General features: G+C 63.0%; 58 protein-coding genes (1 of these 58 running past the window's edge). 25 read left to right on the top strand and 33 right to left on the bottom strand.

The window, feature by feature from the left end:
• The 3 genes in view from pgeF to lgt are tightly spaced (each overlapping or abutting the next) and all read right to left on the bottom strand, a layout consistent with a single transcriptional unit that may run on beyond the window.
• Window positions 1-578: the 5' portion of a peptidoglycan editing factor PgeF gene (pgeF, locus tag GZH79_RS02745; RefSeq protein WP_211641637.1), read on the bottom strand. The gene continues 181 nt to the left of window position 1, outside the view; only the first 578 of its 759 coding nucleotides appear in the window; the start codon lies at window positions 576-578; the stop codon falls past the left edge of the window.
• Window positions 575-1,630, bottom strand: coding sequence for an SAM-dependent methyltransferase (locus tag GZH79_RS02740; RefSeq protein WP_211641636.1), 1,056 nt, complete (start codon window positions 1,628-1,630; stop codon window positions 575-577). Before GZH79_RS02740 ends, pgeF begins: the two co-directional genes overlap by 4 nt.
• Window positions 1,627-2,502 (bottom strand): prolipoprotein diacylglyceryl transferase, encoded by an 876-nt coding sequence (gene lgt / locus GZH79_RS02735; protein WP_211641635.1) that lies wholly within the window; start codon window positions 2,500-2,502, stop codon window positions 1,627-1,629. Before lgt ends, GZH79_RS02740 begins: the two co-directional genes overlap by 4 nt.
• 100 nt (window positions 2,503-2,602) lie before the next feature.
• On the opposite strand from lgt, the gene GZH79_RS02730 reads away from it, so the two are divergent.
• Window positions 2,603-2,845, top strand: a complete 243-nt coding sequence (locus tag GZH79_RS02730) for an accessory factor UbiK family protein (RefSeq protein WP_211641634.1) — start codon at window positions 2,603-2,605, stop codon at window positions 2,843-2,845.
• A 65-nt stretch (window positions 2,846-2,910) separates the two neighbouring features.
• Here the strand turns inward: GZH79_RS02730 and GZH79_RS02725 are convergent, their stop codons facing one another.
• Window positions 2,911-3,234, bottom strand: a complete 324-nt coding sequence (locus tag GZH79_RS02725; RefSeq protein ID WP_349291152.1) for a hypothetical protein — start codon at window positions 3,232-3,234, stop codon at window positions 2,911-2,913.
• A gap of 246 nt (window positions 3,235-3,480) precedes the next feature.
• On the opposite strand from GZH79_RS02725, the gene GZH79_RS02720 reads away from it, so the two are divergent.
• Window positions 3,481-3,816 (top strand): zinc ribbon domain-containing protein YjdM, encoded by a 336-nt coding sequence (locus GZH79_RS02720; protein ID WP_211641633.1) that lies wholly within the window; start codon window positions 3,481-3,483, stop codon window positions 3,814-3,816.
• Here GZH79_RS02720 and GZH79_RS02715 read toward each other — a convergent pair.
• From GZH79_RS02715 to cobU, 4 genes are all read right to left on the bottom strand, one after another.
• Window positions 3,813-5,327 carry a YifB family Mg chelatase-like AAA ATPase gene (locus GZH79_RS02715; protein WP_211641632.1) on the bottom strand — a complete coding sequence of 505 codons (1,515 nt, stop codon included), beginning with the start codon at window positions 5,325-5,327 and terminating at the stop codon, window positions 3,813-3,815. The genes GZH79_RS02720 and GZH79_RS02715 overlap by 4 nt on opposite strands.
• Before the next feature lie 135 nt (window positions 5,328-5,462).
• Window positions 5,463-6,329: a glutathione S-transferase gene (locus GZH79_RS02710; protein ID WP_211641631.1), complete on the bottom strand. Its 867-nt coding sequence runs from the start codon at window positions 6,327-6,329 to the stop codon at window positions 5,463-5,465.
• A gap of 78 nt (window positions 6,330-6,407) precedes the next feature.
• Entirely contained in the window at window positions 6,408-6,980 is a 573-nt protein-coding gene (locus GZH79_RS02705) for a histidine phosphatase family protein (protein ID WP_211641630.1), read from the bottom strand.
• The gene (cobU, locus tag GZH79_RS02700; protein WP_211641629.1) at window positions 6,977-7,504 is read right to left on the bottom strand and encodes a bifunctional adenosylcobinamide kinase/adenosylcobinamide-phosphate guanylyltransferase; all 528 of its coding nucleotides are present in this window, start codon (window positions 7,502-7,504) and stop codon (window positions 6,977-6,979) included. Before cobU ends, GZH79_RS02705 begins: the two co-directional genes overlap by 4 nt.
• Window positions 7,505-7,594: 90 nt before the next feature.
• Between cobU and GZH79_RS02695 the strand changes: the two genes are divergently transcribed.
• The 8 genes from GZH79_RS02695 to GZH79_RS02660 all read left to right on the top strand — a co-directional run bounded on the left by GZH79_RS02695 (window position 7,595) and on the right by GZH79_RS02660 (window position 15,791).
• Window positions 7,595-8,473, top strand: coding sequence for an RNA polymerase factor sigma-32 (locus GZH79_RS02695; RefSeq protein ID WP_211641628.1), 879 nt, complete (start codon window positions 7,595-7,597; stop codon window positions 8,471-8,473).
• Window positions 8,470-9,246 (top strand): ChaN family lipoprotein, encoded by a 777-nt coding sequence (locus GZH79_RS02690; protein ID WP_211641627.1) that lies wholly within the window; start codon window positions 8,470-8,472, stop codon window positions 9,244-9,246. The genes GZH79_RS02695 and GZH79_RS02690 overlap by 4 nt, the downstream gene beginning before the upstream one ends.
• 61 nt (window positions 9,247-9,307) lie before the next feature.
• Window positions 9,308-10,501 (top strand): bifunctional phosphopantothenoylcysteine decarboxylase/phosphopantothenate--cysteine ligase CoaBC, encoded by a 1,194-nt coding sequence (gene coaBC, locus GZH79_RS02685; protein ID WP_211641626.1) that lies wholly within the window; start codon window positions 9,308-9,310, stop codon window positions 10,499-10,501.
• Window positions 10,502-10,559: 58 nt separating this feature from the next.
• On the top strand, window positions 10,560-11,012 hold the full coding sequence (gene dut / locus GZH79_RS02680) for a dUTP diphosphatase (RefSeq protein ID WP_211641625.1): 453 nt from the start codon (window positions 10,560-10,562) through the stop codon (window positions 11,010-11,012).
• Window positions 11,009-12,058, top strand: coding sequence for a molybdopterin-synthase adenylyltransferase MoeB (gene moeB / locus GZH79_RS02675; RefSeq protein WP_211641624.1), 1,050 nt, complete (start codon window positions 11,009-11,011; stop codon window positions 12,056-12,058). The genes dut and moeB overlap by 4 nt, the downstream gene beginning before the upstream one ends.
• A gap of 43 nt (window positions 12,059-12,101) precedes the next feature.
• The gene (locus GZH79_RS02670) at window positions 12,102-12,881 is read left to right on the top strand and encodes a transporter substrate-binding domain-containing protein (RefSeq protein ID WP_211641623.1); all 780 of its coding nucleotides are present in this window, start codon (window positions 12,102-12,104) and stop codon (window positions 12,879-12,881) included.
• A 19-nt stretch (window positions 12,882-12,900) separates the two neighbouring features.
• Entirely contained in the window at window positions 12,901-13,674 is a 774-nt protein-coding gene (locus GZH79_RS02665; protein WP_349291151.1) for an amino acid ABC transporter permease, read from the top strand.
• Window positions 13,675-13,766: 92 nt separating this feature from the next.
• Complete coding sequence (locus GZH79_RS02660) at window positions 13,767-15,791, top strand: M3 family metallopeptidase (protein WP_211641622.1); 2,025 nt, start codon at window positions 13,767-13,769, stop codon at window positions 15,789-15,791.
• A 3-nt stretch (window positions 15,792-15,794) separates the two neighbouring features.
• Here the strand turns inward: GZH79_RS02660 and GZH79_RS02655 are convergent, their stop codons facing one another.
• Genes GZH79_RS02655 through GZH79_RS02645 form a run of 3 tightly spaced genes read right to left on the bottom strand, consistent with a single transcriptional unit; the run spans window position 15,795 to window position 17,509 of the window.
• Window positions 15,795-16,031, bottom strand: coding sequence for a hypothetical protein (locus tag GZH79_RS02655; protein ID WP_211641621.1), 237 nt, complete (start codon window positions 16,029-16,031; stop codon window positions 15,795-15,797).
• Between the two features lie 29 nt (window positions 16,032-16,060).
• Window positions 16,061-16,966: a cation diffusion facilitator family transporter gene (locus tag GZH79_RS02650; protein ID WP_211641620.1), complete on the bottom strand. Its 906-nt coding sequence runs from the start codon at window positions 16,964-16,966 to the stop codon at window positions 16,061-16,063.
• A gap of 6 nt (window positions 16,967-16,972) precedes the next feature.
• Window positions 16,973-17,509 carry an SH3 domain-containing protein gene (locus GZH79_RS02645; protein ID WP_211641756.1) on the bottom strand — a complete coding sequence of 179 codons (537 nt, stop codon included), beginning with the start codon at window positions 17,507-17,509 and terminating at the stop codon, window positions 16,973-16,975.
• 116 nt (window positions 17,510-17,625) lie between these two features.
• On the opposite strand from GZH79_RS02645, the gene GZH79_RS02640 reads away from it, so the two are divergent.
• A complete protein-coding gene (locus tag GZH79_RS02640; RefSeq protein WP_211641619.1) occupies window positions 17,626-18,612 on the top strand; it encodes a D-glycerate dehydrogenase in 987 nt (328 codons plus the stop codon).
• 30 nt (window positions 18,613-18,642) lie between these two features.
• Window positions 18,643-18,954 (top strand): hypothetical protein, encoded by a 312-nt coding sequence (locus GZH79_RS02635; RefSeq protein ID WP_211641618.1) that lies wholly within the window; start codon window positions 18,643-18,645, stop codon window positions 18,952-18,954.
• A gap of 50 nt (window positions 18,955-19,004) precedes the next feature.
• Here GZH79_RS02635 and GZH79_RS02630 read toward each other — a convergent pair whose 3' ends face one another.
• The 4 genes from GZH79_RS02630 to GZH79_RS02615 all read right to left on the bottom strand — a co-directional run bounded on the left by GZH79_RS02630 (window position 19,005) and on the right by GZH79_RS02615 (window position 21,687).
• Window positions 19,005-19,151 (bottom strand): hypothetical protein, encoded by a 147-nt coding sequence (locus GZH79_RS02630; protein ID WP_211641617.1) that lies wholly within the window; start codon window positions 19,149-19,151, stop codon window positions 19,005-19,007.
• A gap of 190 nt (window positions 19,152-19,341) precedes the next feature.
• Window positions 19,342-20,151, bottom strand: coding sequence for a 3-methyl-2-oxobutanoate hydroxymethyltransferase (gene panB, locus GZH79_RS02625; protein WP_211641616.1), 810 nt, complete (start codon window positions 20,149-20,151; stop codon window positions 19,342-19,344).
• Window positions 20,148-20,990, bottom strand: coding sequence for a pantoate--beta-alanine ligase (gene panC / locus GZH79_RS02620; protein ID WP_211641615.1), 843 nt, complete (start codon window positions 20,988-20,990; stop codon window positions 20,148-20,150). Before panC ends, panB begins: the two co-directional genes overlap by 4 nt.
• Before the next feature lie 58 nt (window positions 20,991-21,048).
• Complete coding sequence (locus tag GZH79_RS02615) at window positions 21,049-21,687, bottom strand: hypothetical protein (protein ID WP_211641614.1); 639 nt, start codon at window positions 21,685-21,687, stop codon at window positions 21,049-21,051.
• 163 nt (window positions 21,688-21,850) lie between these two features.
• Between GZH79_RS02615 and GZH79_RS02610 the strand changes: the two genes are divergently transcribed.
• Window positions 21,851-24,358: an FAD-dependent oxidoreductase gene (locus tag GZH79_RS02610; RefSeq protein ID WP_211641613.1), complete on the top strand. Its 2,508-nt coding sequence runs from the start codon at window positions 21,851-21,853 to the stop codon at window positions 24,356-24,358.
• An 80-nt stretch (window positions 24,359-24,438) separates the two neighbouring features.
• On the opposite strand, the gene GZH79_RS02605 is transcribed toward GZH79_RS02610, so the two are convergent.
• Entirely contained in the window at window positions 24,439-24,798 is a 360-nt protein-coding gene (locus tag GZH79_RS02605) for a hypothetical protein (RefSeq protein WP_349291150.1), read from the bottom strand.
• A gap of 90 nt (window positions 24,799-24,888) precedes the next feature.
• On the opposite strand from GZH79_RS02605, the gene GZH79_RS02600 reads away from it, so the two are divergent.
• Window positions 24,889-25,923 (top strand): Hint domain-containing protein, encoded by a 1,035-nt coding sequence (locus GZH79_RS02600; RefSeq protein ID WP_211641612.1) that lies wholly within the window; start codon window positions 24,889-24,891, stop codon window positions 25,921-25,923.
• A 69-nt stretch (window positions 25,924-25,992) separates the two neighbouring features.
• Here GZH79_RS02600 and GZH79_RS02595 read toward each other — a convergent pair whose 3' ends face one another.
• Together GZH79_RS02595 and GZH79_RS02590 are read right to left on the bottom strand one after the other, a co-directional pair.
• Complete coding sequence (locus GZH79_RS02595) at window positions 25,993-27,066, bottom strand: FAD-dependent oxidoreductase (RefSeq protein ID WP_211641611.1); 1,074 nt, start codon at window positions 27,064-27,066, stop codon at window positions 25,993-25,995.
• The gene (locus tag GZH79_RS02590; protein ID WP_211641610.1) at window positions 27,063-27,998 is read right to left on the bottom strand and encodes an aldo/keto reductase; all 936 of its coding nucleotides are present in this window, start codon (window positions 27,996-27,998) and stop codon (window positions 27,063-27,065) included. The genes GZH79_RS02595 and GZH79_RS02590 overlap by 4 nt, the downstream gene beginning before the upstream one ends.
• Window positions 27,999-28,164: 166 nt before the next feature.
• Between GZH79_RS02590 and GZH79_RS02585 the strand changes: the two genes are divergently transcribed.
• Both GZH79_RS02585 and GZH79_RS02580 read left to right on the top strand, forming a co-directional pair.
• On the top strand, window positions 28,165-28,482 hold the full coding sequence (locus GZH79_RS02585) for a hypothetical protein (RefSeq protein WP_211641609.1): 318 nt from the start codon (window positions 28,165-28,167) through the stop codon (window positions 28,480-28,482).
• A gap of 115 nt (window positions 28,483-28,597) precedes the next feature.
• Window positions 28,598-29,275 (top strand): haloacid dehalogenase type II, encoded by a 678-nt coding sequence (locus GZH79_RS02580; protein ID WP_211641608.1) that lies wholly within the window; start codon window positions 28,598-28,600, stop codon window positions 29,273-29,275.
• 19 nt (window positions 29,276-29,294) lie between these two features.
• Here the strand turns inward: GZH79_RS02580 and GZH79_RS02575 are convergent, their stop codons facing one another.
• Window positions 29,295-30,023, bottom strand: a complete 729-nt coding sequence (locus tag GZH79_RS02575) for a MauE/DoxX family redox-associated membrane protein (RefSeq protein ID WP_211641754.1) — start codon at window positions 30,021-30,023, stop codon at window positions 29,295-29,297.
• A 168-nt stretch (window positions 30,024-30,191) separates the two neighbouring features.
• Between GZH79_RS02575 and GZH79_RS02570 the strand changes: the two genes are divergently transcribed.
• Window positions 30,192-30,464, top strand: a complete 273-nt coding sequence (locus tag GZH79_RS02570; protein WP_211641607.1) for a metal-sensitive transcriptional regulator — start codon at window positions 30,192-30,194, stop codon at window positions 30,462-30,464.
• Window positions 30,465-30,497: 33 nt separating this feature from the next.
• Here GZH79_RS02570 and GZH79_RS02565 read toward each other — a convergent pair whose 3' ends face one another.
• The 8 genes from GZH79_RS02565 to xdhA all read right to left on the bottom strand — a co-directional run bounded on the left by GZH79_RS02565 (window position 30,498) and on the right by xdhA (window position 40,302).
• The gene (locus GZH79_RS02565) at window positions 30,498-30,980 is read right to left on the bottom strand and encodes a VOC family protein (RefSeq protein ID WP_211641606.1); all 483 of its coding nucleotides are present in this window, start codon (window positions 30,978-30,980) and stop codon (window positions 30,498-30,500) included.
• A gap of 141 nt (window positions 30,981-31,121) precedes the next feature.
• A complete protein-coding gene (locus tag GZH79_RS02560; protein WP_211641605.1) occupies window positions 31,122-32,201 on the bottom strand; it encodes a BMP family ABC transporter substrate-binding protein in 1,080 nt (359 codons plus the stop codon).
• 23 nt (window positions 32,202-32,224) lie between these two features.
• Window positions 32,225-33,139 (bottom strand): ABC transporter permease, encoded by a 915-nt coding sequence (locus tag GZH79_RS02555; protein ID WP_211641752.1) that lies wholly within the window; start codon window positions 33,137-33,139, stop codon window positions 32,225-32,227.
• Complete coding sequence (locus GZH79_RS02550) at window positions 33,139-34,224, bottom strand: ABC transporter permease (protein WP_211641604.1); 1,086 nt, start codon at window positions 34,222-34,224, stop codon at window positions 33,139-33,141. Before GZH79_RS02550 ends, GZH79_RS02555 begins: the two co-directional genes overlap by 1 nt.
• A 54-nt stretch (window positions 34,225-34,278) precedes the next feature.
• Window positions 34,279-35,802 (bottom strand): ABC transporter ATP-binding protein, encoded by a 1,524-nt coding sequence (locus GZH79_RS02545; protein ID WP_211641603.1) that lies wholly within the window; start codon window positions 35,800-35,802, stop codon window positions 34,279-34,281.
• Window positions 35,799-36,542, bottom strand: coding sequence for a xanthine dehydrogenase accessory protein XdhC (gene xdhC / locus GZH79_RS02540; RefSeq protein ID WP_211641602.1), 744 nt, complete (start codon window positions 36,540-36,542; stop codon window positions 35,799-35,801). Before xdhC ends, GZH79_RS02545 begins: the two co-directional genes overlap by 4 nt.
• Window positions 36,539-38,953: a xanthine dehydrogenase molybdopterin binding subunit gene (gene xdhB / locus GZH79_RS02535; protein WP_211641601.1), complete on the bottom strand. Its 2,415-nt coding sequence runs from the start codon at window positions 38,951-38,953 to the stop codon at window positions 36,539-36,541. The genes xdhC and xdhB overlap by 4 nt, the downstream gene beginning before the upstream one ends.
• A complete protein-coding gene (gene xdhA, locus GZH79_RS02530; protein ID WP_211641600.1) occupies window positions 38,950-40,302 on the bottom strand; it encodes a xanthine dehydrogenase small subunit in 1,353 nt (450 codons plus the stop codon). Before xdhA ends, xdhB begins: the two co-directional genes overlap by 4 nt.
• Before the next feature lie 228 nt (window positions 40,303-40,530).
• Here xdhA and GZH79_RS02525 point away from each other — a divergent pair, with 228 nt between their 5' ends.
• Window positions 40,531-40,887 carry a glyoxalase gene (locus GZH79_RS02525; protein ID WP_211641599.1) on the top strand — a complete coding sequence of 119 codons (357 nt, stop codon included), beginning with the start codon at window positions 40,531-40,533 and terminating at the stop codon, window positions 40,885-40,887.
• Here the strand turns inward: GZH79_RS02525 and GZH79_RS02520 are convergent.
• Together GZH79_RS02520 and GZH79_RS02515 are read right to left on the bottom strand one after the other, a co-directional pair.
• Entirely contained in the window at window positions 40,884-41,363 is a 480-nt protein-coding gene (locus tag GZH79_RS02520; protein WP_249218945.1) for an SRPBCC family protein, read from the bottom strand. The two genes, GZH79_RS02525 and GZH79_RS02520, sit on opposite strands and share 4 nt — an antisense overlap.
• Window positions 41,347-41,751, bottom strand: a complete 405-nt coding sequence (locus GZH79_RS02515; protein ID WP_349291149.1) for a metalloregulator ArsR/SmtB family transcription factor — start codon at window positions 41,749-41,751, stop codon at window positions 41,347-41,349. The genes GZH79_RS02520 and GZH79_RS02515 overlap by 17 nt, the downstream gene beginning before the upstream one ends.
• 53 nt (window positions 41,752-41,804) lie before the next feature.
• Between GZH79_RS02515 and dnaE the strand changes: the two genes are divergently transcribed.
• Genes dnaE through GZH79_RS02500 form a run of 3 tightly spaced genes read left to right on the top strand, consistent with a single transcriptional unit; the run spans window position 41,805 to window position 46,638 of the window.
• On the top strand, window positions 41,805-45,305 hold the full coding sequence (dnaE, locus tag GZH79_RS02510; protein ID WP_211641597.1) for a DNA polymerase III subunit alpha: 3,501 nt from the start codon (window positions 41,805-41,807) through the stop codon (window positions 45,303-45,305).
• Between the two features lie 46 nt (window positions 45,306-45,351).
• Entirely contained in the window at window positions 45,352-45,927 is a 576-nt protein-coding gene (locus GZH79_RS02505; protein ID WP_211641596.1) for a hypothetical protein, read from the top strand.
• Between the two features lie 57 nt (window positions 45,928-45,984).
• The gene (locus GZH79_RS02500) at window positions 45,985-46,638 is read left to right on the top strand and encodes an NAD(P)H-binding protein (protein WP_211641595.1); all 654 of its coding nucleotides are present in this window, start codon (window positions 45,985-45,987) and stop codon (window positions 46,636-46,638) included.
• 1 nt (window position 46,639) lies between these two features.
• On the opposite strand, the gene GZH79_RS02495 is transcribed toward GZH79_RS02500, so the two are convergent.
• Window positions 46,640-46,840, bottom strand: coding sequence for a SlyX family protein (locus GZH79_RS02495; protein ID WP_211641594.1), 201 nt, complete (start codon window positions 46,838-46,840; stop codon window positions 46,640-46,642).
• Between the two features lie 99 nt (window positions 46,841-46,939).
• On the opposite strand from GZH79_RS02495, the gene hisS reads away from it, so the two are divergent.
• Genes hisS through hisG form a run of 3 tightly spaced genes read left to right on the top strand, consistent with a single transcriptional unit; the run spans window position 46,940 to window position 50,321 of the window.
• Window positions 46,940-48,559, top strand: coding sequence for a histidine--tRNA ligase (hisS, locus tag GZH79_RS02490; RefSeq protein WP_211641593.1), 1,620 nt, complete (start codon window positions 46,940-46,942; stop codon window positions 48,557-48,559).
• Entirely contained in the window at window positions 48,556-49,632 is a 1,077-nt protein-coding gene (locus tag GZH79_RS02485; protein ID WP_349291148.1) for an ATP phosphoribosyltransferase regulatory subunit, read from the top strand. The genes hisS and GZH79_RS02485 overlap by 4 nt, the downstream gene beginning before the upstream one ends.
• Complete coding sequence (gene hisG, locus GZH79_RS02480; RefSeq protein ID WP_211641591.1) at window positions 49,629-50,321, top strand: ATP phosphoribosyltransferase; 693 nt, start codon at window positions 49,629-49,631, stop codon at window positions 50,319-50,321. The genes GZH79_RS02485 and hisG overlap by 4 nt, the downstream gene beginning before the upstream one ends.
• A gap of 55 nt (window positions 50,322-50,376) precedes the next feature.
• Here the strand turns inward: hisG and GZH79_RS02475 are convergent, their stop codons facing one another.
• From GZH79_RS02475 to GZH79_RS02465, 3 genes are all read right to left on the bottom strand, one after another.
• Window positions 50,377-50,808 (bottom strand): phosphate-starvation-inducible PsiE family protein, encoded by a 432-nt coding sequence (locus tag GZH79_RS02475; RefSeq protein WP_211641590.1) that lies wholly within the window; start codon window positions 50,806-50,808, stop codon window positions 50,377-50,379.
• A gap of 77 nt (window positions 50,809-50,885) precedes the next feature.
• The gene (locus GZH79_RS02470; protein WP_211641589.1) at window positions 50,886-52,445 is read right to left on the bottom strand and encodes an AMP-binding protein; all 1,560 of its coding nucleotides are present in this window, start codon (window positions 52,443-52,445) and stop codon (window positions 50,886-50,888) included.
• A gap of 68 nt (window positions 52,446-52,513) precedes the next feature.
• Window positions 52,514-52,945 carry a DUF1489 domain-containing protein gene (locus GZH79_RS02465; protein ID WP_211641588.1) on the bottom strand — a complete coding sequence of 144 codons (432 nt, stop codon included), beginning with the start codon at window positions 52,943-52,945 and terminating at the stop codon, window positions 52,514-52,516.
• Between the two features lie 148 nt (window positions 52,946-53,093).
• On the opposite strand from GZH79_RS02465, the gene GZH79_RS02460 reads away from it, so the two are divergent.
• Complete coding sequence (locus GZH79_RS02460; RefSeq protein ID WP_211641587.1) at window positions 53,094-55,361, top strand: adenosylcobalamin-dependent ribonucleoside-diphosphate reductase; 2,268 nt, start codon at window positions 53,094-53,096, stop codon at window positions 55,359-55,361.
• Window positions 55,362-55,691 lie beyond the last annotated feature (330 nt).

The following is a 55,691-nucleotide window of genomic DNA, read 5'->3' as shown; positions in this document are numbered from 1 at the left end:
CGGTCGCCTTTGCCTTGGGCGAAAAACCGGGCGCTGACATCGTCTTCGGCCAGAAATCTGTCCATGAAATCGGGTCCGACCTCGTATGCGGCCTGACTGATCGACGGACCGATAACAGCCGTGATGTTGCCACGCTGCGCGCCAAGCGTTTCCATGGCGGTCAGGGTATTTTCCAGCACCCCTGTCAGCGCGCCTTTCCATCCGGCGTGCGCGGCACCGATCACGCGTGCGGTGTGGTCGGCGAACAGCACCGGTTGGCAGTCGGCGGTCAGCGTGAACAGCGCGACGCCGGGGGTGGCTGTGACGATGGCGTCGGCCTTTGGGCTGTGGGGCAGGGGGCCGGTCACCGCGATCACGTCGGGCGAATGCACCTGATAGACGCCGACCAGCCAGTCGGGGTCGACCCCCATGTGATCCGCCACCCGCCCGCGATTGATGTCCACGATTTCCGACTGGTCGGCGCTGCCCAGACCGCAATTCAGCGCGGCATAGATGCCAGAGGACGCACCGCCGTTTCGCGTGAAAAAACCGTGCCGCAACGGGGACAGGGAATCGTCGGTGATTGGTTTCAGCGTCATGTCATCAGTCCCGGCGGTGGGGCGGCGCCATCTGCGAACAGCCCCAATACCTTGAATAGGTCGCCCATTTCGTCGGGGTGGGTCAACCTGCGATGGGCGGAAATGTGCCGCGCGCGCGCCGCATCGTCCATTCCGGCGGCAAGCGCTTGCGCCCTTTGGGCAATCCCTAGCCGTTCCAGAAACACGCCCTGCGGTGTCAGACGGCTGTGCCGCGCCGGGGCAGCGGCGTGGGCCAGCGCGGCAAAATCGACGTGCGCGGTCAAATCCGCCTGCCCCGGCGTGGCAAAGGGATCGACGGGCTGGTGCGCCTGCACTGCCTGAAACGTATCGCCAAGGCTGGTCCAGTCGCCATAATCCACGATGATCGCCGCCCCGCCATGTGCCGCGATCCGTGCGCCGATGATGGCCACTGCATCGGTGGCGGCGCTGGACAGTTCGACGATATCGCCGTCGCGGGTATCGTCCAGCCGGTGCGCCAGCCGCGTCAACGGCGCAGGATCGGTCAGGCCCAGCGCCAGCGCGTCACCCGACAGGCCGACAACGCGTTCGCGCCAGCCGTCGCCATCGCGCTGGAACTGGCGGATCGGCAGTGCATCGAAAAATTCGTTCGCGACCAGAAACAGCGGCTGGTCAGGAAGCGTGGCGAGCGTGTCGTGCCAGACCGCACCCGGCACCGCCTGCGCCTGCACCGCGCGCAGCGTCGGCGATGCCTCGATCAGGTGGACCTGTGCCGCGGCGTGAAATCCCGGCACGCGGGCCGTGGCGCGCAGGATGTCTGCCATCAGCGTGCCGCGCCCCGGTCCCGGTTCGGCAAGTGTGAATGGCGCGGGCGATCCCTGATCCAGCCATGCCTGCGCCAGCGCCAGCCCCAGCAGTTCCCCGAACATCTGGCTGATTTCCGGTGCGGTGATGAAATCGCCCGCAGCGCCCAGCGGGTCGCGGGTGGCATAGTAGCCGTCGGCAGGGTCCAGCAGGCAGGCCGTCATGTAGTCGGCCAGTGTCATCGGACCGTCCATCGCAATCCGCGTGCGCAGGCGATCCGCAAGCGTCATCGCCGTGACAGAACAATCAGGGTCAGGCCGAACGCGATCATCGGCAGGCTTAGCAACTGGCCCATCGTCAGGCCCCATGTGCCGAAATCCAGCGCCCAGCCCAGCGGGTTGCCGGGGGACTGGAACTGCGCATCGGGCTGGCGGACGAATTCGATTGTGAACCGCGCCAGTGCGTAGCCCGCGCAGAAGACGCCTGTGATGAACCACGGCGTCCGCAATCCGCCGCGCCGGTAAACCAGATACAGCAGCACGGCACCCAGCAGCAAACCCTCTAGCGCGGATTCGTATAGCTGGCTGGGGTGGCGGGCGCACAGCCCTGCCAGATCGCCGCAATCCTGCGCCGCCGCACCTGGAAACACGACGCCCCACGGCAGATCGGTCGGGCGGCCCCACAGTTCGCCGTTCACGAAATTGGCGATCCGCACCAACAGGATCGCGGGCGTCGCGGCAAGGCAGGTGACGTCGGCCATCGATCCGAACGACACGCCATTGCGGCGGCTAAAGATATAGACGGCCAGCACGACGCCCAGAAATCCACCGTGAAACGACATGCCGCCGGTCCAGATCGCCGGAATTTCCAGCGGGTTCGCCAGATAATAGGCCGGCTGATAGAACAGGCAGTAACCCAGACGCCCGCCCGCGATGACGCCGATCACGATATATGTCAGGTAATCTTCGAGCCGTGCGGGGGCGATGGGCGGTTCACCCCGCCACAACGCGGGCCGGTTCAGGGCATGTTTGATCAACTGATACCCGATGGCGATACCCACGATATAACCCAGCGCATACCAGCGCAGCGCGATGGTAAAGCCGAACAGGTCCAGCGAAAAAACCTCGGGCGAGATGTCGGGAAAGGGAATGGCAGCCAGCATGGGCTATCTGTCGTGCGCGCGTGGGATGAAGTCAACCGCTTGCGAAGGGGTCAATCCGGTCCCATATGATGGACAAGCGCAGCAAACCGGAGTGGACGACATGCAGCAACGTGGTAAGATTTTTGACGACATCAGCCAATTGATGACCAACGCCATGGGTGTCGCCCAAGGTGCAAAAGATGAAGCGAATAACGCCATTTCCGGCATGATGGACCGTTGGCTGGCCGACCGTGATTTCGTGACGCGCGAAGAATTCGACGCCGTCCGCACGATGGCGCAGAAAGCGCGCGAAGAAAACGCAGCCCTTGCGGCCCGTATCGCGGCACTGGAAGCCAAGGGGTAATCACCCCATCATGAGCGACTGAAAGAAGGCCCGCCCGGTGTGCAACCGGGCGGGCCTTTTGCGTATCAGGCGGCTTGGACGTGGGTGCCGCGGATCGGGTCGTCGTTTCTGCGGATGAACGACAGGCCGTCGCGCAGGCTGGCAAGGGCAGGGCGCGCGAACGGCGCATTTGAAATATCGACGATATGCAGCGTCCCGTCATCGCGCATGACGAACACGGCGGGTTCGCCAAAGGGCCGGTCAGTCTCCTGTGCACTGCGCGGATCGGACACATACAGCCCCAGCGTCTGCATTTGGGCGATGCGCAGGTCGTATCCGACAGTGCCCGTGTATCCGATAGCGTCGATGAAATCCTGCGCCTTGTCCTGTGGGTCAGCGGATACGGCGATGACATCGATCCCGATGGCATGGAAATCGGAACCTGCCTTGCTGCCACAAATCAGTCAGGCGCGGGATGAACACCTGCACGACGCTGCAGCCTTCGGCTGCGCCGACGATCCTGTGACCCGACAACAAGACTGGTGCAGGTTTCCCGTCTTGGTTGGACGGTCCAACCCGAGGCGGGCACGGGTGTTCCTGACCGGATCATCACGAAATTGCTGGTCAGATCGCGGGGGCGTCCCTAAAGCGGTGGCATGAATGATACGTTGCAACCGTGCCCCGACTGCGCCGCCGACATGACATATGCGATGGACGCGCTGCTGATGTGCCCGCTGTGCGGTCATGCGTGGACACCGGGTGACGATGAGACCGACGCTGTCCGCGACGCCCATGGCACCGTGCTGGCCGATGGTGACACCGTGACCGTGATCAAGGACCTGCGGCTGAAGGGCGGGTCCGGCGTGGTCAAGGTCGGCACCAAGGTCGCCAATATCCGGATTGTGGGCGGCGACCACGATATCGACTGCAAGGTGCCGGGTTTCGGCCAGATGGGTCTGAAATCGCAGTTCGTGAAAAAGGTGCCCGGTTAGACCTGCTTGGATAGCGTCAGGCGAAAGCTGACGGCTTCGGCCACATGCGCCCGCCCGACGGTGTCGCAGCCGTCCAGATCCGCGATGGTGCGTGCGACCCGCAGAACCCGGTGATACCCCCGCGCCGACAGGCCGAACCGTTCCGCCACGTCGCGCAACAGGATGCGGCCCGCGTCGTCGGGGGTGGCCACCGCATCCAGCACATCGCCCTGCGCATCGGCGTTGGACCACATATCGCTGGCGGCGCGGTAGCGTGCGGTCTGCATCGCCCGCGCATTCGCGATGCGGGCGGCAACCACGGCGGTGGTTTCGCCCTGTGCGGGCAGGTCCAGATCGCTGTAGGCCACCGGCGGCACCTCGACCCGCAGATCGAAGCGGTCCATCAGCGGGCCAGAGATACGGCCCAGATAATCGTCGCCGCACCCCGGTGCGCGCCCGCAGGCGCGGCCCTGTTCGGACAGGTAACCGCATTTGCACGGGTTCGCCGCCGCCACCAGCATGAACCGGCAGGGATAACGGACATGGGCGTTGGCACGGGCGACCACGACCTCGCCCGTTTCGATCGGCTGGCGCAGGGTTTCCAGCACCTGCCGGGGGAATTCGGGAAATTCGTCCATGAACAGCACGCCGTTGTGGGCAAGGCTGATTTCACCCGGTTTGGCACCGCGCCCGCCGCCGACGATCGCGGGGGTGGATGCGGTGTGGTGCGGTTCCCGAAACGGTCGGGCGCGGTTGATGCCGCCGTCGCTGAGCAAGCCCGCCACCGAATGGATCATCGAGGTTTCCAGCGCTTCCACCGGGGTCAGCGGGGGCAACAGCCCCGGCAGGCGTGCGGCCAGCATGGATTTGCCGGACCCCGGACTGCCGACCATGATCAGGTGGTGTCGACCGGCGGCCGCGATTTCCAGCGCGCGTTTCGCGCGTTCCTGGCCCTTGACCTCTGACAGGCAGCGCGCGCCGCTGTCGTGGCGCACTTCGCCAGCGGTGGCTGGGTCCAGCACGCGGCGCCCGGTGAAATGATCGATGGCTTGCGCCAGCGATCCGGGCGCGAGCACCCGCACCGTATCGACCCAGGCCGCTTCGGCGCCGCAGGCGCGGGGGCACATCAGGGCGCGGTCATCGCTGCCTGCGGCCACGGCGGCAGGCAGCGCGCCGGTCACCGGGACCAGCGTGCCGTCCAGCGACAGTTCGCCAAGGGCGACAGTGGCGGCAATGTCGTCCTTTGGCAGGATGTCGATGGCGGCCAGCACCGCCAGCGCGATGGGCAGGTCGAAGTGCGATCCTTCTTTCAGGATGTTGGCGGGGGACAGGTTGATGCTTATCCGGGCGCTGGGCAGGGCGATGGCAAGTGCTGACAGCGCCGCGCGGACCCTTTCGCGCGCTTCTGACACGGCCTTGTCCGGCAGGCCCACGATGGTGAATGCGGGCAGACCGGGGGTGACGGCGCATTGCACCTGCACCAGCCGCGCGTCGATGCCATCGAAGGCGACAGTATAGGCAAGGGCGGTCATTGATGCGGTTCCGGTGGTTGCCGCCCCAGATGACCCGCACATGGTTTGCAAATGGTTAACGCGGTCCCGGTTGCAAGGGAGAGGGGGCGCTGCCCCCGCCTGCGGCCCCCCGGGATATTTTCGGCAAGAAGAAGGTCAGACCAGCGCCATGAAGCGCGGCCAGGCGGCGGGATCGATCGCTGCCTTGTCGCGGCACACAGCGTTGCAAAAGCCGAAGATGCGGTCCTGCATTGTCAGCAGATGCGTCACCGGATCGCCCGAGTAGGGGCAGCGGTCGTTTTCGGGTGTGCCGGTGTCAACCGCCTGCGCAGGCACAGGGACGGGGCCGGGCCATGGCGTTTTGGGCAGGTCCAGCGCATAGGGCATCGGGTTATAACTGCGGGTCAGCCCCGTCGCGCGCCACTGCCGGATCAGGTGGTGCGTCAGATGGGCGTCGACATACGTCTTTGCGCTGGCGCTGACCGGCAGGTCATAGGTGGCGATCCGCAAGGCCACCGGGGCATAGAAGGCATCGGCCAGCGTATAGCTGCCGAAAAGCCATGGCCCGTTCGATCCGTGACGTGACCGGGCCAGTGACCAGAGCGTTTCGATCCGGTCGAGATCGGCGCGCACCGCCGCACTGGGGACGAACCCTGACCAGCCGTGCGCCAGCATCATCGGACAGTCGCCACGCAGCGCGTGAAAGCCGCTGTGCATTTCGGCCACCATCGAGCGTGCCAGCGCACGGGCCTGCGGCTCATCCGGGTAAAGGTTGGCGTCCGGGTGCGATTCCGCCAGTGTTTCGGCCATGGCCAGACTGTCCGTCAGCACGCCGCCGGCGGGGGTGCGCATCACCGGGACCGTGCGCGCTGGGATCAGCGCTGCGAGGTCGGCGGCCATGGTGCCGTCGTACAGCCCCACGGTATGGCTGCGGAACGGCAGATCGAAGGCGGCCAGCATCAGCCAGCCGCGCAGCGACCAGCTGGAAAATGTGCGGTCCCCGATGAACAGATCGTAAGTCATGTGTCGCCTCTTGCTGTGCTGGCAGAAACTAGCAAGCGGACGATGGGGGACGCCAACGCCGTTTCGTGATGCGCCCCATCACGGGCGATGATTGACCTGCGCCAATGTCCAGCCGTCCGGCCCCAGATCCATGCGGCTGACGCCCAGCGGGTCGAGACTGTGTCCCATGGCCTGATAAGGCGTGCCGCCCGCACGGGGGAACTGGCACATGATGACACCCATATGCGCCACCACAATCAGATGAGGCGGGGCCATGTCCGCGATGATCGCATCGATCGCTTTGGTGACGCGGGACGTCAGGGCGTTCCAGCTTTCGCCATCCGGTGCGGTCAGATCGCCGGGGGTTTCCCAGAAGTCGCGCGATAATTGCGGATCGCGCGCGGTGACTTCGGTATGGTGCAGGCCGTCCCATGCGCCGAAATCCATTTCGCGCAACGCGCGGTGGTGGGGCAAGCGGTGGCGACTGCCCTGGATCGCATCTGCGGTCGTGATGGCGCGCGTCAGATCCGAAGATATCACCACGCCCTGTGGCAGAAACGCGTTCAGCCGTGATAGGGCGGCGGTATCGGACAGATCGGCAGGCACGTCACGCCAGCCGGTCATCGTTTTTTGATGAGTCGGCCCATGCCGGACCAGCCAAAGCGACGTCACGGCAGATCGCCCTTTAGTGCCAGTGGCAGGCCCGCCATGACGGCGACGACGGTATCGGCGCTGGCGGCCAGATCGCGGTTCAGACGACCCTGGGCGCTGCGGAACCTGCGCGATAGCGCGTTGTCCGGGACGATGCCCATGCCGACCTCGTTCGAGATGATGACCAGCGGACCCGGAACGGTTGCGACCGCTGCCAGCAGATCGGCGCAGGCGGCATCCGTGTCGCGTCCGGCCAGCAGCACGTTGGACAGCCACAGGGTCACGCAATCCAGCAGCACAATCGCACCGGCGGATTGATCGCGCAGGACCTGCGGGATTTCCAACGGTTCTTCGACGGTTGTCCAATCGGGGCCACGCTGGTGGCGATGCTGTGCGACCTTTGCGCGCATTTCGTCATCGAAGGCCTGCGCGGTCGCCAGATAGATGCGTGGCAAATTCGTGCCGATCACGCATTGTTCGGCCCAGACAGACTTGCCAGAGGATGCACCTCCTAGAACGAAAGTGACGCGCTGCAACTTTTTCACGGAACTAAAATTCCCCCACTCGCGTTCTTGGTGCAGGTTCAAGCTGTATCCGTACCGGATGACAAACAGCAAGCTTCAGGGGGAAGAACAATGGCCTTTGACGGATTTTCGGATCAGAAATTGTCCAGGACAGCGATGAAGGCTGAATTGCTGGACGCAGAAACAGAACTTCGTCTGGCCTATGCCTGGCGCGACGAACGGTGCGAGGAATCGCTGCATCGGCTGATCACCGCATATATGCGACTGGCGATTTCGATGGCCGCGAAGTTCAAGCGTTACGGCGCCCCGATGAACGATCTGATCCAAGAAGCATCCGTTGGCCTGATGAAGGCCGCCGAAAAGTTCGACCCCGATCGCGGTGTGCGGTTTTCGACCTATGCCGTGTGGTGGATCAAGGCGAGCATCCAGGACTATGTGATGCGGAACTGGTCGATGGTGCGCACCGGGTCCACGTCCAGTCAGAAGTCGCTGTTTTTCAACATGCGCCGCGTGCAGGCCCGGTTGGAACGCGAAGCCGCTGCCGAAGGCCGCAAGCTGGAAGGCCATGTGATGCGCAAGCTGATCGCGACCGAAGTGGGCGTGCCGCTGCATGACGTCGAAATGATGGAAGGCCGTCTGTCAGGTTCCGACTATTCGCTGAACGCGACGCAATCGTCAGAGGACGAGGGCCGGGAATGGATCGACGCGCTGGAAGACGACAGCTCTCAGGCTGCCGAGCATGTGGAATTGACCCATGACAACGCCTGCCTGCGCAATTGGCTGCTGACCGCGCTGTCCGATCTGAACGACCGCGAACGGTTCATCGTGCGCGAACGCAAGATGCGCGACGATCCCCGGACGCTGGAAAGCCTGGGCACAGAACTGGGTTTGTCAAAGGAACGTGTGCGCCAACTGGAAGCCGCGGCATTCGGCAAGATGCGCAAGAACCTTGAATCCCAAAGCCGGGAAGTGATGAATTTTTTCGCATGATGCGCCTGCTCGCGCTGTTGTGCTGTGCGGCCGTGCCTGCGGCCGCCGACGTCGGCCCGCTGCCACGGGCCGACGTTTACGTATTGGGAGAGGTCCACGACAATCCCGCCCATCACGCGATGCAGGCCGCGCTGGTGGCCCGGATCGCACCCAAGGCGCTGGTGTTCGAAATGATCACGGCGGCGGATGCAGCGGCTGTGGTCGATATCACAGACGCCGATGCGCTGGCCGACGCACTGCGTTGGGATGAAAAAGGCTGGCCGGATTTCACGATGTATCACCCGATCTTTCTGGCGGCCCCCGCTGCGACGATTGTCGGGGCGGATGTCGCCCGTGACGACTTGATGGCGGCGATGGCCAGCGATGCGGCGTCGGTGCTGGGTGTTGGCACGGTGGGGTTCAACCTGTGGCCCCGGTCGGGCGCTGTCTATGACAGGCTGGTCGCGGACCAGCGCGATGCGCATTGCGGGATGTTGCCCGATGACATGTTGCCCGGCATGGTCGAAGCACAGCGATTGCGCGACGCCACGCTGGCGCTGGCCGCGCGTGATGCAAACGACGACACCGGCGGTCCGGTTGTCGTCATCACCGGCAACGGGCATGCGCGCACCGATACCGGCGTGCCTGCGCTGCTGGCGCAGTTGGCACCTGACCTGACGGTCTGGTCGCTGGGCCAGTTGGAAGCCGCACCTGACGGCGACGCACCTTTTGACGCGGTGAATGTGACCGATCCGTTTGACCGCCCCGATCCCTGCCTGACGCTTGCGCGCTAGGCGGCGTTGCATCGCAGGCGCGCCCTGCCTACACCTGTGACCGACACTTGCGAGGCACCCCATGCTGCACGGCAAACGAATCCTGTTGATCATCGGCGGCGGTATCGCGGCCTATAAATCCCTGCTGCTGATCCGGCTGCTGCGTGGTGCGGGGGCTGCGGTGACACCGGTCATGACCCGGGCGGCCGGGGAATTCGTCACCCCGCTAAGCGTGGCCGCGCTGGCGGGGGAAAAGGTCTATGACGCGCTGTTCGACCTGACGGACGAGGCGGAGATGGGCCATATCCAACTGTCCCGGGTGGCGGACCTGATCGTGGTGGCCCCCGCGACGGCGAACTTGATGGCGCAGGCCGCAACCGGACAGGCGCGCGATCTGGCAACGACGCTTTTGTTGGCGACCGATACGCCCGTGCTGATGGCCCCCGCGATGAATGTGCGGATGTGGCAGCATCCCGCGACACAGCGCAATCTGGCGACGTTGCGCGCCGATGGGGTGGATTTCGTCGGCCCGGATGACGGCGACATGGCCTGCGGTGAATTCGGCCCCGGACGGCTGGCCGAACCCGAAGATATCCTGGCCGCGATCACCGCACGGCTGGCGGATGGTCCGCTGCGTGGCCGCCATGTAATCGTGACATCCGGTCCGACCCATGAACCGATTGATCCGGTCCGCTATATCGCAAACCGGTCCTCTGGCGCGCAGGGCACGGCGATTGCGCGGGCGCTGGTAGGGCTGGGCGCGCGGGTGACATTCGTGACCGGTCCTGCCGATGTGCCGCCGCCGGATAGCGTGGCGCTGGTGCGGGTGCAGACCGCGCGGCAGATGCATGATGCGGTGATGCAGGCGCTGCCCGCCGACGCCTGCGTCATGGCGGCTGCCGTCGCGGACTGGCATGTCGCCAATGCGGGCACGCAGAAAATCAAGAAGACCAAGGACGGGCTGCCGACGCTGGCCTTTGCAGAAAATCCCGACATTCTGGCCGCCGTGTCCGTTCAGGGGCCGCAGCGCCCGCGCCTTGTGGTCGGGTTTGCTGCTGAAACGCAGGATGTGCTGGCCAATGCGACTGCCAAACGGGCGCGCAAGGGCTGTGACTGGATCGTCGCCAACGATGTGTCCGACGGCACCGGGATCATGGGCGGGACCGAAAACGCTGTAACGCTGATCACCGAGACCGGGACAGAGGCGTGGCCCCGCATGGACAAGGCTGCGGTCGCGCGCCGTCTGGCACAAAAACTGGCCGGGGCGCTGGCATGAGGCTGCGGGACGCCTCGCCGGCGGGGCGGATATTTTTGGCAAGAAGAATGGGACAGACATGAGGATCGCCGCAGCCTTTGTGGACGGGGCGGATGAAGGCTTGCCCTTGCCGCGCTATGCGAGTGCCGGGGCTGCAGGGGCCGATGTCTGTGCCAATCTGCCGGACCGCGGCGTGTTGACGCTGGCGCCGGGTGCGCGCGTGCTTGTGCCGACGGGGCTGCGGCTGGCCATTCCGGAAGGGTACGAGGTGCAGGTGCGGCCCCGGTCCGGGCTTGCGTTCAAGCATGGCGTGACGGTCGCGAATGCGCCCGGCACCATCGACAGCGATTATCGCGGAGAGGTCGGCGTGCTGCTGGTCAATCTGGGCACTGCGGATTTCACGGTGCTTCATGGGATGCGGGTGGCGCAACTTGTCGCGGTCCCCGTGGTGCGGGCGGATTTCGCCCTAGATGGGCTGGATACGACCGCACGGGGCGCGGGCGGGTTTGGATCGACGGGAACTGACGCATGATCATGGTGCTGGCGATGATCGCCGCAATCTGGGGGATCGGGGCCGCAATGAAGGCGCCGCGCCGCGCGCGCTGGGCGATGACCTTTGTGCTGTTGGGCGCTGTCATCATCGCGCAACTTGTCCTGCCTGCGGACAACGCGCTGCGGCTGGCAACCGGTGGCGATGTGCGGCTGTGGCTGCTGCTGATCGGTTTCGGCGTGCTTGTCTGGGGCTATCGTCGCGGGCTGCGGATGCTGAAAAGCCGCGTCGCACCGACACCGGAGCCCGCCCCGCGCAAGGGGTTTTCGGACGCCGAACTGAACCGCTATGCCCGCCATATCATGTTGCGCGAAGTCGGCGGGCCGGGCCAAAGCGCGCTGAAAGGCGCTCGGGTACTGGTCGTGGGGGCGGGGGGGCTTGGATCGCCCGCGCTGCTGTATCTGGCGGCCAGCGGAATCGGCACATTGGCCGTGATCGATGACGATGACGTGGACGCCAGCAACCTGCAACGCCAGATCATACACCGCGACCAGTGGATCGGGATGCCAAAAGTCGCGGCGGCGAAACAGGCCGTTCTGGAACTGAACCCGCATATCACCTTGCGGCCCTATCACCGGCGCCTGACCGCTGACATCGCGGCAGAGCTGATCGCAGACTATGACCTTGTGCTGGACGGTTGCGATAATTTCGACACCCGCGAATTGGTGAACCGCACCTGTGTCGCGGCGGGGGTGCCGCTGATCGCGGGGGCGCTGACACAGTGGGAAGGCCAGATCAGCCTGTATGATCCGGCGCGCGGCGGGCCATGCCTTGCCTGTGTGTTTCCCAACCGGCCCGCGCCCGGTCTTGTCCCGACCTGCGCAGAGGCTGGGGTGATCGGCCCGCTGCCCGGTGTGGTCGGATCGATGATGGCCGTCGAAGCGGTGAAGCTTTTGACCGACGCGGGCACCGGGCTGCGGGGGCGATTGCTGATTTATGACGCACTTTATGCCGAAACCCGCCTGATGAAGACAAAGCCGCGCGCCGATTGTGCTGTCTGTCAGGGCAGGGGCTTGCACACCCCTTAGGCCCGCGCCAATGTCGAACGCGATTACATCCTTGGGGGATACCATGAAGACCATCACAACTGTTGCCGCAGCATTGTTTGCCACCGCCGTCACCGCGCAGACCGACCTGCCCGATCTGGCTGGTCAGCAAATCGCCGTGGCCGTCGAAAACGCCTATCCGCCGCTGCAATTCATGCAGGACGGTCAGGCCATGGGCTGGGAATACGACGCCATGGCCGAAATCGCGGACCGTCTGAACCTGACGGTCGATTATCAGACGATCAGCTGGGACGCGATGATCCCCGCCGTGGCCGAAGGCCAATACGATCTGGGCATGACGGGGATCACGATCCGCGAAGACCGCGCCGAAGTGGTGGATTTTTCCGACAGCTACATGACCTCTGAGATGGTGATGCTGGTGCGCGGTGACGAGGACCGGTTCAGCGATGCGGCAGGTTTCGCGGCCGATCCCGACATGCTGATGGCGGCACAACCGGGCACGACGCCGTTCTATGTCGGCGTCTATGACGTGCTGGACGGGGATGAGACGACACCGCGTATCGTCAAGATGGAAACATTCGGCGCAACCGTGCAGGCGCTGCGTACCGGCGATGTCGATCTGGTGCTGACCGACGGGACCGCCGGTCAGGGTTATGTCGACGCCAGCGACGGCGGGCTGAAGATCATCGGCGAAAAGCTGGGCACCGAAGATTTCGGTTTCATCTTTCCCAAGGGGTCCGAGCTGGTCGGTCCGATCAACGCCGCCATCGCGGACATGGCCGCCGATGGCACGATCGCTGCGCTGAACAAAAAGTGGTTCCTTGATTTCAAGATGGGCGAATAAGCGACGTCGGGCGGCGGACGTGGCGCCTGCGCCGTCCGGGGATCGCGATTTTCCGTGGTGGTTGGTGGCCGTGGCCGGGCTGGGCGTCTGGATGTTCTTTCAGATCGCCACAGACGATGCCTATGACGGGGTGCTGGGCACGCTGGCCAAGGGCATCCGGATCACCGTTTTCGTGGCGGTCGTCAGTTATGTGATGGCCTGCGGGCTGGGGCTGCTGCTGGCGGTCATGGCGCTGTCGCGGTCAAAGGTGCTGCGCCAGATCGCGCGGTTCTATGTCGAGGTCATGCGCGGCATCCCGATCATCGTGCTGTTGCTCTACGTGGCCTTTGTGCTGGCGCCCGCCCTTGTGAGTGGCTGGAACGCGCTGGGCTTGCCAGAGGCGCGGACCCGCGATTTCAGCCTGCTGTGGCGGGCGATCATCGCCCTGACACTGGCCTATGCGTCGTTTCTGGCAGAGGTGTTCCGCGCCGGGTTGCAGTCGGTAGACGAAGGCCAGATCGAAGCGGCGGAAGCGTTGGGATTGTCCGGCTGGCAGCGGTTCCGGCATATCGTCTGGCCGCAGGCGTTGCGCACCATCCTGCCGCCGCTGGGCAATGATTTCGTGGCGATGGTCAAGGATTCGTCGCTGGTATCAGTGGTCGGCGTCGCGGACGTCACACAACTGGGCAAGATCACGGCGGCGGGCAATTTCAGGTATTTCGAAACCTACAACGTGGTGGCGCTGATCTATCTGACGATGACCATCGGGCTGTCCATCCTGCTGCGCCGGTTCGAACGGGGACTGCGCCGCTGACGCGGCGGTTTGAGTATTTTAGGCAAGATGATGCATGCAGGGGTGTGACCCGTGCCATCCAATGACTAGGTTATTGGCAAAGGAGAATTTTGATGACCAATCCGTTATTGTCCGACTGGGACACCCCGTTTGGCATGCCGCCGTTCGATGCGATTTCAGACGATGATTTCCGCCCGGCGGTCGACCAGGCGCTGACTAATGCGCGCGCCGTGATCGACGCCATCGCCACGGCCGCAGAGCCCCCCACATTCACCAATACCATCGCGGCGATGGCGTTGGCAGAGTCCGATCTGGACCGGATATTGGGCACCTTTTACGGTGTGGCGGGCGCTGACAGCACCCCGGCACGCGAAGCATTGCAGCGCGATTTCGCCCCGATGTTGTCGGCGTTTGCATCCGAAATCAGCAGCAACAAGGCGCTGTTCGCGCGGATCGAGACGCTGTGGCAGGACCGCGACGCGCTGGACCTGACCGACGAAGAACAGATGGTGCTGAAATTGACGCACCAATCTTTTGTCCGACAGGGCGCGGAGCTGAACGGATACGCCAGCGACAGGTTGCGGGATGTGACTGCGCGGCTGTCGGTGCTGGGCACACAGTTCAGCCAGAACCTGCTGGCCGATGAACGCAGTTGGTTCATGCCGCTGGCCGAGACGGATGTGGCGGACCTGCCGGATTTCGTCGCCGAGGCTGCCCGTGCAGCAGGTGCTGCGGGCGATCACGCTGGTCCGGTGGTGACATTGTCGCGGTCGCTGATCGTGCCGTTCCTGCAGTTTTCGCCCGATCGCGCGCTGCGCGAAAACGCGTATGCCGCATGGACCGCACGGGGCATGACGGGCGGTGACACCGATAACCGCGATATTGCCGCTGAAACGCTGGCGCTGCGCGCGGAACGCGCGAACCTGCTGGGTTACGACAGCTTTGCCGAATTCAAGCTGGAACCCGAAATGGCCAAGACGCCCGACGCGGTGCGCGATCTGCTGATGCAGGTCTGGGAACCCGCCCGCGCCAGTGCCGAAGCCGACCAGACAAAGCTTCAGGCGATGATGCATGCCGACGGTGTGCCCGGCCCGCTGGAACCGTGGGATTGGCGGTATTATGCGGAAAAGCGGCGTCAGGCGGAACACGACCTGAACGAGGCAGAGATCAAGCCGTTCTTTCAGCTGGACCGGATGATCGACGCGGCGTTCGACTGCGCGCACCGGCTGTTCGGGCTGGATTTTGCACCGCTGGATGGTCCGACCTATCACCCTGATGTGCGGTTGTGGGAGGTGACACGCGACGGCCAGCACATTGCCGTGTTCGTGGGCGATTATTTCGCCCGCGCGTCGAAGCGGTCCGGGGCGTGGTGCATGGCGATGCGCAGCCAGCAGCGGCTGGCGGGTGACATCCGTCCCATCGTGGTCAACGTCTGCAACTTTGCCAAACCGGCGGCGGACAGGCCTGCGCTGCTGTCCTATGACGATGCGCGCACGCTGTTTCACGAATTTGGTCACGCGCTGCACCAGATGCTGTCCAATGTGACCTATCCGTCGGTCAGCGGCACGTCGGTCGCGCGGGATTTCGTCGAACTGCCCAGCCAGCTATTTGAACATTGGCTGGAGGTGCCCGAGGTGCTGACAAAATTCGCCACACACACCGAAACGGGTGACGCGATGCCGGCTGAAATGCTGGATCGATTGCTGGCGGCATCGACGTTCGACATGGGGTTCCAGACGGTCGAATATATCGCAAGCGCCCTTGTCGATCTGGAATTCCATGCGACTGAGGACGCGCCGCGCGATCCGATGCAGACGCAAGCCGAAATTCTGGAAGGCATCGACATGCCCCACGCCATCGGGATGCGCCACGCCACGCCGCATTTCGCGCATGTGTTTTCCGGTGACGGCTATTCCAGCGGCTACTACAGCTACATGTGGTCCGAAGTCATGGACGCCGATGCCTTTGACGCCTTTGTCGAAGCGGGCGACCCGTTTGACCCGGAGCTAGCGCGCAAGCTGGAACAGACGGTGCTGTCGTCGGGCGGATCGATCGCGCCCGACGCGCTGTATACCGCGTTCCGGGGCCGCATGCCGGGGGTCGAGGCGCTGTTGAAAGGGCGCGGGCTGGCGGCCTGAGCGTCAGTCCAGTCGTTCGACTGCGTCAAGGATCAGGCGCATTTCTTCCGCCAGTGCGGCCTCTATACCGAATGCGGAATCGGGGCCGTCTGCGCCGGGGTCTTCTTCGGGCACGCGCACCGTTGATCTGTCGCGCATAAAATCGCGCAGGTCGCCGCCACCATGGGCATGGATCAACCGGGCAAGGATCTGGCGTTGCGCGGTCAGCCGACCTTCGAACGTTTCGGGGGGCATCGTCATTGGCGTTGTCCTTTTGTTGTTGGGGGCGGTCAGGCCCGTGGGTCGTCGGGGTGCGGTTGCACCCCCAGCGGATCCTTGTGGATCAGCACGTCGCAGCGTGGATAGGCTTGCAAGATAGCGCGGCGCAGGGCCGCGCCGATGGCATGGGCGTCATGCAGGGTCTGGTTGCCGTCCAGTTCGATATGCAGGTTGACGAACACGCGGCTGCCCGCGCGGCGTGTCTTGAGATCGTGAAACCCATGCACGCCGGGAAAATCCTGAGCGATCCGGCCGATGCCCGCGATCATGTCGGGATCGACCTGACGGTCCATCAGCGCGTCCCATGCGGCACGCCCGATGCGCACAGCACCCACTGCAAGGATCAGCGCCGCACCCAGTGCGACCACGCTGTCCACCTGTGCCAGACCCAGCGCGGATGAGGCCCAAAGTGCGACCAGTGCGCCGACATTGGGGATCAGGTCGCCCAGATAATGCAGCGAATCAGCTTTGACCACGGCGTTGTCGGTCTGGGCCGCCACGCGGCGTTGCCAGATCACCAGCGCCAGCGTCAGCAGGATCGACAGCGCGATGATCGCCATGCCGGAGGTTTCGTTTTCGGGCAGTTGCGCATCGCCCTGCATCAGGCGCAGAACGGCCACGGTGGCGATCACGGCCGCCGACACAAGGATGATCAGCGATTGCGCGAGTGCGGCCAGATCCTCTGCCGAGGAGTGGCCGAAGTTGTGATCGTCGTCCGCCGGTTTCGCGGCATAGGCGATGGCTGCCAGTGCGCCCAGCGACATCATCAGGTCCATCGCGGAATCCGCCAGCGTCGCGGCGACGGCCAGCGATCCGGTTTCCCCCAGTGCCCACAGCTTGGCCACGACCAATGTCAGGGCCACAGCCGACGACATCAGCCCTGCGGACAGGTTCAATCGTGTGTCGCTGCGGCTCATGGATCGCTACTCTTTGGTTTCGCCGGGGTCGACACCCCATATAGCGCTTTGTGGGGCCCAGCCACTATGCCCGACGGCATTCAATTCGCACCAGCCGTTCTGGCAGGCCCCCAGACGGGCGACGACGCCCTGTTCCAGATAGGCGCGTTCGGATGATTGTGCTTCGGGTTTGGCGTGCAGCGTCAACACGGGTTCGGTGACCAGCGCTGCCCGCACGCCCGACAGCATCGTGTAATGCACCCATCCGCCCTGACCGTCGCGGTCAATGACCCGGCGCCAATGGCCGTATTCCGCCACAACCTGCAACGGCATGCCGCGCCGCTGGAACACCCAGTCGATCCGGTGCGTCAGTGACGGGCCGCGGCGCACGTTTGCTTCTGACGCTTTCAGGCTGACGTAGCGGGGCAGGGGCAGGTTCGTGACGGGACCCACTTCTGTGGTGGCGGGTGCTGACGCCTGTGTTGCCTGTTGCGCCGGGGCGACCGTGGCCGCACCACAAAAAACCGCCAGCGCAAGCCCACGCATCCACGCCATCGTTTTCATATCGATCATCCGCCTGCTGTCATTCGCCTGGTCGGGCGCATCGGTTCTTGTGCCGCGCGTCCCTGACTGGCAACCTGACAGCGATACGTCGTATTGAAAAGGGATCAGGGGGTCGGATGCCGGGTAAGAAGCTGAGTGTTGTCGTCACGCGACGGTTGCCCGAACCGGTCGAGACCCGGATGAAAGAGCTGTTTGACGTCACCTTGCGGGACGACGACGGCCAGATGCCGCGCGACGTGTTGGTCGCGGCGATGCAGGGGGCAGATGTGCTGGTGCCCACGATCACCGATCAGATCGATGCGGCGATGCTGGCGCAGGCAGGCGACCGGCTGAAACTGATCGCAAACTACGGTGCGGGGGTGGACAATATCGACGTGGCCACCGCCCGCCAGCGTGGGATACTTGTGTCCAACACGCCCGGCGTGCTGACAGATGACACGGCCGACATGACGTTGGCGCTGATCCTGTCGGTCGTGCGCCGCATCCCCGAAGGCATGCGGATCGCGCAGGGCGAGGACTGGGCCGGGTGGTCGCCCACGTCAAACCTGGGTGGGCGGCTGGGTGGCAAGCGATTGGGCATTCTGGGGATGGGCCGGATCGGGCAGGCGGTGGCGCAGCGCGCCCGCGCGTTCGGCATGCAGATCCATTACCACAACCGCAAACGCCTGCGGCCAGAAATCGAAACGGCGCTGGATGCGACATTCTGGGACAGCCTTGACCAGATGGTCGCACGCATGGACATCGTATCGGTCAACTGCCCGCATACGCCGTCGACGTTCCATCTGCTGAACGCGCGACGGCTGAAGCTGATGAAACCGACCGCGGTGATCGTCAACACATCGCGCGGCGAAGTGATCGACGAAAACGCCCTGACGCGGGCCTTGCGCGCCAATGAACTGGGCGGTGCCGGGCTGGACGTGTTCGAGCGCGGCCACGCGATCAATCCCCGGCTCAAGGCGCTGTCCAATGTGATTCTTTTGCCGCATATGGGATCGGCCACGATCGAAGGGCGGATCGAAATGGGAGAGAAAGTCTTGATCAACGTCAAGACTTTTGCCGACGGCCATCGTCCGCCCGACCTCGTGGTGCCGGGAATACTGTGATATGATTATTCAAAGCCACCGGAGAATTGCATGAAACGACAGCTTACGGCCATCGGCCTGCTTGCACTGACAACCGCCTGCGCAGAAGTGCAGCCGACCCCGTTTGACGGACGCCTGATTGTGGGGTCACAGTCGAATGCGCCGCTTTCTGCGACCATGCCGCCTGCGGTGCCGCTGCCGGGCCCGGACCCGATCACATCGCGGTCGCTGGACGGTGGGACTGTCACGCCGCGCCCCAGCACCAACGGTATGGCACCGCCGCCGGTTGAAATCGGTGTTGTCAGTGGGGTGGTGCCACCACCGCCGCCCGCCGATACCGACTCGTCGTCAGACGACGCCTGACCCGCATCGGGGCCGCTTCGGCGGCCCTTTGCTTGGGCTTTATCTCAAGATTACTGGACGCCTTCGACCACGGCGATGTAGTTGCGGGTTGAAAACCGCAGCATGTCGTTATCGGCCCGGCTGGATACCGGCATGGGCTGCGCGCAGGCCGTTAGACCCAAAGCGGCAGCCACCGCAATCAGGGTGGTGCGTTTCATCACTGCTCTCCTCGGCCCGCCTCTGACGTGCGGTACCGTGGCTAAGTATAGGCATGAGTGCGGCAGAAATAAGGCACAATCGTCACCAGCGGACGCGTTGACGGCGAACGTCACGCGCGCATGTTCGATAACGTACTGAAATCATACGGTTATGCTGCTGGCTGATGCGGAAATGTGTTGCGCGTGGGACTCAGCGGTACACCTCGTCTTCGGTTGGAAAGGCGCGGTTTTTGACGTCTTCGGCGTAGCGGCGGACAGAATCTTCGATCATCGGACCAAGCTGGCCATAGACCTTGACGAATTTTGGCGTCCACGGGTTCAGACCCAGCATGTCTTCCAGCACGAGGATCTGGCCGTCGCAGTGCACCGACGCGCCGATTCCGATGGTTGGAATGTCAATTTCGGTGGTGATCTGCGCGGCCAGCGGTTCGACCATGCCTTCCAGCACCACGGCAAAGGCACCGGCTTCGGCCACGGCGCGGGCGTCTTCGCGGTGCGCGTCCCACGTCGATTCGTCACGGCCCTGCGTTTTGAACCCGCCCATGACGTGCGACGATTGTGGGGTCAGTCCGGTATGCGCCATCACGGGCACGCCGCGTTCGACAAGGAAATGGATGGTTTTCGCCATGCGCGCGCCGCCTTCCAGTTTGACCGCGCCGCAGCCTGTTTCCTTCATGATCTTGGCGGCGTTGCGGAACGCGACCTTGGGCGATTCTTCGTAGCTGCCAAAGGGCATGTCGACGACGATCAGGGCCTTTTGCGTGCCGCGCACAACCGCCTTGCCGTGCATGATCATCAGGTCCAGCGGCACGCCCACGGTGCTGTCCATGCCGTGCATCACCATGCCCAGACTGTCACCTACCAGAATGAAGTCCGCAAATTTATCCACGATGGCGGCGGTATGCGCGTGGTAGCTGGTCAGCGACACGATAGGGTCGCCGCCTTTGCGGGCCGCAATCTGCGGCACGGTGTTGCGCCGGATGGGGGCTTGGGTGCTCATGTCTCGATCTCCTTTTGGTCGATCAGCAGGATGTCCCCGAAGTGGGCGCTGATCATGATGCCAATGGTGCCGCGCGGGGCACCATCGACGGGGGCGAATGTGGCCGCATCGACGAAATCCAACCCTTCAAGCTGGGCGCGCGGCGCCGTGGCAAGCCGGTCGTGGATTGCCTGCCGCGCGTCAGCAACCGTGCCGCCAGCGCGCAGAACGGCGGCGGCATCCGTCAGCGCCTGATGCAATACGGGGGCTGCGGCACGGTCCGCAGGGGTCAGCCGCATGTTGCGTGACGACATCGCCAGCCCGTCGGGTTCGCGCACTGTTGTCACGCCATGCACCGCAACGGGTGTATAAAGGTCCGCCACCATGCGCCGGATTACCGCAAGCTGCTGGTAATCCTTTTCCCCGAAATAGGCGGCATCCGCGCCAATGATGTTGAACAGTTTGGTCACGACGGTTGCGACGCCGCGAAAATGGCCGGGTCGCACGGCGCCATGCAGAACATGCGCCAATTCAGTCGTTTCCACGATGGTTTCCGCACCGTCGGGATACATCGTCGCCACATCGGGCATGAACACGGCGTCGACACCCGCAGCCCGCAGCATCGCCAGATCGGTGTCTTCGGTGCGGGGATATTTGTCCAGATCGGCAGGATCACCGAATTGCGTCGGATTGACGAAAATCGTTGCCACGACCGACGGGTGATCTGCCCGTGCCGCAGCCACCAGCGCCATGTGCCCCGCGTGCAGCGCACCCATTGTGGTGACCAGCCCAACGCTGCCAGGAACCCGCAGGTCGGACACGGCAGCCCGCATGTCAGCGACGGTATTGCAGATCAACATAGGCGCGGTTCCCCCTTTCAACAGGTTCTAGGCGGCGCCGCAAACCGGGGCAAGCGGATCAGCGGACAACATCCAGAACAGAGGGATCGACCAGCAGGTCTGTCAGCATATCCAGCGGCACGTCGCAGGTCAGGCTGACCTCTGCCGCGGTATCTGGCGATTTGCACAGATTTCGGCGGATGCGGTTGTTACGGAACCGGTCGACGCTTCCCGTGGCGGGGCTGTAAATCCACAACCCCCGCACGCTGGGCCTGCGCACCGCAGCACCCGTGTTGATCGGCGCAAGGAACAGATGGTCCTTTGCCGCGTCGAACATCCGTCCGCTGTCGATCTGCAGCAATATCAGATCGCCTAGGTCCGACAGGCTTTCGACAAAGGCGTGACGCGCACGATGGGGCCAGAAGAAGATACGCTCGTCCAATTGCATCGCCCAGTCGCGCAGGGTGCCGCCAGTCAGGAAATCCTTCCCCTCGCCCGCGCACAGGGGACATTGGTGATTAAGCGTGACCGGGCCTTCGGGGCTGACGATGGTTTCGGGCGTGCGGCGCAATGCCAGATCGGCGGGTTTCAAACCGACGCGGCGTGCCGCTTCGGCCGGGCGGATCAGGCCGCGTGCAGCGATGCTGGGCAGGTTGGTCACCAGCGTTGCATGGAACAGCGTCGGACCCGCAAGCGTGATAAACTGGTCCCGGTCCATATGGTCCCCCTGCAATTTGACCCAAGGTATACCCCGTCACGCCGCCACGGCAAACGTCAGATCAGACACGAGGTCGGTTTCCTACCAAAATCCGTCGGATCATTCCCGCGCGCCCATCCCGCGTGGGGCATATGTGGCGTGAATATTAGCAAGGGGCGCAGCCATGAAAACGAACGTCAAAGCTTTGGTCGTCGGCGGCGGTGCGGTCGGCACGTCCATCGCTTATCATCTGGCGGCTGCGGGCTGGGATGATGTGGTCCTGCTGGAACGGGACGAACTGACGTCGGGTTCGACATGGCACGCAGCGGGCCTGCTGCCCTATTTCAACATGAGCTATGCGACGACCCACATCCACGATTATTCCATCCGGTTCTACAAGACACTGGAAGAAGAAACCGGGTTGAATGCGGGGTTCGCGGTCGTGGGCAACCTGCGGATGGCGCAGACCGACGAACGGATGGAAGAATACCAGCTTTACGCATCGACTGCAGAAACCTGCGGCGTGCCGTATGTTTTCATGACGCCCGAACAGATCAAGGAAAAATGGCCGCTGATCCGGACTGAGGATCTGAAGGGCGCGCTGTATCACATTACTGACGGCTATATTAACCCCGCCGATGTGACGATGGCGATGGCCAAGGGTGCGCGCCAGCGCGGCGTCGAAATCGTTCGCAAATGGCAGGCCGATGGGTTCCAATGGAACGGCACGGCCTGGGATGTGACCTGCACCAAGATGGTTGAAAAGGGTGGCAATCTGGTCCCCAGTGACGAACAGGTCGTCATTACCGCCGAACACGTCGTGACGGCATCCGGCAACCACGCGCAGCGCACCGCGAAAATGTTGGGCATCAAGATTCCGGCGATTCCCGTCGAACACCAGTTCATCGTGATGGATACCGACCCTGCGCTGGTCGAGTACCGCCAGAACGGCAACCCCGAACACCCCGTCATCCGCGACGCCGACGCGCAATCCTATGTCCGCGAAGAACGCGGTGGCTGGATTCTGGGTGTCTATGAACCGCACGCGCCCGCGCGGTTCGAATACGGCGTGCCCGACAGTTTCCGGGCCGACCTGTTCGAACTCGATCTGGAACGGATCGAAGAGCAATACATGGCGATGGCCCACCGCATTCCGTCGTGTGAAGACTGCGGACTGAAGAACGATTTCAACGGCCCGATCTGCTATACCCCCGACGGCAACCCGCTGGTTGGCCCAGCTCCGGGTTTGCGTAACATGTGGCTGGCCGAAGGCTTTTCCTTTGGGATCACGGCGGCAGGCGGCACCGGCTATTACCTTGCCCAGATGATGGTCAATGGCGAAGCAGAAATCGACATGGCGTCGCTAGATCCCAAACGCTATGGCGATTGGATGACCACCGAATGGGCGGCCCGCAAGAACGAAGAAGCTTACGAACACGTCTATATCATTCACCATCCTGACGAAGAACGCCCTGCCTGCCGCCCCCTGCGCACAGTGCCCGCGTTCGACCGGCAAAAAGCGCGCGGCGCGCAATTCGGATGGGTCAACGGCTGGGAACGCCCCAACTATTTCGGCCCGGTGGATGCGCCCGACAACTTTGACCACGACGCGCGGTCATTCCGCCGTGGTGGCTGGTGGCAATACGCCGTCGAAGAGGCAAAGGCGATCCGCGAAGGCGTCGGCCTGATCGACGCATCCGCATTCACCAAGCATGTGGTCAAAGGACCGGGTGCGGCAGCTTTCCTTGATTGGTTCACCACCAACAAATTGCCAAAGGTCGGTCGCATCAACCTGACCTATGCGCTGACCGCCGCGGGCACGACGCGCACCGAATACACGATCGTGCGGATGAAAGAGGACGAATTCTACCTTGTGTCCGCAGGGGCATGGACGGCCTATGACGCCGATTTCCTGCGCAAGGCGGTCGAAGACAAGCAAGCCGAATTGGGCCGGATCGAGGTGCAGAACGTCACGACGCAATGGGGCGTATTCGCCATCGCTGGGCCGAAATCCCGCGACGTGCTGAATGCCGTGATCAAGGACGCGGACCCCGCCACCGTGCTGTCGAACAAGCGGTTCCCGTGGCTGTCGGCACGGTCCATCGAACTGGGCATGTGCCCGGTGAACGCGATCCGCGTCGCCTATACCGGAGAGTTGGGCTGGGAACTGCACCACCCGATCGAAATGCAGAACTACCTGTTCGATCTGCTGGAAAAGGCGGGCGAACCGCACGGCATGAAACTGGTCGGCGCACGGGCGCAGAACTGGTTGCGGCAGGAAAAATCATACCGCGCCTTTGGCACCGAACTGGGCCGCGACGCGACCCCGATGGAAGCGGACCTGCCGCGTTTCGTCGATCTGGACAAGGATTTCCACGGCAAGGCGGCGATGCAGGCCAAAGGCATCCGGTCCATATGCGTGACGCTGCTGATCGACGGCCCGGACGACGCTGACCCATGGGGCCGCGAAGTGCTGTATGCTGGCGACACCCGTGTGGGGCGTCTGACGTCGGGCGGCTATTCGGTGCATTTCGGCAAAAGCATCGGCATGGGCTACGTCAATCCAGATCATGCCGCTGTCGGGACCAAGTTGCAGGTCAAGATGTTCGACAAGCTGTGGCACTGCGAAATTGTCGAAGACAGCCCGTATGATCCCAAAAACGAGACGATCCGCAAGGATGCATCGGCCTGATAAGTGATTATTAACAAGGGGTTAAATTCAATTTGACCCCTTGTTGTTGCCGTATTTTTGGCCTGATTGCCAATTGGCAATCAGTCTTTCCGGCGTGATTTCCAGCGTTCCGCGCGACGGCGCATCCGAATGACAGCCGTGGCGACAGGGCGGCGCAGTCGTGGCACATCGACGGCCAGCAGCAACAGGCCGACCGGGATCATCCATAGCCCAAAGATCGGGAGAATGGCCAGAATACCGCCCAATATGAACATCATGCCAACGGGCACACGGACCAGAGTCCAACCGGGACGGGTGATGGTCTGGACCACGCGCCCCAGCGTTGGGCTATAACGGCGCAACCATGTGAACTGACGTTCCAACCGCGCGCGTTCGCGCATTTTCGGGGTTAGAAAGCGCGGTGTCCGCTTTGGCCCATCGGGCGGTGGAGTCTGGGTCACGCTGCCTTAATCTTTCCCAATGCGGAACATCCGCAAGCCACCTGTCTGGTCGATGCTGTCATCACACGCAATCGCCCGGAGGATAAAAAAATGGCTTTCGTTTCGACGATCACATACCCCACGGCGATAGCATTGACGACACCCAGCGCGGGCAAAGTGAAGGTCGTCGCTGACTATTCCGATATGGATCGGATCGCGCAATTTTCAATCGCGTTTTATCATGTTGATGGTCATGTGATGCAGGTTGTCACATTGGCCGATGTGGCGCCTGTGGTCGACACCGAAACGGGCTGGTTCATGTTTGATCTGAGCGTTCCACTGGCGGATCCGGGACAGGGCGGCCGCGCGATTGCCCTGATAGATGCGATAGCCACGGGCGGCGTGGCGTCGTTTTATGCGTTGGCAAGCCCGCTCACCGCGCTGGACGGGCCGGCGGTCGGCCATGTGGCCACCGCCCTGACGCCACCCATCGGTGACAGCATCGTGTTCGATGCCCACGGCCACCGGCTGGACACGGCGTGGGATGTCGATGCGGTGCCGATCTGCCTGACCGCGGGCACGCTGATCGACACGCCGGATGGTGCGCGACTGATCGATGACTTGCGGGTCGGTGATCTGGTCACGACATGGGATGGTGACGCACGACCGGTCCGCATGATCCACAGCCGCCGCATCAAGGGGGACGACCTGCGGCATAACCGCAAGCTTTGGCCGGTCTGCATTCAGGCGGGTGCCATGGGATTTGGTCTGCCGCAACGCAATCTGTGGGTCAGCCCACAGCACCGGATGCTGTATCAAAGCATCAGGGTGCCGCTGCTGTTCGGGGAAGACGCGGTATTCATCCGCGCAAAATCCATGGCCGCCACGTTCGAGCAGGTCTATGTCGACAGTGGCCTGTCCGAAATCACGTATGTTCAACTCGTTTTTGATCGGCACGAGGTCATCTTTGCCGAAGGTGCGGCAACCGAAAGCTTTCACCCCGGTGAAGAAGTGATCGCGACCATGTCGCCCGATGCCCGCGCAGAGCTGTTTACCCTGTTTCCGGAACTGCGGGTCGGCGGGCACAGCCACGATGCAGCGTTCACGACGTTGCGCAGCTGGGAACTGATGGCCTGCGTGGCCTGACCTGCGGTCAGGTGGGGGCCAGCCCCCGTCCTGCGGACTCCCCCGGGATATTTATGGCAAGAAGAAGCCCTAGCGGTTGAACCGCGCCGGAGCCAGTTGTGCGGCAACGTCGGCGCCGATGGCAGGCGCGCGTTCCGCGACCACATCCGCGATATGGCGTCCGGCGGCAGGCGATGATTGCACGCCGTATCCCCCCTGTCCGGCGCACCAGATAAAACTGGGGTCGGCAGTGTCGCGGCCCAGTACAAGTGACCTGTCGGGTGCAAAGGTCCGCAGCCCGGCCCATGTGGCGATCGGGCGTGTGACCGCGACCGTAACCGCATCCTGATAGCGCGCCAGACCTTCGGCCAGCACCATGTCGTCGGGCCAGGCGTCCATCGGTTCGACCGGGTCCTCTTCTGCCGGAGAGACAAGCAGGGCACCCGCGTCGGGTTTCGCATACCAGGATTCGCCGGGTCCAAAGATCATCGGCCAGGCGCGGACATCATGCCCGCCAGGTGCGGCCAGACGGGCCATCGAACGGCGGAGCGCCTGCAATCCCAACGGTGCAATGCCAGCCAGGTCTGCGATCCGGTCGGCCCAGGCGCCCGCAGCGTTGATCAGCACGGGTGCTGCCAGCACGTCGTCCGCGCCGATGTTCACCTGCCAGCCCGACGTGGTGCGCGTGATGGCGGTGACGTCAATGCCGGTCCGCACCACCCCGCCGCTGGCGCGGATCGACTTGATCCATGTCTGCATCAGCAAATCGGTATCGATGTCCTGTGCGCCGTCGAAATAGGCCGCATCGGTGATCGCGTCCGACAGGATCGGTACCATCGCGCGGGCGTCCGTCATATCGATCCGGCGCAGATCCATGTCGGCCATATCGGCGGCGAACTGATCCGTTTCGTGCGCCTGCCCGACAATCATCAGACCGCGCGGTGACAGCACACTCATTGCGGCATGCGTGTCGCGGCTGGCGCGGTTCAGGGCGCGTGTCGTGGGTTTGCCATAGTTCTGTTCGAACAGCGCCGCCGACCGGCCAGAGCTGTGGTAGCCGGTCTGGGGTTCGCGTTCCAGCACGGTCACATGGCCCAGTGTGGCCAGTTCCGCTGCTGCCGACAATCCGGCGATGCCGCCGCCGATCACGATGAAATCAGTCATGTCGCTTCCTCTAGCCGGTCGGTGGCGGGGGGCGGGGTCGGTGACAGCGCCGTGATCCGATCATAAAGCGCGTCGGACATGGTGTAGGTGTTGGCATCCAGCGACGGCGCAAGCTGTCCGACCGATTTGCCCGACACGATGGGCGAAGGGCGGGTTGCATGCCGGGCCACCCACGCTACTGCAAGGGTCGCGGGGTGAGTGCCGACGTCGCGGGCGATATCGGTCATGGCCGTGGCGGCGCTGTGCATCCAGTCGCGGCCATAGCGTGCTGCATACATGTCGTTGGTGCGCAGGCGACCGTTTTCGCCACGGGCATATTTGCCGGTCAGCAGCCCGCCGCCCAGTGGCGAATAGGTGCAGGCGAGGATATCCTGATCGGCTGCCATCGGCAGGATTTCAACCTCTGCCTGTCGTTTGACAAGGTTGTACATCGGCTGGATCACGTCGATCCGGGTGCCAAGGGTGGCGCAAATGGCCTGCGCCTTCATCACCTGCCAGGCGGCATAGTTGGACACGCCGATGTGCCGGATCGCGCCATCGGATTGCAGGCGGGCCATCGTTTCAAACGTTTCGGAAAGCGGCGTGTCGGGATCGAAGCGGTGCAGATACAGCAGATCGACGCTGTCCAGCCCCAACTGGCTGCGGCAGGTGTCGAACATCGACAGGATGTTGGCGCGGCCCGCACCACCGGCATAAGCCACCTTGGTCGCCAGATACAGCGCGTCACGGTCGGCGGCGATCATGGGGCCGATCAGGCGTTCGGACGCGCCGCCGGTATAGCCGACGGCGGTGTCAAAATGGTTGATCCCCGCTGCGCGCGCGGCATCGAACATCGCGCGGCTGGCGGTGGCATCGGCGTCGCCACCGAATTGCATCGTGCCGAAGGTCAACGGCGACAGGGCGGTTCCATCACGGGTCAGAAGCTGGGTCATGCCGCTTTGTGTCATGCGTTGATGGCAGCGAAAAGTGTTTTTGTTACACTGCAAAAACGCACAGATAGATGGTCCTAAATCTATAATCGCATTTTTTTGCAGGTGATACCAATTCATACCCATACCGACGACGCATTGTCGCCGGGTCACTCATTGGAGAAAAGTTATGAAAAACGTCATCAAAGCCACCGTGATCGCTGTCGCTGCTGCAGGTAGCCTGTTCGCCACCACCGCATCCGCACAGACCATGTCGCTTCTGCCCGTCGATCGCTTTGTCGCATCTTCGGCCAACAGCGAAGCATTCAACGAAAATCTGGCCCGTTTGGGTGTGGCAGTGTCGCCGGGCGAAGTGCTGACCGGCAAAGACCGTGACTTTGCGGTCCGCATCATGGGTTCGAACGTATACGATTCGACCAAGGCGCAATTGCTGCGTGCGCTCTATGCCGATGGCGACACCCTGATCGGTTCGAACGGCCTGTACTAAACGCTTTCACCGCTGTTTTGCGGTGAATCATCTCAAAGGCCCGCCTGTTACGGCGGGCCTTTTTCTTTGGGTTTTGGCGTGTCATGTTTGCGGGCGCAGGCAAAAGGGGATCGCCATGGCCGACCGTGTTCTGGTTTTTGATGTCAACGAAACCTTGCTGGATATCACGACAATTGAACCGCTGTTTGCACGGTTGTTCGATGATGCATCGGTAATGCGGCTTTGGTTTGCGCAGCTGATTTTGTATGCGCAGACCGTGACGCTGTCGGGGACCTACGCGCCCTTTGGCGAATTGGCGGTCGGCACGTTGCACATGCTGGGCGAGACCGAAGGAGTGGCCGTTACAGACGCTGATACGGCAGAGCTGCGGCACCTGCTGACCAACATGCCAGCCTGTCCCGACGTCATTCCGGCCCTGACACGGTTAAGTGATGCGGGCGTGCGCATGGTGACGTTGACCAATTCGCCCCCGACCGACAGCCCGACACCGATGGAAAAAGCCGGAATCGCCGGGTTTTTCGAAGCGCATTACAGCGTGCACAGCATTGGTAAATTCAAGCCGCACCCGGATTGTTATCGCATGGTGGCGGACGCGCTGGGGGTGCCGGCGGGGGCGTTGTGTCTGGTTGCAGCGCATCTGTGGGACACGGTCGGCGCGCAGGCCGTCGGGGCGCAGGGCGCATTCATCACGCGGGTCGGTAACGCCATGTTGCCAGCGGGTGGGATCATCACGCCAGACTATGCGGCGCCCGATCTGGGCATCTTTGCCGATCAATGGTTGGCGCCACGCTGACGCCAACCACCCTGCGGCATCAGCCCAACAGCAGGGCCAGCATCCAGATCCCCATGCCCAGCATAGCCAGGTTTTCGGTCAACGAAATGAATCCCAGCGGGACGTTCGATCCGCCGCCGACGCAGGCGCAGGTCAGTTCACGTTTGTCGATATAGACAGCCTTGATCACGCTGATTGCACCGATGGACCCGATGAATATGCCGACGGGTGCCACCAGCCAGATCAGCGCCGATCCCGTGCCGATCAGGGCCATCATGCCGACCCCGGCCCACAGTTCGGCAAAGGGGTAGGCGTAGCCATAAGGCACATAGCGTCGGGCCAGCAGATCATAGCCCAGAAAGCCGTTCACGAAACCTTCGAGGTCTTGCAGTTTCTGGATCGCCAGCACTGCCATGGACGTGGCCAGAAACCATTTGAGCCATGTCAGAACGGGAAAACCGTCGTAGCGGTTCAGCACGACGGCCAGCGCCATCAGCGCGGTCGCGGCGAAAATCGCAATCACGGGGCGATAGGTGGTGTCGCCTTTTTCCAGCACGCGGTAGCCAAAATGCTTTTTCAGGTCGGTGTAGCCGCCGACCCGTTCACCATCGATAAAGGCCTGCGGCGTTGTCTGAACATCGTGCGCGGCCTTGAACGCGTCGATCTGTTCACGGCTTTCCAGCAGGTTGTCGTCGACGGTATAACCCTTGCGTTCCAGCATGGATTTGGATTTCAGGCCAAAGGGGCATAAATGTCCCGGCATGGCCATCCGGTAAAGTGACGCTTTTTTGTCGGCACCCTTGCTTTTGCTGCGGGCCGTGGCGGGGTCGTCAGTCAAGTCTGTTGCCGTCATGGTCTTGTCTCCATCATGTCTGTATACCCATATGGGGTATGCTGGGGATTTGTCACCCCTGTCGCCGCAAGAAGGATTCACGTCATGAAAACCAACAAGAACAAGACGCTGGACCGTTTGTCCCGGCTCGAAGGCCAAGTGCGCGGGGTCGCACGGATGGTCGAAGACGATCGTTATTGCATGGATATTCTGGCCCAGACGGCGGCGATCCGGTCGGCGGTGCTGGGGGTGGAAAAGCTGATTTTGCAAAACCACGCGATCCATTGTGTCGAAACGGCAATCGCCAGTGGGGACGCGGTGGAACAACGGGTCAAGTTCGATGAATTGATCGATTTGCTGCAAAAAGCATCCCGGTAATGTGACGGGGCGCCTTTTTAGCGCCCCAGCAGATCACATGTCTTTGAGTTTTCGAATGGCTTGCATTTGCAGGCAATCGGGTGCCATTTCCATCAATTCGATCCGATTGCCATCGGGGTCTTGCAGCCATGATTGGCGGTTGCCGTCCAGCCCGTCGGTAATCACGGGTTTGTCCACCGGGCGCAGCGCCGATGTGCCGTTTTCAGTCGTCCACGCGCAGGGGATGCCGCCGCGCGCGACGATCTGGTCCACGGTCTGTTCGATGACATCGATCGTCAGGCAAAAATGATGCATGCCGGTGTGGTCGGGGCCGGGTGCTGTGTCATCCACCCCGTCAGGAAACAATTCCAGATACTGTGTATCGGTGATGCGCAGATAGATCAGAAAAAGGCTGCCATCGTCGTGGTGCAGCCGCATCATTTCAGGAAATTGCATCACATCGCGGTAGAACGCGAGCGATCTTTCAACGTCTTTGACCTTTAGCGCAACGTGGCCAAGGCCGGTGATGGCAGGCATGGGGGCGATCCTTTCGGGTTATGCTGTCCCATCGAATGCCGAAAACGACGCCCCTGCAAGCAAGGTCTTGCGCGACCTGTCATGGCGCAGAAAAAAGGGCGACCCGCAGGCCGCCCCCGATCCGTCGTTCAGGCGCAGAACTTATTCTGGAATGTCGCCTTCAAGACCTTCGACGTAGAAATTCATGCCCAGCAGCGTGCCGTCGTCGGCGGTTTCGCCTTCGGCCAGCCAGACAGACCCGTCCTGCTTGTTGATCGGGCCTGTGAACGGATGATAGCTGCCTTCTGCAATGCTGTCGCGCAGTGCTTCTGCCGATGCTTTCACCTCTGCCGGGACGGCGTCGGAAATTTCACCGATGCCGACCATGCCCGGACCGATGCCGTCCCATGTGTCGGTCGATTCCCATGTGCCATCCATGACGGCCTGCGTGCGGGCGATGTAATAGGGGGCCCAATCGTCGATGATCGACGACACGCGCGGCATCGGTCCGTATTCCGCCATGTCGGACGCCTGACCAAAGGTATAGACGTTGCCCGCAGCCTGAGCAGCGGCCTGCGGTGCGGTGGAATCGGTGTGTTGCAGGATCACGTCCGCGCCCTGTTCGATCAGAACGCTGGCAGCTTCGGCCTCTTTCGCGGGATCGAACCAAGTGTAGGCCCAGACGATCTTGAATTCGATGTCGGGGTTCACTTCCTTGGCATGCAGATAGGCGCTGTTGATACCGCGGATCACTTCGGGAATCGGGTAGGACCCGATGTAACCCACGATATTGCTTTCGGTCAGCTGGCCCGCGATGTGGCCCTGAACGGCGCGGCCTTCGTAGAAGCGGGCGGAATAGGTCGACAGGTTGTCCGCGCGCTTGAACCCGGTGGCGTGTTCGAATTTCACGTCGGGGAATTTTGCGGCGACGTTTACGGTCGGGTCCATATAGCCGAAGGAGGTGGTAAAGATCAGGTCCGCGCCGTCCAGTGCCATCTGGGTCATCACGCGTTCGGCGTCGGGGCCTTCGGGAACCGATTCCACGAACACCGTTTCGACGGCATCGCCGAATTCGGCCTCGACCGCCTGTCGGGCCTGATCGTGTTCATAGGTCCAGCCGCCGTCACCCACCGGCCCGACATAGACAAAGCCGACCTTTGTGACGTCATCGGATTGGGCGAACGCCCCTGTGCCCAGCGCGAGCAGCGCTGCGGTTGTCGCAAGTAAGGTTCTGCGTTTCATTGTTTTCTCTCCTGTTGGTCGCCCTAGCGGGCTGCGTGAAACTGCTTGCCCAGTGAACCGGGGCTGCGTCCGGCGGACATGATGACCAGAACGGCAATGGTGGCAAGATATGGCGACATTGACAGGTACTCGACCGGGATCGCAATGCCAGCCGCCTGCAAATTAAGCTGCAGGACGGTGACGCCGCCAAAAAGGTAGGCACCCAGCACCAGCCGCCCCGGTCGCCAACTGGCAAAAACGACAATCGCCAATGCAATCCAGCCCGCACCTGCGGTCATGCCTTCGGTCCACTGCGGTACGCGCAGAAGGCTCAGGTATGCGCCCCCCAGCCCCGCGCAGGCCCCGCCGAATGCGATGGCCAACATCCGTGTGCGACGGACGTTATAGCCCAGCGCATGCGCGGCATCGTGGTTTTCACCGACCGCGCGCAGGATCAGCCCCGCGCGGCTGCGGTTCAAAAACAGCCAGACCGCCAGCACGATCAGCAGCCCGACATAGACCATCGGATCATGCTGGAACGCGATCGGCCCAAGATAGGGAATGTCGCTCAGGATCGGCAGGTGCAGGTCGGGAAAGGACGGCGCCTTGATCCCGATGTAGCCCTGACCCATCAACGCGCTAAGCCCCAGCCCGAACAGCGTCAGCGCCAGCCCCGTCGCCACCTGATTGGACAGCAGATATTGCGTCAGCAACCCGAACACCTGACTGATCAGCGCGCCACCCACCGCTGCCCCCAGAAAACCCAGCCACGGGCTGCCGGTGCTTACCGCGACTATAAAACCGATGACAGCGCCGGTGATCATCATGCCCTCGACACCCAGATTAAGCACGCCCGCGCGTTCGACCACCAATTCGCCGATGGCGGCCAGCAGGATCGGGGTCGCCGCGACCATCAGGGATGCAAAGAACAGAATCGGGTTGATCGACGTAAGATCCATCACGCCACCTCTCTGCGGCCAAACCGGACGCGGTAATTTGTCAGCACATCGACCGCCAGCAGGGTGAACAGCAGCATCCCCTGCAACAGGCTGATCGCGGCGGCAGGCAGGCCCAACTGGCTTTGCGCGATGCCGCCGCCGATGTAGGTCAGCGCCATCAGCGCGCCTGCGGCCAGAATGCCCAGTGGATGCAGGCGCCCCAGAAACGCCACGATAATCGCGGTGAACCCGTAGCCGACGTTGAAATCAATACTGATCTGGCCGGACGGACCGGCAACCTCGAACAACCCGGCAACCCCTGCAAGTGCGCCGGAAATACCCATACAGAGCAGGATCATCCGCGCCGGGTTGACGCCTGCGAACCGTGCGGCGCGCGGCGCCTGTCCGGCCAGCCGCACCTGAAAGCCGAACAGGTGCCGCGACAGTGTGACATAGGCAAAAATGACAGCGATCAGCGCAAACACGACGCCCCAGTGCATCCCGGTCCCTGCGATCAGATCAAGGTTTGCCGCCGACGGGTATTGCGCCAGATTGCGGCTGCCGGGAAATCCCATGCCGTCAGGGTTGCGCATCGCGCCCAGCGCCATGCCGGACAGCAATTGTTCCGCGACATAGACCAACATCAGGCTGACCAGAATCTCGTTGGTGCCAAAGCGTACGCGCAGCACACCGGGGATCATCGCCCAGACCCAGCCGCCCAGCGCGCCCGCCACCACCATCAGCGGAAAGATCAGCCAGCGGGCATCCATTGGATACAGCGCCAGCGCCACCGCCGCGCCACAAATGGCGCCGACGATATACTGACCTTCGGCCCCGATGTTCCAGACACCGGCGCGAAACCCGAAACTAAGCCCGATGGCGATCAGCACCAATGGCGCGCCCTTGATCAGGATCTGTGGGCGATAGAACCACGCGAATTCCGAAAACAACGGATCCCAAAAGATCGTCCGTATGACGCTCACCGGGTTCTTGCCAAGTGCGGCGAACAAAAAGCCGCCCAGCAGCATGGTCAGTGCCACAGCCATCAGGGGTGCGGCCCAGGCCCAGACCTGCGATGGCATCGGGCGTTTTTCCAGAACGATCACAGCGCGACCCGTTGCATCATCTTGCCAAAAATACTCGCCCGCCGCAGGCGTCCCTCATTTCGCAACATGCGCGACCTCCATATCGTGTGCACCACCCAGCATCATCCCGATCTGGTCGACCGTCAGGCCACGTGCGGGACGCGGCTCGCTCAGCCGGCCTTCGGTCAACGCACAGAAGCGGTCCGATATCTCCATCAACTCGTCCAGATCCTGAGAGATCACGATCACCGCCGCGCCGTTGTCGGCCAGCGTCAAAAGCGCCTGCCGGATTGCTGCGGCAGCGGCGGCATCGACGCCCCATGTCGGCTGGTTCACGACAAACACCTGCGGGTCTTGCATGATTTCGCGTCCGATGACGAATTTCTGCAGGTTACCACCCGACAGCGACCGGGCCGTGTTCTCCGGCCCCGGCGTGCGCACGTCAAAACCGGCGATGATCTCTTGGGCGAAATGGCGCGCCTGCGGCCAGCGCAGGAAACCGCGCCTTGCCAGTCCCTTGCGGGTAACACCGGTCAGCAGGGCGTTTTCGGTCAATGTCATGTCGGGGGCTGCGGCATGGCCCAGCCGTTCCTCTGGCGCGCACAGCAATCCATTGGCGCGGCGCGTATTCACCGGATCGCTTCCCACAGGCGACCCGTTGAACCAGACCATGTCCGCCGCGACCGGCATTTCGCCCGACAGGGCCGCGACCAGTTCGTCCTGACCGTTGCCCGCGACACCGCCGATGCCCAGCACCTCTCCGGCCCGGACGGCGACAGTGATGTCGCGCAGTGCGGTGCCGAACCGGTGCGGTGCCCGCGCGGACAACCCGCGCAATTCCAGCGCCATCCGGCCCGCGGGTCGGGCTGCGCGCACGGGCGATTGCAGCACTTGACCGACCATCAATTCAGCCATGTCGCGCGGTGCCGTCGTGCGTGGATCGCAGGTCGCCACGACCGCGCCCAACCGCAGCACGGTGGCCGCTTCGCACAGGGCCGCGATTTCGGACAGTTTATGGCTGATATACAGGATCGCGGTGCCTTCGCCTGACAGCTTGCGCAGGGTAGTGAACAGGATGTCCACCTCTTGCGGGGTCAGCACGGACGTCGGTTCATCCATGATCAGCAGACGGGGATCCTGCAGCAGGCAGCGGATGATTTCGACCCGCTGGCGTTCGCCCGCCGACAGGTCGCCTACGGTCCGGTCGGGGTCCAGCGGCAGACCGTACAGGTCGGAAACGCGCCGCACCTCTGCCGCGATGGCGCGGGGGCTGGGGGGGGCATCCATGCCCAACACGATGTTTTCGGCAACCGTCAATGCGTCGAACAGGGAAAAGTGCTGAAAGACCATGCCGACGCCGGCGCGCCGCGCGGCGGCAGGATCGTCCGGGGCAAAGCGGCGGCCGTCCAGCGTCATGTGGCCACTGTCGGGTTTGACCAGCCCGTAGATCGTTTTGACCAGCGTCGATTTGCCAGCCCCGTTTTCACCCAGCAACGCGTGGATCTCTCCCTTTCCGATGTCAAACGACACGTCGCGATTGGCGACAACGCCCGGATAGGCCTTGGTCAGCCCTTCAAGCGTCAGCAGCGTGTCCCTCATGCGTGGCGTTCCTGTCTTGCGGCGGTGCGGCGTATCATCGCGCCTGCGACGCTGATGGCAATGGCCTGCGGGTGTTTTCCCAAGGCTGGATCGCCTATTGGACAGGCAATGCGTGCGATTTGGGCAGGTGTGTGCCCCAACACCCGCAACCGAGACTGAAAGCGCGCCCATTTCGTCGCTGATCCGATCAGGCCCGCACCGGAAAACGGCCGGGACAGGATGGCGTGGCACAGGTCAAGGTCGATGCGGTGTGAATATGTCAGGATCAGATGTTCCGCATCATCCGGTGCGTGACGCGCGCCCTGCGTCATGTCGGCGGCGACCAGCGGCGTCACCCCGTCTGGGATCGCTGTCGGAAACCGGTCCGCCGCATCGTCGACCCATGTGATCGACCAGTCGGGCAGGGGCGCGATCACATCGACCAGCGCCCGCCCGACGTGCCCCGCCCCGTAAATCCACAGTGGTGGACCCTGCGGCCTGTCCGGCATGTCGGCTGCGACAAATTCCAGCGTGACCGACCCGCCGCAGCACTGGCCCAGCGCCGGTCCCAGCGGTATGACCTGACGCGCCTGCGTCGCCCCATCCGCCAGCATGCGACGGGCCTGCGCGATGGCATCCCATTCCAGCGCACCGCCACCGATGGTCCCATGGGTGCGGTCTGGCCCCACCCACATGGCGGTGCCTGCCTCGCGCGGGACGGACCCTGCCGTGCGTGCCACTGTGATACGGATGCCGGTCATCCGGTAGCGCGGGCGATGGCGGCCAGCACCGCCTCTGCCGTGGCGGGCGCTTGCAGGTCGGGCCAGTGCGGCCCGCAGGCGGCACAGGCGTCCGACAGCGCCAGATACGCCGAGACACCCAGCATGAACGGCGGCTCACCCACCGCCTTGGACCGGTAGATCGTCGCCGCCGGGTTCGGCTGGTCCCACAGGTCCACGTTAAAGATGCGGGGCCGGTCGCCACAGCCGGGAATCTTATAGGTGCTGGGGGCATGGGTTTTCAGCACGCCCCTGTCGTCCCAGACCAGTTCTTCCATCGTCAGCCAGCCCGCACCCTGCACATAGCCGCCTTCGATCTGGCCGATGTCCAGTGCCGGGTTCAGCGACGTGCCGGCGTCATGCAGCACGTCGGTGCGCAAAATCCGGTTCTCGCCGGTCAACGTGTCGATCACGACCTCTGTCACGGCGGCGCCCTGCGCAAAATAAAAGAACGGCCGCCCCTGTCCCGCGATCCGGTCCCAGGCAAGGTCGGGTGTCTTGTAGAAACCCGTGGCCGACAGGCTGACGCGGTTCTGATAGGCGGTTGTCACGGCTTTTTCGAACGACATCGTATCGCCCGCGACCTGCACCTGTCCGTCACCGAACCGTACCGTATCGGGGGCCACCTGATGGAATTCCGCCAAACAGGCGGCGATCCGGTCGCGGATCGTGTCACAGGCGTTGGCCACCGCCATCCCGTTCAGATCCGCGCCCGACGACGCCGCCGTCGCACTGGTGTTGGGCACCTTGCCGGTATCGGTCGCCGTGATCTTGATCATGGACGGGTCCACGCCGAACCGGCTGGCGGCGACCTGCGCCACCTTCTGAAACAACCCCTGACCCATTTCCGTCCCGCCATGGTTCAGATGGATCGATCCGTCCTGATACACATGCACCAGTGCGCCTGCCTGATTAAGGTGGGTCAGCGTGAACGAAATGCCGAATTTCACCGGTGAAAACGCGATGCCGCGTTTCATCAGCGGCTGGTCGGCGTTCCATGCGGCGATCGCCGTGCGCCGGGCGGCATAATCCGATGTCGTCAACAGCCTGTCGGTCATGTCGTGCAGGATGAAATCCGCCACTGTCATGCCATAGGGCGTCGTATTCACATGACCTGCATCGACGGCATGACGGTCGTCGGCCACGGTCTGCGATCCGCGTGACGCGATGTCCGCATGCATCATCTTGCCTGAAATACTCTCGGGGGGGGCCGCAGGCCGGGGGGCAGACGGCCCCCCTCCGACGGCGTTCATTGCGCGGTAATAGTTGATCCGGCGCACCGCGACCGGGTCCAGCCCCAGCACATGCGCCGCGTGATCCATCACCCGTTCGATACCAAGCAGCCCCTGCGGACCGCCGAAGCCGCGAAACGCGGTGGCGCTTTGGGTGTTGGTTTTCAACCGGTGCGACGTGATCCGGCAGGCCGCCAGCAAATAGGCATTGTCCGCATGCAGCATCGCGCGGTCGGCCACCGGCAGCGACAGGTCCATCGCCCAGCCACAGCGCGCGTAATGGGTGAAATCGACACCCAGCAGACGCCCGCTGCCGTCAAAACCCGCGTCGTAATCGATGCGGAAATCGTGACGCTTGCCAGTGATGATCATGTCGTCATCGCGGTCGTAACGCATCCGTGCTGGGCGCTGCATATGTGCCGCGACCACGGCGCAGGCGACGGCCAGCGCGTTGCCCTGGCTTTCCTTGCCGCCGAACCCGCCGCCCATGCGCCGCACTTCGACCCGCACGGCGTGCATCGGCAGGTGCAATGCCTCTGCGACCTTGTGCTGGATTTCGGTCGGGTGCTGGGTCGAGGAATGGACGACCATGTCGCCGCCTTCCTGCGGCAGCGCCAGTGCGGCCTGACCTTCCAGATAGAAATGTTCCTGCCCGCCCATGTCGATCCGGCCCGTGATCCGGTGGGGGGCGGCGTCAAGTGCGCGGCCTATGTCGCCCTTGGTCCAGATGCGGGGGCCGTCCTCGAACCGGCTATCGGCGGCCAGCGCCTGTTCTACCGTCAGGATTGGGTCCTGTGCGTCATAGGTGACGCGCGCGCGGGTGGCGGCGCGGCGGGCGGCACCGTGGCTGTCGGCCACCACCAGAAACAGCGGCTGGCCCGCATAATGCACAGTGCCGTCAGACAGCAGCGGTTCGTCATGGTTCGACGGGCTGACATCGCAGGCGCTGGGCAGGTCGTCCGCCGTCAGCACCGCGTGAACGCCGGGTGCTGTCCGCACATCGGACAGGTCCATGTCGGTGATGCGGCCCCGCGCGATACCCGACAGGCCAAACGCCAGATGCAGTGCGTCGGCAGGCGTCGGGATGTCGTCGATATACCGTGCGCCACCGGTGACATGCAGTTGGCCCGAATCGTGCGGAAGTGGTTTTGCGACGCTCATGCCGACACCATCCGCACGTCATGCGCGGCCCCGCTCAGATCGGCATGATACCGGCGCAGCAGGTTTTGCGCGGTTTGCAGGCGATATGCAGCACTTGCGCGCATGTCCGACAGGGGTTGGTAATCCTGCGCAAAGGCGGGCAGGGCGGCAGCGATGGTCTGTGCCGTCCACGGCTGGCCTGTCAGGGCCGCCTCGACCGTGCTGGCGCGGAGCGGTGTGCCTGCCATGCCGCCGAATGCGATCCGCGCGGCGGTCACTGTGCCATCCGTGATATCCAGATCGAACGCCCCGCAGACCGCCGAGATATCCTGATCGAACCGTTTGGAAATCTTGTAGACGCGGTGGTTGACCCGCCCCTTGGGAATGCTGATTCCGGTGACGAATTCGCCCGGCGCACGGTCTTGTTTGCCGTAGGACAGGAAAAAATCCTGCAACGGCATGTGTCGCCGGGTGTCGCCACATCGCAGATGCAGCGTCGCGCCAAGCGCGATCAGCGCAGGCGGATTGTCACCGATCGGAGAGCCGTTTGCGATGTTGCCCCCGATGGTCGCGGCGTTGCGCACCTGCACCGACCCATAGCGGCCGATCATCTGGCCATAGGACGGGTAATGATCCCCGATGGCATCCAGCACGCGGGTCATGGTGACGCCCGCGCCGATGTAAAAAGTATCGTCCGTTTCCGTGATCGTCTGCAAATCGGTGCAGCGGTTCAGGAATGCCACATCCCCCAGATCGCGGAACTGCTTTGTCACCCACAGGCCCACATCGGTTGCGCCGGCGATCAGCGTGCCGTTCGGGTGCGCTGCATACCAGTCGGCCAGCGCGTCTTCGGTCGCGGGGGCGAACGGGGCGGGGGCATCGACGGGTGTGTCGTGCATATGGGCGGGCACTGGCGCGCTTTCGGCGGCCTGTGCGGCGCGCACGATGGGCGCGTATCCCGTGCAACGGCACAGGTTGCCTGCCAGTTGGTCGTCGTGGTCGGTCCGGCCCTTTAGGTGGGCTGCGGCCATCGCCACGATGAAACCGGGGGTGCAGAAACCGCATTGGCTGCCGTGGTGGTCGACCATGGCCTGTTGCACGGGATGCAATGTGCCGTCGGGGGCGGCGATGCCTTCGACGGTGCGGACCGCCTTGCCCGCCAGTTGCGGTAGAAACAGAATACAGGCATTCAGCGTGCGTGCGCCGTCGTCATCGGTGACGATGACCGAACAGGCGCCGCAGTCGCCTTCGTTGCAGCCTTCTTTTGTGCCGGTCAGGCCGCGGTCTTCGCGCAGCCAGTCCAGCAGGGTGCGCGTGGGGTCGCTGTCAACGCTGACGACCTTTCCGTTCAGACGAAAGGTGGTGTGCATGGATGTGTCCGCCGCGATACCGAAAATCCATCAGCCGGGCGCGTCGATGCGGCGTAGACGCGTCCCTTTGCACAGGAAAACGGATCGGGACGCGTTTGGCAAGGGTTACACGCGCGCGGCTTGCGCCAGCGCATGTTCCGGGCGCGCCGGGGGCGCACGGTGGGGTTGTGGCGGTTGCGTTCCGGGGCGATACCGCGCCGTGACGATAGGACAGCGTGGAAACAGGGCATGACCGGGTTCACAGTGACGGGGCTGCATCACGTGCAACTGGCGATGCCTGTAGGGGCAGAGCCGCAGGCGCGCGCGTTCTATGTCGGGCAACTTGGCCTGCAAGAGGTGGACAAGCCCGCCGATCTGGCCGGACGCGGCGGCTGCTGGTTCACGGGCGGCACGCTGGCGCTGCATCTGGGGGTCGAAGATCCGTTCGTGCCCGCGCGCAAGGCACATCCGGCGTTGATTGTGGATGATCTGCTGGCGGCCCATGCCGCGCTGGGTGGCAGTGCGATCACGGCGCTGCCGGGGCTGCGACGGTTCTATATCACCGACCCGTTCGGCAACCGGATCGAGATTTTGCAGCCGGACTAAAGCCTGCGCGCCAACGCCTCAAGCTGGGTGGTCGCGGCACCCCAGCCATCGTGAAACCCCATGTCGGCGTGGGTTTGGGCTGCCTGTGGTGTGGCATGGGTGCAGGTCGCGGTATAGGTGCAGCCGCCCGGTGCGGGTGCCATGTCGATCCGTGCGGTCAGGGCGAAATCCATCGGGCCATCGCCCAGCGCATTCGGGCGGAATCCCGGTCCCAGCGCATTGGTCCAGATCAGTTGGCGTTCCGGGTCGGCCACCAGAAAGCATCCCGCAGCGCCCGCCATTTCGCCATGGTCGGGCACCTGCATCACGGTGCGAAAGATGCCGCCGGGTCGCGCATCGATGTCTGCCGATGTCGTCGTGACGGGGCGGGGTGTGAACCATTGCATCAGTAGGTCGGGTTCGGTCCAGCAGCGCCAGACCTGTGCGGGGGTCGCGGACAGTGTGCGGGTGAACGTCAGGTCATGTGCTGCGGTCATGTCGGGGTGGAATCCTTGTATGATGGGCCGGGTCGTCGGCTTCATCAAGTGACAGCGCCAGCTGATCTTGCGACCCGAGCTGACGTTCCCAGATCGCGCGTTGCCACGCAAGCCAGCCCTGCGCTTCGATCAGGGGATCGGTGTTCAGATGGCAGGTGCGGACCCGGCCTTTTTTCACGGACCGGACCAGCCCCGCCGCTTCCAGTTTTGCCAGATGCTTCATGAAACTGGGCAGTGCGATATCGTGCGGCGCCGCCAGTGCGCTGACGGTTTTGGGGCCGCCCGACAGTTGTTCCAGCACCGCGCGGCGGGTCGGATCGGACAGGGCGGCGAAAAAGGCGTTCAGGGGCAGCGACATTGTGATGGCGTCGCATTGCCGGGCGGCCACGTCAACGGCACGTTTCGCTTTCCCAGTCCCGGCGCGGGGCGTAGGTTGCCCGCATGAGCAAAGCACCCCGATTCATCCACCTGCGTCTGCACACCGAATATTCGCTGCTTGAAGGCGCTGTTCCGGTCAAGAAATTGTCCGGGCTGGCCGAAAAGCACGACATGCCCGCCGTCGCCGTGACCGACAGCAACAACATGTTCGCGGCACTGGAATTCAGCGAATATGCGTCAAAGGCGGGGTTGCAGCCGATCATCGGCTGCCAGATCGCGCTGGGCTACACGACGCCGGAACCCGGCAAGCGGCCCGATGCGCCTGCGTCCATCGTTCTGCTGGCGCAGACCGAACAGGGCTACATGAACCTGATGAAGCTGAACTCTGCCCTGTATCTGCGCAGCGATGGGCTGGTGCCACAGGTCAGCATCGACGATCTGTCGCAATACAACGCAGGCCTGATCTGCCTGACGGGCGGGCCGGATGGCCCTGTGGGGCGGCTGTTGCGCCAAGGCCAGCGCCCAAGGGCAGAGGCGCTGGTGGACACGCTGCACGCATTGTTCGGTGATCGCCTGTATATGGAACTGCAGCGCCATCCCGACGGCGACGGTCTGCCCCCGGCAGAGGCATTGACCGAACGCGGCCATGTCGAAATGGCCTATGCCAAGGATATTCCGCTGGTCGCAACGAACGACGTGCATTTCCCGAAATCGGACCTGTATGAAGCACATGACGCGCTGCTGTGCATTGCGGACGGTGCCTATGTCGACCAGCAGGAAGACCGCAGGCGGCTGACCGCGCAGCATTATTTCAAGTCGCAACAGGAAATGGCGACACTGTTCGCGGACCTGCCGGAAGCGCTGGAAAACACCGTCGAAATCGCGCGGCGATGTGCGTTCAAGGTGTATAAACGCGACCCGATCCTGCCGCGATTTGCCGATGACGAGGTCGCGGAATTGCGCCGTCAGGCACAGGAAGGCCTGCGCGCACGGCTTGCCATCATTCCGCACGCCGCCCCTGTCGAAGATTATGAAAAACGGCTGGAATTCGAGTTGGGGATCATCGAAGGCATGGGGTTCCCCGGCTATTTCCTGATCGTGGCCGATTTCATCAAATGGGCCAAGGGCCAGAATATCCCCGTGGGGCCGGGCCGGGGGTCGGGTGCAGGATCGCTGGTGGCCTATGCGCTGCTGATCACCGATCTTGACCCGCTGCGCTATTCGCTGCTGTTCGAACGGTTCCTGAACCCCGAACGGGTGTCGATGCCCGATTTCGACATCGACTTTTGCATGGACCGACGCGAAGAGGTCATCCGTTACGTGCAGGACAAATACGGACGCGACAAGGTCGGTCAGATCATCACCTTTGGCGCGCTGTTGTCCAAGGCGGCGGTGCGCGATGTGGGCCGCGTGTTGCAGATGCCATATGGTCAGGTTGACCGCCTGTCCAAGATGATCCCGGTCGAAGGCGTCAAACCCGTCAGCATCGAAAAAGCGCTGGCCGATGAACCCCGCCTGCGCGAAGAAGCCAAGGCCGAAGAGGTCGTGGACCGTCTGCTGAAATATGCCCAGCAGGTCGAAGGGTTGTTGCGCAACGCATCGACCCACGCCGCCGGTGTGGTGATCGGGGACCGTCCGCTGGATGCGCTTGTGCCGCTGTATCAGGACCCCCGGTCGGACATGCCCGCAACCCAGTTCAACATGAAATGGGTCGAACAGGCAGGGCTGGTCAAATTCGACTTTCTGGGACTGAAAACCCTGACGGTGATCCAGAACGCGGTGGATCTGATCCTGAAATCGGGCCGCCCGCTGCATGTCGATGCGGACGGCAACACGCTGTATGAACCGCCCGCGGGCGCGGAAAACGACATCGGGACGATCCCGCTGGACGATCCGAAATCCTATGCGCTTTATGCCGCCGCCAAGACGGTCGCCGTGTTCCAAGTGGAATCCAGCGGCATGATGGACGCGCTGAAACGGATGAAACCGACCTGCATCGAGGACATCGTGGCCCTTGTGGCGCTGTATCGTCCCGGCCCGATGGAAAACATCCCCACCTATTGCGAGGTGAAGAACGGCCAAAAGGAACTGGAATCGATCCACCCCAGCATCGATTACATCCTTGAAGAAACCCAGGGCATCATCGTCTATCAGGAACAGGTGATGCAGATTGCGCAGGTCATGGCGGGCTACAGTCTGGGCGGGGCCGACCTGTTGCGCCGCGCGATGGGCAAGAAGATCGCCGAAGAAATGGCAAAGGAACGCCCCAAATTCGAGGCGGGTGCCATCGCAAACGGCGTCGATAAGAAAAAGGCCAGAGAGGTCTTTGACCTGTTGGAAAAATTCGCCAACTACGGGTTCAACAAATCGCACGCGGCGGCCTATGCGGTGGTCAGCTACCAGACGGCCTGGCTCAAAGCGAACCACGCAGTCGAATTCATGGCCGGGGTGATGAACTGCGATATCCACCTGACCGACAAGCTGGGCGTCTATTTCCAAGAGGTCAAAAAAGGACTGGGCATCGGTTACATCCCGCCCTGCGTGAACCGGTCGATGGCGACGTTCGATGTGCGCGACGGCAAGCTGGTCTACGGGCTTGGTGCGCTGAAAAACGTCGGTGTCGATGCGATGCAACTGATCGTGACCGCACGCGGCGATGATCAGTTCGTGACGCTGTTCGATCTGGCCCGCCGGGTCGATCTGAAACGCGTGGGCAAGCGCCCCCTTGAAATGCTGGCGCGGGCTGGGGCGTTCGATGTGCTGGACCCGAACCGGCGGCGCGTGATGGCCAGTCTTGATGCGCTGGTCGGTTATTCGGCGGCGATCCACGACCAGAAAAATTCTAATCAGGTCAGCCTGTTCGGTGATGCGGGCGAAGATTTGCCCGAACCGCGCCTTGCAGGTGGCGACGACTGGCTGCCCGCCGAACGGCTGGCCGAAGAGTTCAAGGCCATCGGGTTCTATCTGTCCGGCCATCCGCTGGACGATTACATGGGCGCGCTGAAACGCAAGAACGTCATGACGCTGGACGAAGTTACCGCACGGGCCGAACGCGGTGCGGCCATCGTGAAAATGGCGGGCACCGTGTCGGGACGGCAGGAACGCAAATCGGCACGCGGGAATCGTTTTGCCTTTGTCCAACTGTCGGACCCGACCGGGCAATATGAGGTCACGATGTTCAGCGACACGCTGGAAGCGGCGCGCGAGTATCTGGAAACCGGCAGTCAGGTCGTCATCCAGTGCGAAGCGACGATGGAAAGCGATCAGTTGAAACTGCTGGGCCGGTCCGTCAGCCCGATCGACAGCGCGGTCGTCGACGCGGCCAGCAACGGCCTGCGGGTGTTTCTGGACGGGCCAGAGGCGATCCCGTCGGTGGCATCCATTCTGGCGAACGCCGCCCGCGACAAGGTCAAGGGCGCGCGGGGGCCTGTGTTCTTTCGCCTGATGGCCGATGGCCTGCCCGGCGAGGTCGAGGTTGATCTGGGACAGGATTTCCCGGTCAATCCGCAAATCAGGGGGGCGCTGCGCAGTCTGGGCGGCGTCATCGAGGTTGAAGACGCCTGAGCGCGCAGCGCCGGGGCTGTGTCGCGATATTTGGATGGGAATGATGATGAAAGCGACCTTGACCGTGTTGGTCTGTGCAGCCCTTGCGGGGTGCGGTGCTGTGGCCGTGGGGGGCGGCACGCCTTTGGTCACGTCCGACGTTGATGCCGCGATGGCCGCACCCGGCGCGCAGCTGTCATTCGGGGATATCGCCACGACCTGTGGTGTCTCTTCGGCGGCGATGGGGACGGCGGTTGCAACGGCCTCTGGCTATACGGTGTATGACACATCGCCCGGCAGCACGGCGCTGCGGACCCATTACGTGGACGGGTTCACCGATGGATGCGCGCGCCAGTTCACCGCAGCACTGGTTCTGACCGGTGACGTCGACACGCACGAGGCCGTACGCTATGCGCGCCCGGCCAGCGAACAGCGCTATTCCCAGACGGATACCGCCTATGAGGCGATCAAGCTGGCGTTTTGCCGTGTGGGTACCGGCGAACGCTGCGGCGACCGGATTGACGTGCTGGCCCGGCGGACCGTGTTCCTGACGGCCTATCCACAGTTCACCGACAGCAGATCATGGAAAGAATTCCTGCTGCACGAAGGCACGGTCGCGGGCAGCGGCACTGAAACGCCCTGAACACGGAACATCGCGGCCCCGCAGCCGTTGCGTCCTGTCATTTGAAAGGACCGCATAATGTCACATGTCTTTATTATCGGGGCGACGGGCGGCGTGGGATCACGGCTGATCCCGCTGCTGACAGCCGCAGGCCACCGCGTCAGCGGGCTGCACCGCAAACCTGAACAGGCCGACGATCTGCGCGCACAAGGCGTTATACCGGTGCAGGGCGATCTGATGAAGATGGACGCCGATGCCATGACACAGGCGACCAAGCGGGCCGATATCGTCGTGTTTTCCGCGGGTGCTGCGGGCAGCGGTGATGAACGCGCAACGGTCATCGACGGCGACGGCCCGATCAAGGTGCTGAAGGCCGCGCAGGAAAATGCAATCCGCAGGCTTTATGTCGTATCGGTGATTCCCGATGCGGGCCGTGGCGCCGATCTGGGCGACGGGTTCGAACATTACATGGCCGAAAAGCGTCGCGCCGATGTGGCGGTTGCGGCCAGCGATTTAGATTGGGTGCTGCTGCGCCCCGGCACATTGCAGGACGCGGATGGCGACGGACAGGTGACGCTGGGCCGGGCGGTTGCCTATGGCGATGTGGCGCGCGGCGATGTGGCGGCGACGCTGGCGGCATTGATCGACACGCCCGACATCCATCATGAAACGCTGGAACTGACGGGCGGCGACACGCCGGTCGATCAGGCGGTCGCGGCCATCCGGCGCTAAATCACCAATGCGGCGGGCGTTCATCGCCCAAGGGGACGGTCCCGCCGCCTTCGATCTCTCGCGTGGCTTCGCGCTGCATCAGCATTTCGATCCGGCGCTGGGCGATGGTCAGGTCCCGGTCCTGACGCGCGACGACATCCGACAGGTCTTCGACAAGGCGGGTCAGGTGGGCGATCTGTTCTTCTAGCGCTGTGGTATCCATGACCGGGAGTTAGGGCATCGCGGACGATCTGCCAAGCCATTGCCCCGCAGGCCCGTGCGCGGTATGTCGCGCGCGACCGACAGACCCACAGGTGATCCAATGGCAAAGCCGAAAAAGACCCCGCGCCCCAAGGCCCAGACGCCCAAGGGGTTCCGCGATTATTTCGGGGCAGAGGTCACGCATCGCACCGACATGCTGGCCAAGATCGCAGAGGTCTATCACCGCTACGGGTTCGACCCGCTGGAAACATCCGGGGTCGAGACGGTCGAGGCGCTGGGCAAGTTCCTGCCCGATGTGGACCGCCCCAACGAAGGCGTGTTCGCATGGGAAGAAGACAGCGACTGGCTGGCGCTGCGCTATGACCTGACCGCACCGCTGGCACGGGTCGCGGCACAGTATCGCGACACGCTGCCGTCGCCCTATCGCCGCTATGCAATGGGCCCGGTCTGGCGCAATGAAAAGCCGGGGCCGGGGCGGTTTCGTCAGTTCTACCAATGCGATGCGGACACGGTCGGCGCGCCCAGCGTCGCCGCCGACGCCGAAATCTGCGCCATGCTGTCCGACACGCTGGAAGCCGTCGGCATCCCCCGCGGCGATTACGTGATCCGGGTCAACAACCGCAAGGTGCTGAACGGTGTGCTGGAGGTCGCGGGTCTGTCCGGCGACGACAAGGAGGCCGAGCGCGGCATCGTGCTGCGCGCGATTGATAAACTCGACCGTTTGGGCGTCGACGGCGTGCGCGCGCTGCTGGGTGAAGGCCGCAAGGATGAAAGCGGCGATTTTACCAAAGGTGCTGGGCTCAGTAAGCAACAGATCGAAAAGATCATGATGTTCGTTGATGCTGAGAACGGGGTCAAAGACCTCTTGCGCGGAAAAGCCGAGAGCCTGCGAGGAGAGTATTACTCTGAGTACAAGGCTGCCCATTTAAGCGCTGCCAACGAGGATCTCTCTTTGAATTCTGATCTAGTTAGCAAGCTTCGCAACTGGGCTGCTTTGGATTACCTGCAGAGCATTGTCGTAGACTCTCAGGTTGGTTTTTCCGGCGTCAAAGAACTGGCCGAAATTTCCGACTTACTCCGTGCCCAAGGCTACGGCCCCGACCGCATCGTCATCGACCCTTCGGTCGTGCGCGGCCTCGGCTATTACACCGGGCCTGTGTTCGAGGCGGAACTGACCTTTGAGGTGACCGACGAAAAGGGGCGTCCGCGCAACTTTGGCTCTGTCGCGGGAGGCGGGCGGTATGACGATCTGGTCAAACGCTTTACCGGGCAAGAGGTGCCTGCGACCGGCGTGTCCATCGGTGTGGACCGTCTGCTGGCCGCACTGCATGCCAAGGGGCGGCTGGATACGCGCGCCGCTGGTCCGGTTATCGTCACGGTGATGGATAAGGCACGGATGGCCGACTATCAGACCATGGTCGCGGAATTGCGGCAGCCGAAAGACGGCGGCAAACCCATCCGGGCAGAGGTCTATCTGGGCAACCCCAAGAATTTCGGCAACCAGTTGAAATACGCCGACAAGCGCGAAAGCCCGATTGCGATCATCGCGGGTGGCGACGAATTCGACCGTGACGTGGTGCAGATCAAGGATCTGATCCTGGGCGCGGAACTGGCCAAGGACGCCACCGCCGAAGAATGGAAAGATCGCCCGCAACAGGTCGAGGTGGCGCGCGCCGACTTGTTGGCCCGCGTCCGCCAGATGCTGGGCGACCAGTCGTGACCGCCAATGCGATCAGCCGTGAAACCGACCGCTTGTCCGCGTGTTTCGTCGATGCGGGCGCGCAGCCGGTCTGGACCGACGTGCTGCAATCCGCCGACACCTTGCTGGACCTGTATGGCGAGGACATTCGCGGACGGTCCTATCTGACGTCCGATCCGGTGCTGGGCGAAATGGTGTTGCGGCCCGATTTTACCGTGCCTGTGGTGCAGATGCACATGCAGTCGCATGCTGATCCCGCACGCTATACCTATGCCGGGCGGGTGTTTCGCAAACAGGACATGGTGCCGGACCGCGCCCGTGAATTCGTGCAGGTCGGGTACGAACTGATGGGCGGCGACGATCCCGCCGCCGCCGAGGCAGAAGTATTTGCCACGATCCGCGCTGCGTTGGGCGATCTGCCGCTGCGCGCTGCGACGGGCGATATCGGTGTGTTGATGGCCGCCGTGCAGGGGTTGCAGACGACGGACGCGCGTAAATCGGCATTGCTGCGGCACATCTGGCGGCCACGCCGGTTTCGTGCCCTGCTGGACCGATTTGGCGGGCGGGTGCCGGTGCCTGCGTCGCGTGCTGCACTGCTGGCCAAGGCCGATCCGCTGGCCGACGCGCCGCCGCTGGCCGGTGTGCGCACGCAGGCCGAAATCGAAAGCCGCATTGCCGCCCTGCGCGAAGACGCGGCCGCCGCCCCGATTTTAGGTCAGGAAATCGCACTGCTGGATGTGATCCTTGATCTGCGCGCGACGGCGTCGCAGGCGCTGGACCGGTTGCGCGACATCGCCATCGACATGCCCGCCATCGAACCAGCGGTCAGGCGTATGGCCAGACGTCTGGACGCGTTGGCCGCGCGCGACGTCGATGTGACCGCACTGGAATTCGAAGGCAGCTATGGCCGCACATCGCTGGAATATTACGACGGATTCGTCTTTGGCTTCTACGCGGCAGAGGGGCATTTGCCCCCCGTCGCAACGGGGGGCCGTTACGACGCGCTGACCGCGCGGCTGGGCGATACCGCCGTGCCCGCTGTGGGCGGTGTGATCCGCCCCGATCTGGTGCTGGCCGTGAAAGGCGACGCGTGATGCTGAAACTGGGTGTGCCGTCCAAGGGGCGGCTGATGGAAAAGACGTTCCAGTGGTTCGGCAAGCGCGGCATCACGCTGCGCAAATCCGGGTCTGACCGGGAATATGCCGGGACGGTGGACGGGATCGACGGTGTCGATCTCGTCCTGCTGTCGGCGGGCGAAATCCCGCGCGAACTGGCCGCCGGGCGCATCCAACTGGGTGTCACCGGGTCCGATCTGGTGCGCGAAAAGCTGGCGCAATGGGAAACCGTCGTGCGCGAGGTGAAACCGATGGGGTTCGGGGGGGCCGATCTGATCATCGCCGTGCCTGCGGGCTGGGTCGATGTCGATACGCTGGACGATCTGGATGCTGCCGCTGCCGCGTTTCGCGCGACCCACGGCCACCGGTTGCGGATCGCCACGAAATATCACCGGCTGGTGCGCGAATTTCTGGCGCATGAGGGTGTCGCAGATTACGCGCTGGTCGACAGTCAGGGTGCCACCGAAGGCACGATCAAGAACGAAACCGCCGAAGCGATCGCTGATATCACCTCGACCGGGGAAACGCTGCGCGCGAACGGGCTGAAAATCTTGTCCGACGGGATGATCCACGCCAGTCAGGCGACGCTGTTCCGATCATCGCGGTCGCGCTGGACCTGCGAACAGCGTGACACCTTTCGTACATTGGAAAAGCTGCTGGGGCTGTGACGCGGTTTTTCGTGCATCACAGTGGTCGTGCAGTCTGGACGCCTTGGGGTCGGATCTAGGATTTGCGGACCCTGATGATGACAAGGGCGGCCAGCGTCAAAAGCAGGATTGAAACTGCTTCGTAAAGAATGTTTTCGGGGGCCATGTCCTTGCCTTGCAGGATGATGAGCCGTGCCAGCGCCGTGATCGCGATAAAGATCGGATAGACGAACACCGCTTGTCTGTCGGCATAGAAAACGATCACCATGCCGATGACCTCTGCGTAGAGAAACATCAGCAGGATATCGGCCAGCGCAATCGACATCGACTGCATGATGGCGACGATTTCCAGGGCCGCAGCGCCGATGGTCAGCAGGACAACCACCGCAAGAAGCAGCCGTTCGATCAGGTGCAATATCCGCAGCGCGATTTTTCGTTCTGTTCCGCCGGGGTCAGGCGCGGAAAGTGTCAGGTCATCATCCGACGCGGGATCGAGCGGTTTTGTCATGCGCTTTCTCCCTGTCACGGCAGTGGTAGGACACAAAACCTAGACTGAATGTGCCGTCTTGCCACCGGCAGCCGGCGTCAGCTTTCGGCCTGAACCCTGTCGCGCAGAAACCGACGGAGGATTTTGCCAGACGCGCTTTTGGGGATTTCGGCGATCCGGTCGATGCGGTGGACCTGTTTATAGGATGACAGGGTGCGGGCCAGATGCGCCTTGATCGTGGCGTCGTCGGGGGCGTTGTCGCCTGCCACGATAAAGGCCATGGGCAATTCGCCCGCCTGCGGATCGGGAATGCCGATGACCGCGACGTCGGTGATGCCGTCCAGTGCGATGATCGTCGCTTCCAGTTCCGCCGGGGCGACCTGAAAACCCTTGTATTTGATCAGTTCCTTGAGCCGGTCCACGACGAACATATGGCCATCCGCGTCAATGCGGGAAATATCCCCGGTGCGCAGCCAGCCATCTGCGACAATGGTCGCGGCGGTTGCCGCATCGTTGTTAAGATATCCCTGCATGACGTTCGGACCCTTGATCCACAATTCGCCTTCGTCCCCGGGTGTGGCGTCCTGCCCGGTTTCGGAATCGACGATGCGGCACAGCACGTTGGGGGCGGCGATACCGGACGATCCGGGCTTTGCGTCATTCAGTGGGCACAGGTGGCTGACCGGCGACAGTTCGGTCATGCCGTAGCCTTGCAGGCTGACGCAATCCAGTCGCGCGCCGACGGCGTTTGACAGATCGGCCCCCAGCGGGGCCGCACCGCAGAACGTTTGTTCAACGCTGGACAGGTCAAAATCGGCAACCATCGGGTGTTTGGCCAGTGCCAGCGCAACGGGGGGCACGACCCACATGCGCCGCGCGCCGTGATCCTGCGTGATCTTCAGGAACATTTCCAGATCGAAGCGGGGCAGGGTGACCAATGCGCCGCCACCGGCAAGGTGGACGTTCATCAGCACGGTCATGCCGTAGATATGAAAAAACGGCAGAAAGCCTGCGGCTACCTCTCCGCGCTGGAAATCCGCGCCGTGGATGATCTGATCGACGTTCACCACAAGGTTGCGGTGCGACAGCATCACGCCTTTCGGCAGGCCTGTGGTGCCCGATGAATAGGGCAGCACGACGGTATGTGCGTCCAGATCGACGGGCACCTGATCGGCCAGCGGATCGCCCATCAGATCGGTGATCCGAGGCACGCCGACCGCATCGTCGATGCTGTAAATCTGCGTGACGCCGGTATCAGCCACCGCGTCCTTGGCCGTGTCCACGAACATGGCGACAGTGATCAGCAGATTGGCCTGACTATCGTTCAGCTGGTGGCGCACCTCTGCTGCGGTATAGGTCGGGTTGATCGTCGTGACGGTACCGCCGGCAAAGGCCGCGGCGTGAAAGATCACGCAATATTCAGGCATGTTCGGCGCCATCAGGGCCAGCGTTTTTCCCGGACCGAACCCCTGCGCGCGGAGCCCGCCCGCCAATGCGCGGATCTGGTCGACCACATCGCCCGCTGTCAGGCAGCGCCCCGTCGGGCCGTCTGTCAGGACGACCTCTGATCTGCGGGTTTCGAGTCCTTGAAAGACAGCCTGCGTGATCGACACGTCGCGCAACGGCACGTCTGAAAATTTATTCGGATAAATATGCATGCTGACCCCCCGGTTACGGGATCAGCGTCGCACGGGCCGACGCGTCTGTCACCTGCGATGACGTGGCGTTATCGCACGCCGATGTCTGCCAGCGCCTTTGACAGGGCGGGGGGCAGCGGTTCTTCGGACTGGCGGCCTGCGGCAAGGTCGGGTGGCGCGTCGGCGGGGGACAGATAACGCCAGCCCTGAAATGCTTTTTTCGGGGTCGCGGCGACGCGGATCACATCTGCATCCAGCACCAGACCGCAGCGGCGCACCTGATCCTGTCCAATCACCTCGCGCAGGCCCAGAATTTCCTGCCGACACAGGATCACACCCTTGATGACCCAATAGATCGAACCGCCGTTCAGCAGTTCGGTTTCGCGTTTGGGAAACATGCGGGTCACGTGGTAGTATTGCCCGCCCGCGACCTGCTGCGACCGATGGCGCTGCCAGTCGAGCATGGTTTCGATCGACTCTGTTCCGACAGATAATTTTACCAGATTTACGTGGTTGCCCAAAGTGTGACCCCAGATGTAGTATACAGCCCCGGCTTAACCGATTCTTGACCTGACGACCAGTTAAGGATTGATGACTGCAGTTTCAATTGACCACACCCGGCGCAGCACCTATGCCTGCGCGTCTTGCCACCGCCTCAAAGGAATCGTCATGACCCGTTTTACCGCACCGATCGCAGAACAGATCTGGGACATGAAGTACCGTTTCAAAGAAGCGGACGGCACACCGATCGACACATCGGTCGAAGATACGTGGCGCCGCATCGCGGGCGCGCTGGCGGCTGTGGAAACGGACCCGGCGGCGTGGGAAGACCGGTTTTACGACGCGCTGGCGGATTTCAAATATCTGCCTGCGGGACGGATCACGGCAGGGGCGGGGACCGCGCGTCAGGTCACGCTGTTCAACTGTTTCGTCATGGGCACCGTGCCGGACAGCATGGGCGGCATTTTCGACATGCTGAAAGAGGCTGCGCTGACCATGCAGCAGGGCGGCGGCATCGGCTATGATTTTTCCACGATCCGGCCCAAGGGCGCTGCGGTCCACGGGGTCGCTGCCGACGCATCCGGCCCGTTGTCGTTCATGGATGTCTGGGACGCGATGTGCCGCACGATCATGTCGGCGGGTTCGCGGCGCGGTGCGATGATGGCGACGATGCGCTGCGACCATCCCGACGTCGAGGATTTCATCACCGCCAAGCATGACGCCGCCCGCCTGCGGATGTTCAACATGAGCGTGCTGATCACCGATCCGTTCATGGATGCGGTCAAATCCGGGGGCGATTGGGATCTGGTGTTCGGCGGCCGGGTTTATCGCACCGTCAAGGCGCGCGACCTGTGGGATGCGATCATGCGGTCGACATACGAAGTGGCGGAACCCGGTGTGATCTTTATCGACCGGATCAACGCGGCCAACAACCTGAGCTACTGTGAAACGATCGCCGCGACCAACCCCTGCGGCGAGCAGCCGCTGCCGCCCTATGGCGCCTGCCTGCTGGGGTCGATCAACATGGCGCGGTTGGTGTCGGACCCGTTCGGGGACGCGGCTGCACTGGATGATGCCGCGCTGGCCGATCTGGTCGCCACCGCCGTACGCATGATGGATAACGTCGTGGACGCGTCGCAATTCCCGCTGGACGCACAGCGGCAAGAGGCGCAGGCGAAACGCCGCATCGGCCTTGGCGTGACCGGTTTGGCCGACGCGCTGCTGATGGTCGGGCTGCGCTACGGATCAGAGGAAGCGGCGCGTCAGACCGACCGCTGGATGCACGCCATCGCCCGCGCCGCATATCTGGCGTCCGTCGACCTTGCCCGCGAAAAAGGTGCGTTTCCGCTGTTCGACGCCGACGCCTATCTGGCGTCCGGGGCGATGCAGGTGATGGACGACGACGTGCGTGACGCGATCCGCGAACACGGCATCCGCAACGCGCTGCTGACATCCATCGCACCGACGGGCACGATCTCTCTTTACGCAGGAAACGTGTCCAGCGGGATCGAACCGGTCTTTGCCTATGCCTATACCCGCAAGGTGCTGCAAAAAGACGGGTCGCGGACCGAAGAAGAGGTCGTCGACTACGCCGTGCAGATGTGGCGCGAACAAAAAGGCGACGCACCGCTGCCCGACTATTTCGTCAACGCCCAGACGCTGGCCCCGCTGGACCACGTGCGGATGCAGGCAGCGGCCCAGAAATGGGTGGATTCCAGCATTTCAAAAACCATCAACTGCCCCGAAGACATCAGCTTTGACGATTTCAAAGAGGTGTACATGGCCGCTTGGGATCAGGGTTGCAAAGGCTGCACCACCTACCGCCCCAACGCAGTCACCGGGTCGGTGCTAAGTGTATCCGAGGACAAGCCGGTGCAGGTCAAGACCGACGGGGAGTCGGCAGAGGTCGTCTATATGACCGAACCACTGGACCGTCCGACAGAATTGGAAGGCGCCACCTACAAGCTGAAGTGGCCCGACAGCGAACACGCGATCTACATCACCGTAAACGATCTGGTTGTCGCGGGGCACCGACGTCCGTTCGAGGTGTTTATCAATTCCAAGAACATGGAACATTTCGCATGGACCGTGGCGCTGACGCGGATGATCTCTGCCGTGTTCCGGCGCGGCGGAGACGTGAGCTTTGTCGTTGAAGAACTGAAAGCGGTGTTCGATCCGCGCGGCGGCGCATGGGTCAAAGGCAAATACGTCCCCAGCATTCTGGCCGCCATCGGCGGTGTGATCGAGCAGCATATGATTGCCATCGGCTTTTTGACCGGAGAAGGCGAAGGCCTGAAAACCGACCCGCAGGCGGACGTCGTGAACCTGACCGGCAAACCGCGCGGCAAGGCCTGTTCCAGCTGCGGCAGCTTTGAGCTGAGGATGGTCGAAGGCTGCATGACCTGCGCAAGCTGCGGCTATTCCAAATGCGGCTAGGGTGATCCGTACTGTTTTGTTGTAAATGGCGGCTTTTCTCTGCCATTTCGCATAAATCGGCCGCCACTTTGCTGGCCTTATTTTGCCAGCCGTTGAAAACGCAGTAGAATATCTGGACGATGAAGCGCCACCTTTCAGGGTGGCGTTTTCCCGTCACTGGAGTGGTTCAGCTAAATTGGTGGGATTGTTGGGCTATTGGGATGAGCACGATATTTTGCCGCCAAGTAGAGTTTCCACGTTTGGGAGAGTGTCCGACCTTCTGTGTAACTGGGATTTGGTTCATGCTTCCTGAGAGAAGCAAGGACGATGACGATGACGATTTCCAAGGAA

It is taken from the genome of Loktanella sp. SALINAS62, assembly GCF_018263905.1.
Classification (GTDB): Bacteria; Pseudomonadota; Alphaproteobacteria; order Rhodobacterales; family Rhodobacteraceae; genus Loktanella.
The sequence above is the reverse complement of the archived record's forward strand: the minus strand, read 5'-3'. Positions and strand labels throughout refer to the sequence as shown.

Bases quoted from the DNA above. Each gene is read 5' to 3' on its own strand.
- GZH79_RS02740 (WP_211641636.1), bottom strand. From the start codon at position 1,630: ATGACGCTTGCGGATCGCCTGCGCACGCGGATTGCGATGGACGGTCCG.
- lgt (WP_211641635.1), bottom strand. From the start codon at position 2,502: ATGCTGGCTGCCATTCCCTTTCCCGACATCTCGCCCGAGGTTTTTTCG.
- GZH79_RS02730 (WP_211641634.1), top strand. From the start codon at position 2,603: ATGCAGCAACGTGGTAAGATTTTTGACGACATCAGCCAATTGATGACC.
- GZH79_RS02720 (WP_211641633.1), top strand. From the start codon at position 3,481: ATGAATGATACGTTGCAACCGTGCCCCGACTGCGCCGCCGACATGACA.
- GZH79_RS02715 (WP_211641632.1), bottom strand. From the start codon at position 5,327: ATGACCGCCCTTGCCTATACTGTCGCCTTCGATGGCATCGACGCGCGG.
- GZH79_RS02710 (WP_211641631.1), bottom strand. From the start codon at position 6,329: ATGACTTACGATCTGTTCATCGGGGACCGCACATTTTCCAGCTGGTCG.
- GZH79_RS02695 (WP_211641628.1), top strand. From the start codon at position 7,595: ATGGCCTTTGACGGATTTTCGGATCAGAAATTGTCCAGGACAGCGATG.
- GZH79_RS02690 (WP_211641627.1), top strand. From the start codon at position 8,470: ATGATGCGCCTGCTCGCGCTGTTGTGCTGTGCGGCCGTGCCTGCGGCC.
- coaBC (WP_211641626.1), top strand. From the start codon at position 9,308: ATGCTGCACGGCAAACGAATCCTGTTGATCATCGGCGGCGGTATCGCG.
- dut (WP_211641625.1), top strand. From the start codon at position 10,560: ATGAGGATCGCCGCAGCCTTTGTGGACGGGGCGGATGAAGGCTTGCCC.
- moeB (WP_211641624.1), top strand. From the start codon at position 11,009: ATGATCATGGTGCTGGCGATGATCGCCGCAATCTGGGGGATCGGGGCC.
- GZH79_RS02670 (WP_211641623.1), top strand. From the start codon at position 12,102: ATGAAGACCATCACAACTGTTGCCGCAGCATTGTTTGCCACCGCCGTC.
- GZH79_RS02660 (WP_211641622.1), top strand. From the start codon at position 13,767: ATGACCAATCCGTTATTGTCCGACTGGGACACCCCGTTTGGCATGCCG.
- GZH79_RS02655 (WP_211641621.1), bottom strand. From the start codon at position 16,031: ATGACGATGCCCCCCGAAACGTTCGAAGGTCGGCTGACCGCGCAACGC.
- GZH79_RS02650 (WP_211641620.1), bottom strand. From the start codon at position 16,966: ATGAGCCGCAGCGACACACGATTGAACCTGTCCGCAGGGCTGATGTCG.
- GZH79_RS02645 (WP_211641756.1), bottom strand. From the start codon at position 17,509: ATGAAAACGATGGCGTGGATGCGTGGGCTTGCGCTGGCGGTTTTTTGT.
- GZH79_RS02640 (WP_211641619.1), top strand. From the start codon at position 17,626: ATGCCGGGTAAGAAGCTGAGTGTTGTCGTCACGCGACGGTTGCCCGAA.
- GZH79_RS02635 (WP_211641618.1), top strand. From the start codon at position 18,643: ATGAAACGACAGCTTACGGCCATCGGCCTGCTTGCACTGACAACCGCC.
- GZH79_RS02630 (WP_211641617.1), bottom strand. From the start codon at position 19,151: ATGAAACGCACCACCCTGATTGCGGTGGCTGCCGCTTTGGGTCTAACG.
- panB (WP_211641616.1), bottom strand. From the start codon at position 20,151: ATGAGCACCCAAGCCCCCATCCGGCGCAACACCGTGCCGCAGATTGCG.
- panC (WP_211641615.1), bottom strand. From the start codon at position 20,990: ATGTTGATCTGCAATACCGTCGCTGACATGCGGGCTGCCGTGTCCGAC.
- GZH79_RS02615 (WP_211641614.1), bottom strand. From the start codon at position 21,687: ATGGACCGGGACCAGTTTATCACGCTTGCGGGTCCGACGCTGTTCCAT.
- GZH79_RS02610 (WP_211641613.1), top strand. From the start codon at position 21,851: ATGAAAACGAACGTCAAAGCTTTGGTCGTCGGCGGCGGTGCGGTCGGC.
- GZH79_RS02600 (WP_211641612.1), top strand. From the start codon at position 24,889: ATGGCTTTCGTTTCGACGATCACATACCCCACGGCGATAGCATTGACG.
- GZH79_RS02595 (WP_211641611.1), bottom strand. From the start codon at position 27,066: ATGACTGATTTCATCGTGATCGGCGGCGGCATCGCCGGATTGTCGGCA.
- GZH79_RS02590 (WP_211641610.1), bottom strand. From the start codon at position 27,998: ATGACCCAGCTTCTGACCCGTGATGGAACCGCCCTGTCGCCGTTGACC.
- GZH79_RS02585 (WP_211641609.1), top strand. From the start codon at position 28,165: ATGAAAAACGTCATCAAAGCCACCGTGATCGCTGTCGCTGCTGCAGGT.
- GZH79_RS02580 (WP_211641608.1), top strand. From the start codon at position 28,598: ATGGCCGACCGTGTTCTGGTTTTTGATGTCAACGAAACCTTGCTGGAT.
- GZH79_RS02575 (WP_211641754.1), bottom strand. From the start codon at position 30,023: ATGGCCATGCCGGGACATTTATGCCCCTTTGGCCTGAAATCCAAATCC.
- GZH79_RS02570 (WP_211641607.1), top strand. From the start codon at position 30,192: ATGAAAACCAACAAGAACAAGACGCTGGACCGTTTGTCCCGGCTCGAA.
- GZH79_RS02565 (WP_211641606.1), bottom strand. From the start codon at position 30,980: ATGCCTGCCATCACCGGCCTTGGCCACGTTGCGCTAAAGGTCAAAGAC.
- GZH79_RS02560 (WP_211641605.1), bottom strand. From the start codon at position 32,201: ATGAAACGCAGAACCTTACTTGCGACAACCGCAGCGCTGCTCGCGCTG.
- GZH79_RS02555 (WP_211641752.1), bottom strand. From the start codon at position 33,139: ATGGATCTTACGTCGATCAACCCGATTCTGTTCTTTGCATCCCTGATG.
- GZH79_RS02545 (WP_211641603.1), bottom strand. From the start codon at position 35,802: ATGAGGGACACGCTGCTGACGCTTGAAGGGCTGACCAAGGCCTATCCG.
- xdhC (WP_211641602.1), bottom strand. From the start codon at position 36,542: ATGACCGGCATCCGTATCACAGTGGCACGCACGGCAGGGTCCGTCCCG.
- xdhB (WP_211641601.1), bottom strand. From the start codon at position 38,953: ATGAGCGTCGCAAAACCACTTCCGCACGATTCGGGCCAACTGCATGTC.
- xdhA (WP_211641600.1), bottom strand. From the start codon at position 40,302: ATGCACACCACCTTTCGTCTGAACGGAAAGGTCGTCAGCGTTGACAGC.
- GZH79_RS02525 (WP_211641599.1), top strand. From the start codon at position 40,531: ATGACCGGGTTCACAGTGACGGGGCTGCATCACGTGCAACTGGCGATG.
- GZH79_RS02520 (WP_249218945.1), bottom strand. From the start codon at position 41,363: ATGACCGCAGCACATGACCTGACGTTCACCCGCACACTGTCCGCGACC.
- dnaE (WP_211641597.1), top strand. From the start codon at position 41,805: ATGAGCAAAGCACCCCGATTCATCCACCTGCGTCTGCACACCGAATAT.
- GZH79_RS02505 (WP_211641596.1), top strand. From the start codon at position 45,352: ATGAAAGCGACCTTGACCGTGTTGGTCTGTGCAGCCCTTGCGGGGTGC.
- GZH79_RS02500 (WP_211641595.1), top strand. From the start codon at position 45,985: ATGTCACATGTCTTTATTATCGGGGCGACGGGCGGCGTGGGATCACGG.
- GZH79_RS02495 (WP_211641594.1), bottom strand. From the start codon at position 46,840: ATGGATACCACAGCGCTAGAAGAACAGATCGCCCACCTGACCCGCCTT.
- hisS (WP_211641593.1), top strand. From the start codon at position 46,940: ATGGCAAAGCCGAAAAAGACCCCGCGCCCCAAGGCCCAGACGCCCAAG.
- GZH79_RS02475 (WP_211641590.1), bottom strand. From the start codon at position 50,808: ATGACAAAACCGCTCGATCCCGCGTCGGATGATGACCTGACACTTTCC.
- GZH79_RS02470 (WP_211641589.1), bottom strand. From the start codon at position 52,445: ATGCATATTTATCCGAATAAATTTTCAGACGTGCCGTTGCGCGACGTG.
- GZH79_RS02460 (WP_211641587.1), top strand. From the start codon at position 53,094: ATGACCCGTTTTACCGCACCGATCGCAGAACAGATCTGGGACATGAAG.